Consider the following 56,245-nt stretch of genomic DNA (forward strand, 5'->3'; position numbering starts at 1 on the left):
ACCGTCGCGCCACGGTCCTGTGGTCACGTCGACCTGGTGGGACATAGCCCGCGCGTAGCCGGGGAGACGGTCGCGGTGGAAGGCGGGCTGCACCAGCCGCCGCTGCCTGCGGTGGAACCGGTGCGCGCACGTCACCAGGCCGTTGCCGCCCACCTGCCGCAGCTTGTCGTACGTCGGACCGCCCTTGTCGTACACCCGGTCGTTGACCAGGACCTCGTGCGTCAAGAGGGGATCGCACACCACGTAGGCCGGCCACGGCCCCAGGCGGATGCGCACCAGATCACCGTGGACGGGCAGGGCGGCCATGAATTCCAGCGGCGACCTGCCGATCGCGGCGACGTGGCCGAGCAGGGGCAGCGCTCCGGGGACGGTGCCGACAGTGAACGTGGCTGCCATGGGCCCGCAGATCCTTTCCACGCGGCGACTGCCCGCCGCGGGGGACAGTGCGGAGATCGCCTCGTATGGTCACCGATAAACGGCTCTCAAGATTGCCTTTACCGTCGCATTCACACAACGTGCGTATCGAGCCGAAATCATCCACCCGCCCCGCTCGCCCACCTACCCACCTTCCCGTCCTGCCTACCCACCGGCCTTTCTGGATCATTGCCGAGATCTTTGTTGAGAATTTCATTAAGATCTCTGTTGAGATCGTTCCGCGGCGGTCCCGTTTCGGCCAACACGGCCCGGGCCAGCCGCTTCCGGCGACATGGCTTGATGAATTCTTGTCGCCGCATCGACGATCCGCGTACTTTTTCGGGGCGACAACGAGATCCATCTCGTGCCGTGTTCCACATTCGATCGTGGGGTTCACCCATTCACGTGGAGGCGGAAATGGCGACAAGCGACAAGGGACAGGTCTTCGAGTACCGCTTCGAATTCTTCGACGCGAACAAGGACGGCCGCATCGACCGCTCGGACTTCGAGCAGGAGGCGAACAGGCTCATTCGCGCGTTCGGCGCCGACGCTGATTCACCTCGCGCGCGTGCCGTCATGGACGGCTCCATGGCGGTCTACGACTACATCATGCGCAAGGCGGGCTCGAAGTCCGGGTCGCTGAGCCGCGAGGAGTTCGTCTCCGTGTCCACGGCGACGATCACCGACCGGGGCCCCACCGGTTTCGCCGAGGTCCTGGCCCCGTACGCCTACGCCTGCGCGAACCTGTGCGACGTGGACGGCAACGGTGAGATCAGCCAGGAGGAGTACGCGCGGTGGCTCACGGTCATCGGCGCTCCGGCGGACAACATCACCGAGTCCTTCCGGGCGATGGACACGGACAAGGACGGAAGGGTCACCATCGACGAGTTCGTGGCGGCGATGAAGAGTTACGTGCTCGGCGAATCGGCCGTGGGGATGCTCGGCTAGGGCGTCCGTCGGGAGCGTCCGTCGGCAGGGCAGGCACCTCGGCCGGAAACGTGGGCCGGGCCCGTCGACGGGCGTTTCCGATCTCCGCCGCGCCACAGGCCTCGATCCCATCATCGCCGGAGGAGCACGCCATCATGCCCGTGACCACTGTCGACGACCTGGTGAGCCGAATTCGCGACCATCGATGCTGTCACCACCCGATCTTCCAGCACTGGCGGGACGCCGAGCCCGAGAGCAGGGTATTGGCGACGCTTTTCCATCAGATCCGGAGTTTCTGTGACGCGACCCGTCCGGGCCGCAATTTCCCCATGGCTCTCGACAAGCATCAGCTGTCCGCCGAGAGTGCGCTGCTCCAAGAGATAGTGGAAAGCGAAGATAACCACGGCGCCGAACTCGCCGCGATGGCGGGGCACATCGTCAACCGCGCCGCCGGGCACGACGTCTTCACCGATGTCTACGACCAGGAAGCGGTCGAGAGCGGCCTGAAGGACTTCTCCGACCAGATCCTCATGCGCTTGCCGGGATACGACCCCGATTCCGGGCTGCTGGCGCAGACACGCCGGGCCCGGGCGGTGTTCGACCGCCGGGAGCGTACCGACCGGGATTCCACGCTCCGCAATCTCGGCACGGCGCTCGCGCTCGAAATGGTCTCCAACCGGCATCTGATTCCCGGTTGGAAGGCCGCGCTCGTCGACTCCGGCCGCTACGGCGTCGCGCTCGAAGACCCCGAGATGCACTACATGCTGGAGCACTGGGGTGAGATCGGCGCCGAGGAACAGCACGAGAGGAACGCCGTCGCAGCCGTCGGATCCGCTCTCGCCCCCACGACGGAGGCGCTGATCCTCGAAGGCGCCGACATGTTCCTGGACTCCCTGGTCGCGCTGTGGGACGTGCTCGACGCGGCCTTGCTCATGTCGGGCCGCCCGGCCGAGGACCTCGTACCGGCCTGAGCCGCCCGCCATCCCTGCGACCCCGCCGGTGATCGCGGTCCTGCCGCCGTCCCGCAAGCGAAAGGTGCGCCTTGAAAGGCCAGTTCGATGCGCTCGCGCGGGACTACGCGCGCATGGCGGAGGAGAACCCCGTGCGCGTACACAGCGAGCGATTCACGCTGCTCGACGTGCTCGGTGACGTACGCGGAAGGAAAGTCCTGGACATGGGGTGCGGTACGGGGCAGTACACGCGGCTCCTGCGCGACCTCGGCGCGGTGGACGTCACCGGGATCGACGCGTCCGAGGGGATGCTGGAACACGCCCGGTGGCTCGAACGGGACCGGCCGCGGGGGGTGCGGTATGTCCGGCGGGACGCGTGCCGGACGCCACGGGGTGCGGCACCCGCCGACTCGGGTGATCCGGAACTCGAAGGCATCTTCCACACCGTGGTGAGCGTGTACCTGCTGCCCTACGCGCGCACGGAACAGGAACTCACCAGCATGTGCAGGACGGCACGCGGCGCGCTGCGGCCGCAGGGCGGGCGCTACCTCACCGTCACGCTGAACCCCGATGTGTCCATGACGCCGCACTGGTACGAGCCCTACGGATATGAGGTCGTGGCTCCCCACCGCACGGACGAGGCCGCGGACGCCGCGGACAAGGACGCGGACAAGGACGACGAGGCCGAGGCGGCCGAGCCGGGTGCCGCGCGCACCGACGGGTTCCCGTACCGGGCGAGAGTCCACGTCGGCGCCCGTTCCGTCACGCTCGACGCCTACCGCTGGTCCAGGGCCGCACACGAAAGGGCCCTGCGCCGGGCCGGGTTCGAGCGGATCACCTGGATACGGCCGAGGATCTCCGCCGAAGGCCGCCGCCTGTACGCCGACGGCTTCTGGGACAACTACCTCCACTGTCCGCAGATCCTGCTCGCGGACTGTCTGGCGGGACCGGCCTCGCCCTCCTGAACCACCGGCGTCCCCGACCACCGCCCTCGATCTGCGGGAAGGCACCGTATGGCCTCCACAAGCGCGGCGTACGACCGGTCGTTGAGCATCTACGCGCTGTCGGCACGCAGCATGCGGCAGGACGCCCGGACCCTGTTCTCCCGCCTGAGCGCAGCGGCCCCCGTCCACTGGGACCCCTACGCGGGGACGTGGCTGGTGGCGGGCCGGGCCGAGGCCTTGAGGGCGTGCACGGGACCGGAGTTCAGCGCCTTACGGCTCTCGGGGACGGCCCGGCACACGGCACCGGGCGCTCCCGGGGACGCGCGCCGACGCGTCGCCGATGTGCTGGCCCGGCAGGCGCTCTTCCTCGACGGCCCCGCCCACGCCGCGTGGGCCCGGATCATCCGCCGCGCCCTCGCTCCCGGCAGGGTCGACGCACTGACGCCGTGGATCGTACGGAGGGTCGCGGACCTGGTGCGCAGCGGCGCGGCGGGCGGGGGCGCCACGACCGGCGCCACCACGGGCGGAGGCACCACGAGCGGAGGCACCCCGACCAGCGCCGCCCCGAGCGGAGGCGGAGACGCCCCAAGGGGAAGCGGTCGTCTGGACGTCGTCGCCGACCTCGCCGCGCCGCTTCCGCTCGACGTGATCGCCCGCCTGTTCGCCCTGCCCCCAGCCGACACGGGGGCGATCCGCACCTGGTCGGAGGCCTACACGCGCGTCGTCACGGGCGTCGCCCCCGAGGCCGACGCCGGCGTGTTCGCGCTCGTCGCGGAGTTCACCGACTACGCCCTGGATCTCGTACGGCACCGCCGGGCGTCGCCCGGACCGGACGCTCTCACCACGTTGATCGCCGGAGCCGACGCCACGGCCGAGCCCCGCACCGGCACCGGCACCGGCCCCGGCCCCGGCCCCGGCCCCGGCATGGGCATCGACTTCGACATCGCCGCCAACCTCCTCATGCTCATCGCCGCCGGACACCAGACGACCACCGGTTTCCTCTCCGGCGCGGTGCTGGAACGACTGCGCCCCACATGGGGCCCGCTCCCCCCGGGCACACCGGGCGACGCCGAGGTGGAGGAATTGCTCGCCCGGGTCTCGCCGTCGCGGTTCGTGGGACGCCTCGTCACCAGGGACACCGAACTCGGCGGCCACCGGCTGCGCGCGGGACAGTCCGTTCTGGTGCTGCTCGCCGCCGCCAACTGGCACGCGCTCGACCACCGTGCGAACGGCGGTGCGGCGCCTGCCGGGCACCTGGCGTTCGGCCACGGCAGGCACCGCTGCCCCGGTGCCCGGCTGGCTCGCCTCGAATCACGGCTCGTCCTAGAGCACCTCTTCGGGCCCGGACGCCGTCCAACGCTGACCGACGCGTCCGTGCCCTGGTCGGACAACGTCAACCTGCCGTGCCCGCTGCGCGTTCCGATCGCGCTGAGCGGCCACGCCGAGAAGGGAAGCCCCGTATGAGTCCGCCGATCGACACTCCGGCAGGACCCGCATCCGTCCTCGCCACGGACTCCGTGATCGACATGGTCGACGAACACGTGTGCCTGCGTCCTACGGCCGTCGCCGTCGACGCCGCCGACGGCCGTGTCGACTACGCGACGCTCTCCGCCCGTGCCGACGCGTGCGCGCGGGCCCTGCGGCAGCGGGGGATACGGCCCGCCGAACTGGTCGCGGTGCGGATCACGCCCTCGGCCGCGGGTGTCGGCGCCGTGCTCGGCGTGGCGCGGGCCGGGGGCGTTCTGGTGCCGCTCGACCCCTCGCAACCGCCGCTGCGGCAACGGGAGATCATCGACGTGGCGCGGATCCGGCTCGTGGTGTCGGCGGGCGAGGACACGGGGGCATGCCCCTCCGGGTCCGGGAGCCCGCACCCCTCTGGGCCCGGGAGCCCGCACCCCTCCGGGTCCGGGGAGACGTACCCCTCCGGGTCCGGGGGGCCGTACGCCTCTGCCTCCGGGGAGACGTACACGGTGACCGACACCGGCAAGGCCCCCCGCGCCCTCGGCCCGATGCCCGGCGCCGCGTACGTCATCCACACCTCCGGAAGGACGGGCGCGCCCAAAGGCGTGGTGTGCACCCACGCCGCGCTCGCCAACGTCGCCCGTGCGCAGCGCGCGGTCTTCGGGATCGTTCCCGGCACCCGGGTGGCGCAGGTGGCGCCCTGGTGTGTCGACGCCGCCCTCTTCGAGATGGTCCTGGCGTTGACCGCGGGCGCCTGCCTCTGCGTGGCCACGCCCGACGACCGGTACCCGGGTCCACCGCTGGAGCGGTTCCTCACCCGGGCGCGCGTCTCGGCCGCGGTGCTCACGCCCTCGTCCCTGCGCGCCCTGCGACCGGACCGGGTCCCGGACCTCCGCCTCGTCGTCAGCGCGGGTGAGGCCCTGCTGCCGGACCTGGCCCGGACCTGGGCGGCCCGGGGCCGACTCGTCAACGCCTACGGTCCGACCGAGGCCACCATCTGGTCCACGTACGCCGAACTGGACGAGCACACGATCGGGGCGGGCACCTCGGCGCCCCTGGGCCGACCCCTGCCCGGCTGCTCGCTCACCGTCCTGGACCGGGACTTGAGGCCGGTCCCGCCGGGCACGCCCGGCGAGGCCTGCGTCGGCGGCGCGGGCCTCGCCGCCGGGTACCTCGACCAGGACGAGCTCACCGCGGCGCGCTTTCCCACCGGCCCCTCCGGCCGTGTCTTCCGCACCGGCGACATCGTCGTCCAGGACGGCGGCCCGGACACGCTGCGGTTCGTCGGACGCGAGGACGAACAGGTCAAACTCGGCGGCCTGCGGGTCGAACTCGGCGAAGTCCGCCACACCCTGGTCCGGCACCCGGCCGTCCACGACTGCGCGGTGCGCAAGGACGGGGACCGCCTGGTCGCCTACGTCGTTCCCGCCCACGGAGCCGAAGTCGACCGGTACGCCCTCACGGAATGGGTCGAACAGCGGCTGCCCCTCCAGATGGTGCCCAGCCTGTACGTGCCCATGGCGGAGCTTCCGTCGACCGCGTGGGGAAAGCTGGACGTCGCCGCGCTGCCCGCTCCCGACGACGCGGTCGCCGCGCAGCGGGACAGGACCTCGGCACCGCGGTCCGCCACCGAGCGCTATCTCACCGCTCTCGCCGCCGAGTTGCTGGACGTCCCCGCGGTCTCCCCGCGCGACGACCTGTTCCTGATCGGCATGACGTCCCTGACCATGGCCCAGTTGCTGCGTCGTGTCCTCGATGAACTCGCCGTCGACATCGAGCCCGTCGACGTGTTCGAGAACCCGACCCCCGCGGAGCTGGCCACCGCCCTGGACAAGCGCGAGGGGGGAGCGGCATGAGCACTCACGCCCGCACGACGGGCCCGACCGACCCGACCGACCACGGCCCCTGGTTCCACTACGTCGCGCGCCGACCGGCCCCGCGCCGGCGTCTGCTGTGCCTGGCGGGCGCGGGCAGCGGCCCTTCGGAGTTCCTGACCTGGCCCGACGAGCTGCCCTCGGACACCGAGGTGTGGCCCGTCCAACTGCCCGGCCGCGAGCAGCGCCTGCGCGAGGAGCCCTGCACCGACCTGCCCGCGCTCATGCAGAACCTCACGAAAGCCCTCGACACCGCCGAAACGGCTGGCCCCCTCGGAACCACCGATGACACCACTCCCCTCCCCCCGACTCCCCTCCCCTTGATCCTGTTCGGCCACAGCTTCGGCGCGCTGGTCATGTACGACCTGGCTCGCCGGATCAGCGCCGAACGCCCCGGGCACGTGCGAGGGCTCATCGTCTCGGGCCTGGCCGCGCCCGCCGGGCCGACCGCACGATCGCGGATCAGCCACCTGGACGACGCCGAACTCCTCGCCTGGATCCGCGGACTCGGCGGCACCCCCACGGAACTCCTCGACGAACGCTGGTTCGCCGACTGGCTGGTGCGCGACGTCCGCACCTCGTACCGCATTCGCGAGAGCTACGAGGCCGTCTCCGCACCTCCTCTGACCTGCCCAGTCGTCGCCTTCGGCGGCCAGGACGACTTCGAGACGAGCGCCCCCGACCTGGACGCGTGGGCACGGGTCACCACCGGACCGTTCCGCAGCCACACGGTGCCCGGCGGCCACTTCTTCCTCCGGGAGCAACGCACTCAATTCCTCACACTCCTCGGCGAGGAGCTGCGCCGCATCCCCAGTACGGAACCGGAAACACGGTCATGAGCACACCGGACTCCCCCACCGCTCACACCGACCACGCCGACCACGCCGACGACCGATTCGAACGCTGGTTCCCCGGCGTCCCCCCGGATCCCCGACTGCCCTCGCTCCTCTGCCTGGCCGGGTCAGGAGCGGGCCCGGGCGAGTTCCGCCCGTGGAAGGCGGCCCTGTCGGGACGGATCGAGGTGGCGGCGGTGGCCCTGCCCGGCCGCGAACACCGCGCCCGCGAACCCAACATCGACTCCCTCCCCGAACTCGTCACACGCCTGAAGAGAGCGGCCGCACCCCTCCTCACGGCACCGTTCGCGCTCTTCGGTTACAGCACCGGCGCCCTCGTCATGTACGAACTGGCCCGCTCCTTCACCCCCGAACAGCGAGGCAATCTCCTCCACTTGTTCGTGGGCGGCCAGCCCGCACCGCGCTGGCCCCAGACGGACAGCGGCCACAGCGACCAGAGCGACGCCGAACTGATCGACTACCTGCGCCGGATGGGCGGCACCCCGGAAGAGGTCCTGAACAGCCCCCCGTTCATGCGCCTGTTCCTCCGCGCCCTCCGCGCCGACCTCCGATTCGCCGAACGGTACGACCACCCGGGCCCGGCACACCTGCCCTGCCCCCTCACCCTGTTCGCCGGCCAGCACGACGCCGTCGTCCCCCCACACACCCTCCCGGCCTGGGTAGAGGAAACAGCCCGGGCCTTCCGCTTCGTCCGCCTCCCGGGAGCCCACTTCACACTCCGCACGGACCGCGACCTGATCATCGCCGGGATCAGCGCCCTCTGCGGCTCCACGAGGTCCGCGCATGGCTCACTGCCGCATGCGCCGCCCGCCCACCCGCCGTCACGTCAGCCGCGGTGCTGGTCGAAGTGATCCATCCGGAGATCAATGACGCGGCACTGAGATGGACGTCGTCCCGGCTGCGCGTCGACTCGGATCCCCAGTCCGTCGCCCAATCCGCCGCCCCGCTGCGCACAGCCGGACCGCACGGTCTCAAGTACGCCATCGACGCCATGCTCTGGGCCATGACCGCGAGCAGATGTCTCCAGGGTCGACAGCACCCGTTGTCGACCGCGGCCCGTGCGATCAGTGGCGTTGGGCGGGGTCCGGGCCTTCGGGGTCGTTCTTCAGCGCGCGCTTCTCGCTCTTGAGGATGCGGGTCGCCTTGCCGGCTGAGCGTGTCAGCTCGGGCAGCTTCCTCACGGCGAGGACGACCACGACGACAAGGAGGATCAGGGCCAGCTCGCTCAAGCCGAACATCAGGTCCACTCACTCCCGGATACGTGTGGCGGCCGACGCCCGCTGCGCCGGTATCTACAATCCTGTAGAAGTGTCGCCCATGGGGAGACGTCTCAACAACCCCGCCCTTCCGTCCTGTTGGCCGTAGCGGGAGCGCGCCGTCGAGATGTGAGGAAGCAGAGTGCCAGACCCTACGGACAGGGCTCCGTCCGCCCGCGAGGTTCTCGCGGCGCGCTGCAGGGCCGTCACCGAGGCGCGCTGGTTCACGGTCACCGTCTTCGCGCTGATCCTCGCCAACGCGGCCCTGCTGGGCGTGGAGACGTACGCGGGTCTGGTGGCGGACTGGCACCGGTGGTTGAGCCTTGCCGAGCACGTCTGTGTGGCCGCCTTCACCATCGAGATACTCCTGCGCGTCTCCGCGCACGCCGACCGGCCCAGGGACTTCTTCCGCGACCCGTGGAACCTCTTCGACCTGGCCGTGCTCCTGTCCGCTTTCTTGCCGGTCATCCGTGAGAACGGCACCATCCTGCGGCTGCTGCGCCTGGCGCGCATCCTGCGGGCGGCCCGTTTCCTGCCGCAGCTGCGCGTGGTGATGGTCGCCGTGGGGCGCAGCCTGCCGGGTACGGTCAGCTTCCTGCTCGTCGGCGCGCTGCTGCTGTATCTGTACGCGATGGTGGGCTGGGTCTTCTTCGCCGACCACGACCCCGAGCACTTCGGCTCCATCGGCCGTGCCGTCCTCACCTTGTTCCTGTTGATGACCCTGGACGGCCTGGGGGACGCGGTCCGCGCGGGTCTGGAGATCTCCCGCTGGAGCTTCGTCTACTACGCCTCGTACGTCCTGCTGGCCTCCTTCGTCCTGGTCAACGTCCTCATCGGCGTGGTCATCACCTCGCTGGAGGAAGCACGCGACATGGAGAAGAAGCGCGATGCGGAAGGTGACGCCGTGGCCTCCTCCGGCACCGCGGCGCCCGTCGACCAGGACCTGCTGCGCGAACGCATCGCCACAGCGCGCCGCGCCCTCGACGATCTCGAACGGACCCTCACACCCCCGCAGCGGGAAGCGGAGCAAACCGTTTCGACGTCCAGTAGGCACCCATAGCGAAGCAGACCTCAACCGCCCCTGCTACAGCACCCGTCGGGCTCCGGGCAGTCGGCGCAGCCCCGCTGCGAGCAGGAAGGAAGCCGGGACGGCGAGACCCGACACGATCAGCCAGGCGGTCACGGGCGGCAGAGCCCGGTCGGCAAGGAAGTACTGCGCGGTCACCACCAGCGGCAGATGGATCACGTAGACGGCGTAGGCGCCGGCGGCCAGTTCCTTCTGAAGGCGTCCGCGGCGGGTGACGGCCTCACGAAAGAGCGCGAGGAAGCCGACGCACAGCGACACGCACAGCGCGCTGTCGTACGCCGCCCAGAGCGCCGATGGCGTGTCGAGTCCGCCGGGGCCGAAGCAGTCCGCGTCAGCGCCGACCGCGAACAGTGCAGCCGCTCCCGCCGCACCCCCGGCGAGCCACACCCAGCCGACGCGGGCGTCGAACCGCTCAAGCCAGTCGCGCCGCGAGGCCAGGACGCCGAGCGTGAAGAAGGCGGCGTACTGCGGGAACCGGGCGGGCTCGACCTGGAGGATGTCCAGGAACGGCACCCACTCGTCGAGCGGGTACGCCAGCCGGATCAGGAAGGACGCGACGGCGATCACGGTGGCGAGCAGCAGCAGGTGCCGGTGCCCGGGCGCCGCTTCCGCACGCGGGGAGCGGGCGCGCTCGCGGTCGCCGGCCAGGAGGCGGGCCAGCCACCGGCACAGGACGTACAGCAGGCTGTAGGCGAGCAGGTTCTGAATGAACCACAGGTGCCCGAACTGCAGGTCCGGCCAGGACGGTCCGCTCCAGTCGGCGGGCTCGTCCCCGAGCCCGAGGTACACGTCGGTGAAGTAGCGCGGGAACGCGATCGACGGCAGGCCGCGGTAGTGCACGTAGTACGCGTACATCAGCCCCGGCACGATCGTGAGCGCGCCCACGGTCAAGGGGATGCCGAGGCGCAGTAACCGCCCCTTCAGGAAGGCGCGTCCGCCCCGCCGCCGGCAGGAGACGGGCACGAAGACCGCGGAGGCGAAGAAGAACAGGCTCATGAAGAAGGAGCCGTCGAGGGCGGAGAGGGTGGCGAGCGGGCCGGTGCGGGGCTGGTCTTCGACGTACCACCAGTCGGCGGGCCCGTAGGGCTGGGCGGCGTGGTGGATCACGACCAGGACGGTCAGGGCGACGCGGAGGTTGTCGAGCCAGTCGAGGCGGGTGGGTGAGCGCGGTGTCGATTGCTGGGAAGGGGCGTCGGAGCCCGATGCGGTGTGCATGCGTACACCATGGTGTACGCATGCACACCCCGCACTGGTGCTAGCCCCCCTTTGCCTCTTCTGCGGAGCCGAAGAACCCCCGCATCAGGAGGATCTGGTTGGCCGCGCTGCGGCGCGCGAGCACCTCGGGGGCGAACATCGGCTCGTCGAGGTTGGGCTGCATGACGCGCTCCAGGAGCAGCGGGCCGAGGATCAGGCACAGCATCTGGAAGGGCGCCCACTCCCCGACGTCCGCCGCCATTGCGTCGCTTCCGTGGACGGCGGCCAGGCGCTCCACCTCCACCCGCGCCCCGCTCAGGAGCCGCTCGAAAAGGGCCGCGCTCGCCTCGCTGTCCTCGAGCAGCACCTGGCGCAGATAGCCGCGCAGCACCGGGTCCGCCCCGAACACACGCGCCGAGACGTCGCCGAGGGACGCCATCAGCTCCGCCCCGGGCTCCAGCTCACGCAGTTCGCGTCCGATGCGGTCGAGCACATGGGTGTCGACGGCCGCCCGCAGCCCTTCTTTCGAGCCGAAGTGCTTGGTCACGAGTGCCGGGGACAGTCCCGCGGCAGCCGCCACGGCCCGGGTCGACGTCGCCTCGAAGCCCCGCTCGGCGAACAGTTCAAGTGCCGCCTCGCGCAGTCGGGCCCGCCCGGTCAGGTCGTTCTTCGCCACCGCTCGCATGAGCAGAAGCGTAACGAGCGGTCCCTGTGAGGGTTCTGGCCTTGCGGCGCGTGAGTACGCCGTGGCTCACAGGTGGGCGGCGATGGCGGGCATGAGGTCCTGGAAGGTGCGACCCGCGGCCGGTTCTCCGATGGCCTTCATCTGCCAGCCGGGGCCGGTCCGCTGGACCTTGGCCATGATCTGGGCGGTGTGGTTGCCGCCGCCGGTGAGGGTGTAGCGGGCCAGCTCCTGTCCGCTCGTTTCGTCGATCAGGCGGCAGAAGGCGTTCTGGACCTCGGCGAAGGTCTGGCCGGTGAAGGAGTTGACGGTGAAGACGATCTGGTCGACCTCCGCGGGGACGCGGGCGAGGTCGACGAGGATGGCTTCGTCGTCGCCGCCCTGACCCGCGCCGCCGACCAGGTTGTCGCCGGTGTGACGCACGGACCCGTCCTTGCTGGTGAGGTGCTGGAAGAACACGAAGTCGACCGGCTGTCCGGCGGCGAACAGCACGGCGGAGGCATCCAGGTCGATCTCGCCGCCGCCGGTGAGCTTGGCGAGGAAGCCCTTGCGCGGGGCGGCCTGCCAGCCGAGCCCCATGCGTACGGAGCTCAGCGTGGTGCCATCGGTCTTGCTCAGGTTGATCTGCTGACCCTTGGTGAGGTTCACGGAGGACATGGAGGAGCTTCTTTCTGTACTGGGGCGAGTGGCCGGGGGGGGTGTGGGTTACTGCGGGTGGGGTGGGCTCGCGGAGAGCTGCTGGCGCAGGTACGGGAGCATGCCGCGCTCCAGCAGCGCCTGCTGCCAGGTGTTACGGGCCTGTTCGGCCGCCGGATTGTGGACGACAAGCGGCGGAGCCGGAGTGGTGCGTCGGCGAAGTGCTGTCGTGAGCAGGCCGCCGAGTCCCATAGCGGTGGTGACGACCGAGATCAGGGCGCTGATCCATCCGGAGGTGATGAGGGAGGGGGCCATCCGGCTCTCTGGCGTGACGAGTCGGATGCCGTACCCGAGGAAGAGGAAGGCCACGCCGGCGATCGCGGAGAGGAGCGGAGCCAGGACCGCGACGGCCGGAAGCAGCACCCCGGCTCCAGGACTGGTGGGAGGCCGTGACGGCTCGCCCGGGTCCTGGAGGACGTGGGTCACTGCGGCGCGGGCTCGCCGATAGGCCCGGTACTCATCGGCGGCCGTCCCGGCTATCTCCGTGGCGGAGGCCCAGGCCCGGGCGCGAAGTTGGTGCCTGTCGGGGGCGGTCGACCCCTGTTCCAGGGCGGAGCGGATGTCGGTGACGTCCAGGGCGAGGTTCAGGACCCACTCGAAGTCGGCCCGGTCCTCCGGGCGCAGGTGCGGCAGGTGTGTCACATCTCTTCCCGGCGATGCTGACGATGAGGTTGAGCACGCGCGTGCCGTGGTCTGCCAGCCTCCACGAGGTCCGCATCCCTGGCCCGCCGAGCTGGCGGAGGCTGGCGAACTGGTTCTCAGACGGTGACGCCGAAGTCGGCGGCGATACCGGCGAGGCCGCTGGCGTAGCCCTGGCCGACCGCGCGGAACTTCCACTCCTCGCCGTTGCGGTACAGCTCCCCGAAGACCATGGCCGTCTCGGTGGAGGCGTCCTCGGTGAGGTCGTAGCGGGCGATCTCCTGGCTGTCGGCCTGGTTCACGACACGGATGAAGGCGCCTCGGACCTGGCCGAAGGACTGCTGGCGGGCCTCGGCGTCATGGATGGACACCGGGAACGTGATCCTGGTGACGTCGGCGGGAACCGCGGCGAGATCGACCTTGATGACCTCGTCGTCGCCCTCGCCCTGGCCGGTGAGATTGTCACCGGTGTGCTCCACGGAGCCGTCGGGGCTCTTGAGGTTGTTGTAGAAGACGAAGTGCCCGTTGGAGGCGACCTTGCCGGAGTCCCCCACGAGCAGCGCGGACGCGTCCAGGTCGAAGTCCGTGCCGGTGGTGGTACGCACGTCCCAGCCGAGACCGACCAGGACGGCCGTCAGCCCGGGGGCCTCCTTGCCGAGCGACACGTTGCCACCCTTGGACAGCGAAACTCCCATGCTCTACTCCCGAGTTGAGTCAACCAAGGGCTCGGACGCGCAGCCCACGAAGCCTAGAATCTACAGCACTGTAGAGAACTCGGGTGGGACGTCCCGCGACCGCCTACGACTGAATTCGGCCTTGATGAGCCCCGGTTGCCCACCGGCGGGCCAGTACGATGTGGCGCGCTCCGGACACACGGGGGAGGTCCGGAGCAGAAGGGAGCCGGGCATGACGGACACAGGACGCGGCCGGGACGATTCACGCCACCGGCGGCGCGGACAGGGCGAGCTGGAAGCACTCGTCCTGTCCTCGTTGCGCGAGGCCGACGAGGCGGTGAGCGCGGCCTGGGTCCAGGAACGGCTCGGCGGCGACCTCGCCTACACCACCGTGATCACGATCCTCACCCGACTGCTCGCCAAGGGCGTGGTGACCAGGGAGCGCGTGGGCCGGTCGTTCGTATGGACCTCGGCCTCCGACGAGGCGGGACTCGCGGCGCACAAGATGCGCAAGGTCCTCGACGGCGAACGGGACCGCGAAGCGGTCCTCGCCAGCTTCATCACGGCCCTGTCCGCCGAGGACGAGCGGGTGTTGCGGGACCTGTTGCGCGACACCCCCGCGGGGCGGGAAGACTGACACCTCATGGGGGTCTTCATCTTCCTGCCGCTGGTGCTGCCGCTGACGGCCTGGCCGGTGGCACGCCTGGCCGAACAGCACCTGCACCCGCGCCTAGCCACCCGCCTCCTGACCGGGGTGGCCGTGGTGATGGCCACGTGCAGCACGGTCAGCCTGGGCCTGCTCATGGTCGTGGGCACCGCACAACTGCCCGGCAACCCGCTGCCGGACGGCTGGTCGGACCCGGAGGTACGCGAGGCCGTCCCGTACGAGGAGGTCGTCGGCAAGATCGCCATCCCCGTCCTCCTCGTCGTGGCCACCGGCTGCGGACGCACGATGCGCCGCCACCGGCTCGTACGCCGACGGGCCCGCCTGGCACTGCGCGGGGTGCGGGACACGACGGTGGTCGTGCTGGACGACGCCGAGCCCTACGCGTACGCGCTACCGGGCGGCAGGGCACCTGACCGGATCGTGGTGACGACAGGCCTGCTGTCCTGCCTCCAGGCACCCCAGCGCCGGGCCCTGTTCGCCCACGAGCGGGCCCACCTCGCCGCCGGGCATCACCGGCACCTGCTCGCGGTGCAGCTGGCAGCCCGCGCCAACCCCTTCCTGCGCCCACTGCGCACGGCCGTCGCGTACACCACCGAGCGCTGGGCCGACGAAGAAGCCGCCCAGACGGTCGGCGACCGCAGAACAGTCGCCATCGCGATCGGCAAGGCCGCCCTGGTCTCCAAGGGCGCCCCCGCGCCCACGCTCGCCGGCCTCACAGGGGCGGGGCCGGTCCCGCGCCGCGTCGCGGCCCTGCTGGGCCCGGCACCCCTCGCCCGCAGCTGGCCCTCGGTGTTCACCTCGGTGGGGCTCGCCGCATGGACGGCGGCCGTCGGGACGGTCGCCTCGGCCATGTCCTCGGCCAACTCGGCCGTGACGATGATCCTCATCCTGCACGCGGCCACACCCCTGTAGGTCGTGCCCCAGCTGTCGCGGGCACCTGCGCACAGCCCGAGGCCCATCCAGCAGGGGCAGCGCGGCGGCCGGTCAGGCGCGGTCCTTGAACCGCTGGAGCGCGGCCACACCCGCCGCGGCCAAGGCGACCTGGATCGCCCATTCGATCCAGTCGATGCCCCGGGTCTCCGACACACCGAGACCGGCGGCGATGCCGGTGCCGACCAGGGCCGCGGCGATGCCGACGGCGATCGTCCACAGCATGCCGATCCGCTGGCGCCCCGGCAGGACCAGGCGTCCCAGAGCTCCGATGATCAGGCCGATCAGTACCGCACTGATGACACCCGAGATACCCATCTCATTGCCCCTATGGAGGATTCGTCCCGCTCAGCGGGATACAGCCGACGAACACAGGGTTGGTTGCGGGCTTCTCCCCGCAGCACCTTGGGGCGGGCCGGCGCCCTCGCTCGTCGCGTGGTCCACCGGCCCGCAGATGGCGTGCTACTTCGTCGCGGCCTCCAGTGCCGCCAGCGCCTGCGCCCACCGCACGTACTTCAGATCCGCGAGATCGGCCACCGTCTTGACGCCGAACGCCTCCTTGAGCAGCTCACCGTCGCGGTCCGATACACCCTTCAACGCGGACACCGGCGCAGCGAGGACCTCCGCGATCTCCTTGTCCACCCACGCCTTATCCACCACTTTGCCCAGTTCGATCGTGGCCATGACAGTCCTCCCAGGAGACGGAAACGGCAAGGCAAGGGGCACCCCCCGCCTTCTACATTCATGTAGAAGGCTAGAGGACAGGAGCCGCCTGCGGAGCGGAGAGCCGTCAATTCGGCGCCAATACACCCGCCCCCGGACGGCCCACCCGGACGAGGGAGAGAGAACTCCGCCATCATCACCCGGACAGGTAGCGGCAGTCGGGCCCGAAGAGGTACTCCGAGTGACGCCCCACCGTGAGTCGAGGCATCGCGCACCCTCCATCGGGGCGGACGCGAGCGCTCGCACGTCGGCACGCCTCCCGACCCGCGTCCCGGCCCCCTCACGGCGCGAGCCCTACCCTAATTTCTACACGCATGTAGAGTTCAGCTCCTTGACGCCACACCCTTGTGACCCCGGAGCTGGACTGGAGATGGGATGGGACGCCATCGGTGCGATTCGCGCGCCCGCAACAGACCGTCGCAGAGGAAGCACCGTCCGCTGCGGTGGGTGCTCGGTTCGCTCACGGTGCTCGTGCTGACGGCCGCGGGGGTCGGGGTGTGGATCTATCAGGATCTGAACGGCAACATCCACGCCGCCGACATCGACGCCAAGCTGGGAAGTGACCGGCCCGCCAATCTGAGCCCTGGCTCGAAGAACATCCTGGTCGTGGGCTCGGACAGCCGAGACGGCGCCAACGCCAAGTACGGCAGGGGCCTTGAGACCATGCAGTCGGACACCCTGATGCTGGTGCACCTGCCGGCCGACCGGAAGTGGGCCACGGTCGTGTCCTTCCCGCGCGACTCCTGGGTCAGGATCCCCGCCTGCGACAAGGGCGACGGCAGACTGTCCGCCGTCCACCACTTCAAGATCAACGAAGCGTTCTCGATCGGCGGCAGCACCGGGGATGTGGCGAGCGCCGCGGCCTGCACCATAAAGACCGTGGAGGCGAACACCGGCCTGCGCGTGGATCACTTCGCCTCCCTGGACTTCCAGGGCTTCAAGGGCATGGTCAACGCCCTGGGCGGCATCGAGGTCTGCCCGAAGGAGGCGATCCACGACAAGAAGGCCCACCTGGACCTGGAAGCGGGCTGCCAGACCATAAGGGGCGAGGAGGCGCTGGGCTACGTCCGTACCCGCTACAGCGTCGGCGACGGCTCGGACATCGGGCGCATCGGCCGCCAGCAGGAGTTCATGGAAGCCCTCGCCGAAAAGGCGCAATCGAAGCTCACCAACCCCAAGGCGCTGTACGGCTTCTTGAAGTCCGCGACCACGTCACTGACCACGGACAGCTCGCTGGCCGGGATAAAGCCCCTGTACGGGCTGGCGTCCGAGCTGAAGGGCGTCCCGGGCGACCGGCTGACCTTCCTGACCGTCCCGAACTACCCGCGCCAGGCCGACGTCCCCACCGACCGGGCGAACGTGGTGTGGCAGTTCCCGCAGGCCGCCGACCTGTTCGCCGCCCTGGCCCAAGACAAGGAGGTCGGCAAGGCCGACAAGCGGAAGCTGAAGGCCGCGGCCAAGAATCCGGTGTACGCCTCGTCCGTCCGCGTGCGCGTCCTCAACGGGACGGACAGCCCCGGCCGCGCCGGGGCGGCCGCGGAGCAGCTGCGCGAGGCGGGCCTCGTCGTCACGGAAACCGGCAACGCGCCAGCGAGTGCCCACGCCACGCGGGTGAGCTACCCGGACGGAATGAAGGAGCGCGCCGAGCAGGTCGCCTCCCGGCTGCCCGGCACCCGCGCCGTGCGGGACGCGGAGGCGACACCCGGCGTGGTGACGGTGACCATAGGCGAGGACTTCAAGCGCGTGCGCTGATCGCACCACCCCGCCCTGGCGCGATTCCGCGACAAGGCGGGGATGACGTCGACGCCCCGGTCGCCGGCAGAAGGAGCCGGAGACCTAGAGGTCGAACTCGTGCGGCGGCAGGTCGAGCGTGTAGCACGCCTCCCGCACGACGGCCTGCTCGTCCTTGTCGAAGTCGCCGTCGGCACCACCGATGACGATGCCGATCTGGATGACCGCGCGGGCCTCGGCGGGCTTCTTCTTGGCCTTGGCGATCTCCTGGAGCACGCTGACCTTGCCGAGCTGGAAGTCGGCGGCCAGCTGGTCGAGGTTCGCCTCGAACCGTCGCTGGAGGTCCTCGGAGGGGAAGTTGCGCAGCACCTCGTTGGTGAGGATGAGTTCGGTGACGCGCTGGCGCTCGGAGGGGTCCACCGAGCCGTCGGCGGCCGCGACCAGGGCGCACATCGCCATACTGGCGTCCCGGAAGGCGCCGCTCTTCAGGTCGTTCTTCTTGGCCATGAGCTGCGTCTGCATCTGCGACGCGGATTCCTTCAAACGGTCCCACAGGGCCATGCCCGCTCAACTCCAGCCGATGTCGTGAGTGTTGTCCGGGCCGCAGGGAGCACAGCCCGGACAACACCTATCTTCTACAGAAATGTAGAAGCTAGCAGGAGTACGCCTGGTTTCCGCCTGGCATGCTCAGTGTTCACTCTTCTTCCGCGTCTTCGTCGCCTTCGAAGAAGTCCCCGACCTCGTCGACCACTTCGGCCGCGACCATGCCGCCGACGACACCGACCGCGAGCCCAGCGGCACCCGCCGCGACGGCGGTGCCCACGCCCGGCCCGGAGCGATGGTGCCCGCCGTGACCGTGGCCGTCGTGGCCGTGCGGGTGGAAGCCGTGACCGTGGCCGTGGCTGTCGTGACCGTGGCCGTAGGCGTCACTGTGTCCGTACGAGGACCGGTGCTCGACCATCTGCCGCACCCAGCCGTCGACCACGCTCTTCCAGTCCTGGTGCGTGATTCCCTCGTGGGAGACGGCGAAGCGGGTGACCGCGTCATGGCCGGAGGAGAAGAAGCCGCCGCGCTTGTCGGCCTCCAGCACCACCTCCATCTCGTCGCGGTGGGCCAGGAAGCTCACCTCGATCTCGTTGACCGTGTGCGCGTACTCCGGGGACGGGGCGAGCTCGATCTCCTGGTAGAAGGGCAGTTGCTGGCCGGTGCCGCCGATGCGGCCCAGCTCCAGGTCGGCGGACTTGAAGCCGAAGCCGAGCTGCCCGAAGGCTTCCAGGATCACCTCCTGGGCAGGCAGTGGGGCGACGGCCAGTGCGTCCAGGTCTCCCTTGTCCTTGGCGCCCGCCACCGCCAGTTCGGTGCGCACGCCGAGGACGATGCCCAGGCTCTGCCCGTACAACTCGGTGATCGGCGTCTCCCATGGCAGGGTGATCGCGAACGGCACGCTGTCCTGCTGGCCCTCGCCGAGCCGGAAGCCGCCGCCGACGATGAACCGGTCGAAGGCCACATACCCCTCGCGCTCACCGCCGTCGTGCTCGGCCTCCACACGCGCCACCAGCTCCAGGGTGATGTGCTCGACGTCGACGTCGGCGTTGCCGCCCTGGAGGTTCACCTGCCCGCGCAGTGTCCCGCCGGGCTGGATGGCGCCGGGCTTGAGGACCGTATCCACCGAGGGGCCGCCCACCCCGAGCGATCCGAGCAGTCGCTTGAACACCATCGCGGCGTTCACTCCTTACCGTTCTTCGACGTTCCGTCAGAATCCCTTGTCTACAGGGCTGTAGAAGGAGGATAGAGCGGACGCACCCGGTGGGGACAGCGCAGCGGGAATACGTACTCCTGATGACGTACGCAGGGCACTGATCGGCCCCTACCGTCCGGAACGTGCCCCCTCGCAGTCCTTCTCTCCCCCCCCGCCCGCGTCGCATCCGGTGGCCGGTGGCCGGTGGCCATCATGTTCGTCACCGGCGCGGCGTGCGCGGGCTGGGCGCTGTACGGGCACATCGGGGAACTGCTGAACCTGCCGGTGATGGTGGCCCTGTACACGCTCGCCGTGCGGGGCCACCGCCGGGCGGACCCTGCGCACCGCCGTGATCGCGCCCCTGGCCTCAGGGGTGGTGTCGGTGGTGGCGGGCATCGGCGTCGCGCAGCCGCAGGGCGCGCCACTGCTGGAGATGCTCTGGCCGCTCGTACCACTGCTGCTTGGGGAAGTGGTCCACGGACGGCAGGAGTTGATGCGGGAGTACGCCGACCCGGCGGTCCGCGCGCAGACCGAGCGGGAGCGGGCAACTCGAAGAAGCTCATTCATGGGCGCGGCCCGATAGCCCCGCTGTCCGAAGATCCTCACCGCCGAGTCCAGCATCCGCTGCTCGCGCACAGCCCGTGGCATCCTCGCCTGCCGGCGCGTCCCGCTTGCCCGGCCCCCGCGTTCCACGCTGTCCGTTCACCGGTCAGCGTACGGTCGACGGGGGCCAGGGAACGATTACCGGATGAGCCCGCTCACCGGCACGATCAGCGCATCGGCCCGGGCTCCCAGCTTCGCGGCGACTCCGTCGCGCAGCGGCCCGTACACCTCGTCGTTGAGATGAAGTATCTGCGATCCGCGGAAGACTTCGGCACCGGCTTGGAATTCCATACGCAGCAGCCGCCCGATCTCCGTGGCTTCATTCTCGATCCGGAGTCGGAATCTGCCGAGCCGCACGGTCGCAAGGCCATCCGTCTCGTCTACGGCGGCCACCTGGAAGTTTCCGGCGCGTTCGACATGGCTCTCCTTTTCGAAGAGTTTCGCTGCCGGGTCGTCATCGGGCAGGGTCGTGAGAACCTTCAGTGCCGCGGTCACCCGTTCCACGGACGGTGCGTCGGAAATGCGGGTGAGCACCTTCAGGATCACGGGACCTAGTCGGTAGGGAAACTTGCGGGGCTTGTGCCGGGTGAGCCCCTCATGTTCCTTGATGACCCAGCCGACACGTTCGAGGGTTTCCCCGTAAGAGCGGTACCAATTCTCCGCTTCCGTGTACCGGTCGTACTTCTTGTTGGCCACGAGTTGGGCCAGGAGAACGGAATGGAGCACATCTCTTCTGTGCCCCTCGGAAACCGCGGCCGAGAGGACGACCAGAGCGCCGCCGTCGACCGCGGCACCCGCACCGCCCCGCGGGACCGGGAGCAAGGGGCCCGGTGGTACGGGTTCAGGCCCCAGGTCCCAGTCCGTCATCGCGTCCAGCGCCGCCAGGCGCTCCCACTCGGACTTGTCCATCACGACGTCAGGTTCCGGATGTCCGTCCGGCGCCCTAGATCTCCAGCTCGTCGATGAACTTGTCGGCCTTGTCGCCGAGCTTCCTGATGATCGCCTCGCGGACCTGCTCGTACACGTCCTCGTTGAGCGTCATCGTCTGCCGGGCCTGGAACATCGTCGTGCTGGAGCGCGGGAAGCTGAAGAACAGCACGCGCGTGACGCGCTCGTTGGTCTTGAAGTGGAACGCACCGATCTTCATCACGACGGTGTCGCGCGCCGAGACGCCGCACGCCGAGATCTGGAAGTTGCCCAGATTCTCGCTGTGCGAGCTGCTCTCGAAGAGCACCACGCGACGGTCCCTGTCAGGCAGGGCCTTCAGCGCCGCGATGGTGGCCTTCGCCACCGCCAGTTCGCGGCCCGTGGCGATGGCCTGGAGCAGTGCGATGACGGCCCGGTCCACGGTGAACCGGGAGCCGGCCACCGAGAGCCTCGCGAACGAGAAGGACGGCACGACCCAGCCGACCTGCTCAAGCACGGACCGGTAGAAGCCGTACCACTTGTCGGTTTCCTTCTCCCGGTCGAACTTCTTGTTCGCCGCGAGCTGCGCGAGCAGCGTGGAGTTGAGGACGTCGGACTTCTGCTGACCGTTCAGGCCGTCAGTGAAAGCGACGACGGACCCCGCGACGACCGCGGCCGACTCTTCTTCCTCCTGCAGCGCCACGCCTGCGGGGAAGTAGCTCATTTCCGGAAGATCGAGCTCGAGGCCGTCGATGAACTGAAGTGAATCAGCGACCTTCTGTTTCTGTTCGACTTCAATGTCGGAAGACGTCACAACGCCCCCTCTGTCGAATGCCACTTGGCGCCTCAGATCGGCGCAATAATCTGCGGGGCAAACCCCGCTGGTGCTCCTTGAATGCAGGAGCAGTCCCCCATCGGCCAGTGAAATCGTCCAGCGAAATCCACTGGTGAGTGTCATAATATGCCCACCCATGGAGTCGTCAAGAGCATGGCAAGGCAATGACCAGGACTCGCCTCGAACACATTTTGTGGTGGGTCGGGTGTGAAAAGAAAGGCCCCCGGGAGCTGAGGTGGCCACCCGGACGTGTTCCGCGCGCCCGTGACGGCGGGACGTGAGGCCGTATCGGGCTGCTGCCGCTACGCGACCGCAGCGGGCCCAGTGGGGCGACCGAGGGCCTCACCCGACGTCGGCAGTACGGCGAAGAAGGAGGCCAGGCGTGTGATCCGCAGCAGCCACAGGACGCGGGGCGGGGGTGCGGCCAGTACGAGTGGCCCGGCGCGCTCGGTGACCCGCGCCGTGAACTGGGCGTTTCCCCGGTATGGCCGGGGTGTTGAGGGCTGAACGGGTGTGGGTGGAGACGTGTACCGGGCTGCGGGTGGCTCAGTTTGCGCGGCTGCTGAGGGTGGTGCGGGAGCGGGGCGGCAACGGCACGAGCTGGCCGCCCGTGGAGCCTGCCGCTGGCCGAGCGGGCGCTGGCGGTGGCGGTGGCGGTGGCGGTCCACTACCGCACGAACTTGACGATGTGACAGCTGGGACCGCTGTTCTGCGTCCCGTCGTCCACGGTGTGCCGGGTGCTCCAAAGCCTGGGCCACTGCTCGCGCTTGAGCCCGTCTCCCGCCCGGTGGATGTCCCCGAGCGACTGTGGATCGTGGACGGAACATCGCCCCCGGTCGCGGACCGGGACGTCGCCCCCGGTCCGCGACCGGGACGTCGGGGCGTCCAGCCGCACCTACCGGTTCTCGGCACATGTGCAGGTCATCGTCGCTGCGGACACCCGGATGGCGATCGCGGCGGCCTCTCCGGTGCCGGGCACCATCGCGGACGCACTCGCCTGGCGCGCATCCGGGCTGAGCCGGCACTGCGCGGATGCGACCGTGCTCGGCGACGGCGCCTACCTCAACTGCGGGAGCCACGTCTATGCAGCGTCCACCGCACAGCCTAGGTTCCCCGCCTGATCCCGGGCGTCGGCCATTGCTGTAGTCGCACGCGCCGCGCGAGGCGTCGAACCGGCCTCCCCTCTCGCGGCCTGCCACCGCCACCTCGCAGCAGGAGCCCGAGATATCCGCCACGGCCCATCACAGCGCCAGGCCGCCCTCCACACCGGACGCCCCGGAGCGGACACTGGCGCACCTGCCCCTTCCCCGCCGCCCTGGACCCGCTCCCGGCCAGAGCCGACGACGACCACGGCCCGGCAAAGCCGATTTTGAACCATTCCTGGGCAGCCGAAGCACCTACGAATGCCGCCCCCACTGAGCCCCGAATCCGGCCATAGCCGTCAGAGCTTCACCAAGGGAAAGCCAAGGAGGTGCTGCTGCGGACCACGCCTGGTGCACCGCGACCTGCGAAAACACGCCCCTGATGACCCATCAGGAAGTGCACCAAACGTGCGTCATACGTGCGTCACGCGCGTCGCTCGTGCGTCAAGATATCGCCCGCAACGCACACAACACCCATAATGCACACCAGCCGAAACCGCAGGTCAGCGCCCCTTCTCAGCAGGCTCAAGAATCGCACTCCACGTGATGCGTCAAAGGGAAGGTTTCGACCTGAGCGAGTCAGGGAAAAGACACAGGTCAGAGGCGCTTCCTCAGCCCATCGCGTGGGGTACGGACGCCCAGAGCGTCAAACGAGCGTCACGGCCGATTGCCCGTCCTGCCCACTCAGGCAGACCGACGCTGCTATAGGCGGCTCCCCAGTAGGCTCCGCCTCTCTCGCGTCAGACACCGGCTCGCCCATCATGACCCGCGGCACCCCTCAGGCCGCCATAATGGACTCATGCCCTCCAGCTCACAGCACGCCTCACCCGCGCCGAGGGCCCTCCCGGGCGCGGACGCCGAGGACCTCGCGCTCTATCGGGAGAAGTTCCGGCGGCGTCTGCCGGAGTCGCTGGACGAGTTGTACGGCCCTACCCAGGGGATCGTGGAGCTGCCACTGCACATGGCCTGGTCGGGGATGACCTCGTACGACCTGACCAAGCCTCGCCAGCGCATGGGCCTGTACCGCACCGTCCTGCACGAGGGCCTGCGTGATGATCTGCCCCGATACCTCAACCGGGACCTGCTCCTCCAGCTGTGGCCTGTGCTGCGGACCCTGGTCGGTCGCACCGTGCGCGCCGTATGGGAAGACGCCTTCCCCCAACTCGCCTCCCGCACCCGGGCAGCCGCGTGACGGACATGCCGGAGCTGCACACGCGGCTCCTGGCGGATGTGATCGCGCTTGGTTCCCCGTACCCCCTGGTCCTCACTGGCGGATACGCCGTGCGGGCGCACCGCCTCGTCAACCGCCCGAGTCAGGACCTCGATGTCGCCACCGAGAACCCGGCGCCCATGACCGACATCGCGGCCACGCTCCGCGTCGGCCTGGAAGCCCGCGGCTGGACGGTGCACGCGCTGGAGACCGCCCCGCTGTCCGCACGCTTCACGGTGACTGACCCGGTCACCGGGCAGGAGTGCGAGGTCGACATCCTCAAGGAAATCTTTTGGCGGCCGGTCGCCCAGAGCCCGTATGGGCCCGTCCTCGCAGAAGAAGACGTGATCGGGACCAAGGTCCGAGCCCTCGCCGACCGCGGAGCGCCCCGCGACCTGATCGACGTGTTCGCAGCCTCGCGGCGATGGACCAATACCGAGCTCGAAGAGTTCGGCCGCCGTCACGCCCGAGGCCGCTTCGAGCGAGAGGACCTCCAGGCGAACCTCACGGGCGCGGAGTGGACCGACGACGAAGCTTTCGCTGCGTATGGGCTCGACGAAGCCGCCATCACAGCCTTGCGCGCTTGGGCCGTGGAGTGGGCCGACGAGCTTGCGGCCCGCCTCCTCGGAGAGACCGATGATCCGGACATCGGCTGATGGCGGCTGGATGGCATCTAAAGGTGATCAGAGCCAGGGGCAAGAGATGTACACAAGGTGGTGTCAGGACAGTCTCACTCGCGGACGGCGTCCCCGGCGGCCTACCCGTGACGCCGAGTCAGGCGGCAGCCCTACGGATTTTGTCGCTTCCTGCGGGCTTCCTGCGTAGCGCTGGCTTCCCGGCGCCTCCGTGACCGCGCCATCGGAGCGGTGGAGGGAGAAGAGCCCCTCTCCGCGGTGAGTGGCCTTACAGCGTGCGGCTCGCGCGCGTCGATTCCCTCGGTCCCGGGGATGGGGTCGGTCTGTAGCGGTGCGGGAGCAGAACGACGCGCGGTGTCCGGAACGGGCAGGACGTTCCGACGCTGCAACTCAGCGACGCTGACCAGCGGTGCCATGAGAACACCATCGAGCAGCTCATTCTGAACCGACTGCAGCTCGACCAGGTGCCACAGGACGGCCAGCATGTACTGGAGTTCCTCACTCCAAGCAGGTAACCACCCCTCGGGCCGGATACGGTCCAGCTCGCTGACGGCTCTGCGAGACGGCGGTCCCGTCCTGCGTTTCAGCCAGCCGTCGAGAACGTTCTGCCCGCTGACGCGGTAATCCCTCATCTCCTTAGTTACCGGCCCGAAAACGCCTTGTCCGAAGTGGAGCTCGAGGTGGTCGGGATCGTGGATGAAGCTCTCTGGCAGTTCGTCCCTGCCAACCTGTCTCCGGTACGTGATCGCTGGCCGTGCAGTCGCCCACACTTCCTGGGGCCCACCGGGCCTCCCCGCCGCCGGGTCCACAAGCCTCTCTCCGAACGTGGACGCCCAGATCACCTTCCGCCCGATGTGCAGCGCCTCCGACCACAGCGCGGCATCACCTGTGAGGGGTACGCGGACGCCGTTGGTCGTGAGTTCGTCGTCGAAGCGGGACCGGAAACCGGGGTGAGCCGTGATCGCGGCGATGTACGCGAGCAAGTCCTCGGCAGCGACAGCCAGACCACCGAAGGAGTTACTAAGGTGCTGGAGAAGGCCGGGAGTCACATTGGGGGTGCCATCCTTCTGCAGGAAGGGGATCACCCTGCCACCGCCCCAGCCGGCGAAGTGATGCATGTCCGGCATCAGCGCAGTGAACAGAGCGGCGGGGCCGTCGCCAAACCGTTCGGAGTGCAGCTCCACCATGTGTATCTGGCCCTCGGCCCGGTTCTCCCACAGCTCCGGCGAGCATCTGTCGAGGACCCTATTGTCCGGGATAATCCACTGCCGATCGAATGGGCGGAAGGCCACAGGCACCGGTTCTGGACACTCGGGACCGGCCTCGAGCATCGACCGCCTTCGCTGCGCGGAGCCGGGGAGCGGCTTGACTGGCCGATCGACGGTACGGCCGCCCTTGGTCTCCCTGAACAAGGCACGCTTCTCGGCCAGGTCCGTCTCGGTGGCCAGCCTCCTCCACCGGGAGCGCAGCGTGTCGGGGTCCGAGGCGTAGACCCACGTCCGCTTGGGCAAGATGCCGGGCACTGTCCATGGCAGCAGATCATCCAAAGCGGGATACGTATCCCATGCTCCGAGGGCCGCGGGCGTGAACGGGGCGTGGGCGTCCTGGCGCACCGGGCGCCACTGGGCACTGTCCGGCCCGAGAACCTCGAGCTGTGCGTACTTCTCCTCACGAGATCTTCCGTCCAGGGCGACGTACCTGATACGGGCAGGTTCGGTGTCGGCTCTGCTGCGGACGAACACGGCGATCGTCAGTTGCTGCTGAACGCCTTCAAAGAGGCGTGTCCGCAACGGTGGCTGAATACCCTCCGGGCTGAGGTCGATGATCCAGCCCTCGGAACAAGTCTCACGCAGATACTTCCTCATCCCTCGGAAACCGGGCCCGCTGAGGAAGCCAGCGGTACTGATGAAGGCGACAATTCCGCGGTCTGACTCGGTACGGTGCTGTTCGAAGACCTTGAAGGTGGCCCAACGCCAGAAGTAGACGTACAGGTTCTTGAGTTTGTTCTCGTGCACTCCGTTTCTGCCGCCGAGGCGGAAGGCATCGAGTAGAGGCGCTTTGTCATCCCCCTCGCGGCCTTTCTCCACCCAGCCGCCCTCTCCCTCGGCTCTCTCCCGGTCCGGCGGGTTGCTGATCATGACGGTGACCTTCTGCTCGCGCTTGATCCAGTCCGCCTTGCGGGTGTTCTCGACCAGAGGATCGCCATCGGGCAGGAACGTGAAGAGCGTGGCCCTCTCGTAGGGATCTGCGAGGGTGTCGGCGAGATGGAGTCGCAGATCACCGAGTTGGGTGTCGGTGTCCTGCCTGCGGAGGGTCTGGGTGATCCTCATCTGCGCGACGGCGTAAGCGGCCATCTGACGCTCGAAGCCGATCAGCCGACCCGCCAGCTGTTCCACCGCTTCGCCGCGAAAGCCTTCCCCACGGCGGGAGCGTTCTTCGGCGACCCTGTCGATGATCTCGCTGAGGAATGTGCCCGTGCCCATGGCGGGGTCGACGATCGTCACCTGCCTGTCCGCGAAGCCCTCCATACAGCCGAGGCGGGTGCGCAGGACAGCGTCGGTGAAGCGGACCATCTCCTTCACGAGACGGGGTGGGGTGTAGTACGTGCCGGAGCGCCGACGCAGCTCGCGGTCGTACTCCTGCAGGAAGTCCTCGTAGAGATGAACGTGGGCGTCGGGCGTGCGGGCTTGGATCACCTCCCAATCGACAGCATCGATGACCTGCACGAGCGTGTCGATGCGGCGGGCGAACTCGGCGTCCACCGTTTCCGTCAGCAGCTGCAGGGCTCGGCCCATGACTGTGTTCTCAGCCTTCAACTCACGTGCGACGTCAGCGAAGTTACGGCCGGTGAGCGGTACGTTCTCGATCCGGGCCAGCAACATGGCAAAGGCGATCGTCTGGGTGTATCGGTCGGCGAAGAGATGGTTGGGGTCTTGTCCGTCGGTGGAGGGGAAGAGCACCTTGCTCCAGTGGTGCGCCAGCGCGGTGAACGGCTTGGGGGCACGCCGTCGACTGCGAGGACCGTCCGGCGTCCTGCGTTCCAGGGCGAGCTGCTCCAGCACCTCCTCTCGCAGGTACTGGCACAGCGGAGCAATTGACGACACCAACTGACCGACGGTGGTGATGCGTTGGGGCTGCCACCCGAGAAATTCCCGCAGCAGATCCCGAAACGCCGCTCCGTCCGCATCGCCGGTACGCAACCGACTGCCGGACCGGTACAGATCGCCTTCAAGCCGAACCGTGCGGTGAGGCCGCGAACCTCCTCGGTACAGGCACCAGGTGTGACCGTTGCTGTACAGCACGTTGGGCAGCCGACGCATCAGCTCCCACTGCTCCCGGTCCCGCTTGGTGAAGCCGTCGGGCGTGACGTCGTGCCCCGGGGCCTTCAGCTCCAGGAAGCCAGTGATGCGCCCCGAGGTCTCCACGGCGTAGTCAGGACGCACCCGAGCCTCAGGCAAGGGGTACTCGGGATGAAGGCGAGGGCTCAACTTCCGGCGTTGCCCGAAAGTCTCCACCAGCTTCGCCACCGGCAGGCTGATGGACGCCTCCGTGTCGCTGACCCGCAGCCGATCCCTGCACTCGGATCCAAAGTCCGCCACAAGAGCCCGTATCCACTCCTCCGGCATCTTGTCCCCCTTCAAGCCGTGGACGCGAGCGGTGGATCACCACAGACACAGCTTGTTGGAGGCGAAGGGGCCGACTCAGTGCGCACGGGGGGCGCGCGCGAGGCACGAACGGCGCGTTCGGTGACTGCTGGGAAAACAGATGCTGGTGTTGGTCAGGAAGAAATCGCAATAGCCGACTTAGCCGTGCGATGCGTAGTCGCAAAGTACTCTCGGGACACGAAGTCATTGCCATCGCAGACCGCCGGGTGGGCCTTCACGCACACGCTGATCCCTCAGGCGAGGGGCGCGCTCAGCGCGCCGTTTCCAGCTGCTGCGCATGCGCAAGACGACCAGTACGTCAGGCAGGCCGCGGGAAATCAGCACTGCTCACGGAAGCCATGACGAAGTTTCATCACGAGCGTCGTCTGAGCGTCAATCGTGCCAAGACAACGTCGGGAGCACGACACGGCCGGACACCTCCATGCCTCAGACTGCAGCTCAGAGACCCAAAGCGGATGGTTCCCTGCTCGATGGGTTGCGCAGAGGGAAACAGGTCGAGGGAAGCGCCCGGGAGACGAACCTGCAGGTCAGGCCCCCTTAGCCGCTGGCTCCAGAATCGCCACGCACTCCACATGATGAGTCATCGGAAAAAGATCGAACGCCCGCAGCATCCGCACCCTGTACCCGCCCTCCCGGAAATACCCCAAGTCCCGTGCCAGCGCAGCCGGATCGCAGGCCACGTAGGCGATCCGCCGCGCCCCCAGCCCCGCCAGGTGCCGGACCGTCGCCTTGCCCGCTCCCGCCCGGGGCGGGTCGAGGACGATGATGTCGACCTCGGTGATGCCGGTGCGCGGGAGGACCGATTCGACCTTGCCCTGTTCGATGCGGACGCGGTCGAAGGAGGCGAGGTTGTGGCGGGCGTCCTCGACGGCGCGTTTGCCGGACTCGATGCCGAGGACGGCGCCCTCGTCGCCCACCCGGTCGGCGATGGCGCCGGCGAACAGGCCCACGCCGCAGTAGAGGTCGAGCGCCGTCTCGCCCTTGCGCGGGAAGAGGCCCTGCATGACCGCGGTCACCAGCGTGTCCGCCGCCTTGGGGTGGACCTGCCAGAAGCCGCCGTTGCCCACGCGGTACGTACGGCCATCGGCGCGTTCGCGGACGAAGGGGCGGCCGTGGACGCGGTGCACGCCGCCGTCCTTCTCCTCGACGCGCAGGACCGAGACCGGCTTGTCGAGTTCGACCAGGGGCAGGCGGGCGCCGGGGCGCGGGGTCAGGATCACCTGGCGGTCCTGCGAACCCGTCGCCGCGATCGCCTCGACCGAGGCCATGCCGGGCCAGTCCCGCCGCTCGATGCCCAGTTCACTGACGCCCTCGGCCGCGATCATGCAATGGTCGACCGGCTCCACCTCGTGCGAGCGGTGGCGGCGCAGGCCGGCCCGGCCGGTGTCGGGGTCGACCGCGTACTGGACGCGGGTGCGCCACGCCGGGACCTCCCCGGCAGGGAGCTTGTCGCCGTCGGCCGGCATCACCGTGCCGTCCCAGCCCGCCTCCTCGGGCGTGAGCCCGGCCAGCCGCTTCAGCTGCTCGGCGATCACCTCGCCCTTGAGGCGGCGCTGCGCGCCCGGCTTCGCGTGCTGCCAGTCGCAGCCGCCGCAGGCGCCGGGGCCCGCGTAGGGGCAGGGGGCCTCGACCCGGTCCTTGGAGGCTTCCACCACGGTCACGGCGTCCGCGCGCAGGAAGCGCGCGCCCTCCTCGCCCTCGGTCACGCGCGCGACGACCTTCTCGCCGGGCAGCGCGTGCCGTACGAACAGCACCTGGCCCTCGGCCGTACGGGCGACGCAGTGCCCGCCGTGCGCGACCGGCCCGACCTCGACCTCGTACTCCTCGCCCACCAGTGAGTTCTTCGGTTCAGCCTGCATGGCGGGGTGACTCCACAACGTAAGAGGTAAGGAAGGACAGGGGTCGACGGCCTCGACGGCATCGAGACCATCAAGAAAGTCGAGACCGTCGAGGCCATCAAGAATATGGAGAACTTCGAGTGGTGCGGACGGCCGGACGACAGCCCACCAGTCTACGTGGATCTGTCCGGGCCGCTCACCAGCCGGGGAGGGCCGCACAGCCCTCGCCCGGCCTGCCCGGGAGGGCGGCCGGTCCGCCGGGCCGTGCCCGGCGGACCCTCACCCCTTCTTGCTCGTCTCCCTCGTCCGCTTCTCCACCGGCCCCCGCCGCACCGACCCCGGCGCGTTCCACTCCTGGCGCCTGCGCGCCCGCCGCTTCGCGGCCTCGGAGGACTCGAGCTGGTAGGGGACGGAGGTGACCATCACGCCGGGTGTGAAGAGCAGGCGGCCCTTGAGGCGAAGGGCGCTCTGGTTGTGGAGCAGGTGCTCGTACCAGTGGCCCACCACGTACTCGGGGATGATCACGCTGACCGCGTCGCGCGGGCTCTCCCGGCGCAGGGACTTCACGTACTCGATGACCGGGCGGGTGACCTCGCGGTAGGGCGAGTCGAGGACCTTCAGGGGCACGCTGATGCTGCGCCGCTCCCACTCCTCGCGCAGGGTCTTGGTCTCGGCCGGGTCGACGTTGACGCTCAGCGCCTCCAGGGTGTCCGTCCGCATCAGCTTGGCGAACGCGAGGGCCCGCAGCGTCGGCTTGTGGATCTTGGAGACGAGGACGATGGAGTGGACGCGGGAGGGGCGGACGCTGTCGTCGGAGGGGCCCTCGGCGGCCGCGATCTCGTGGGCGACGCGGTCGTAGTGGCGGCGGATCGCGGTCATCGTCGCGTAGAAGATGACCATGCCGAGCAGCGCCACCCACGCGCCGTGCGTGAACTTCGTGACGAGTACGACGATCAGGACCAGGCCGGTGAAGAAGGCGCCGAAGGTGTTGATCGCCCGGGAGCGGATCATGTGGCGGCGCTTGCCCGGGTCGCGCTCGGTGGCCAGGTGGCGGTTCCAGTGCCGGACCATGCCGATCTGGCTGAGCGTGAAGGAGACGAAGACGCCGACGATGTAGAGCTGGATCAGCCGGGTGGAGTCCGCGCCGTAGATCCAGACGAGCATGGCCGCGGCGCCCGCGAGCAGCACGATGCCGTTGGAGAAGGCGAGGCGGTCGCCGCGGGTGTGCAGCTGGCGCGGCAGGTAGCGGTCCTGCGCGAGGATCGAGCCGAGCAGCGGGAAACCGTTGTACGCGGTGTTCGCGGCGAGGAAGAGGACGAGGGCGGTAGCCGCGGCCAGGACGATGAAGAGGAAGCTGCCGTCGCCGAAGACCGCCTCGGCGACCTGGGAGATCACCGGGTTCTGGACGTAGTCGCCGCCGAGCGGGACGCCGTTCTCCAGGAGGTCCTTGGCGGGCTTCTCGGCCATCTTGACGTCGGTCGCCATGGCGAGGCCGATGATGCCGCAGAACATGGTGACGGCGAGGGCGCCCATGAGCGCGAGCGTCGTCGCGGCGTTCTTCGACTTCGGCTTGCGGAAGGCGGGCACGCCGTTGCTGATCGCCTCGACGCCGGTGAGCGCGGCACAGCCGGAGGAGAAGGCCCGCAGGAGCAGGAAGACCATGGCGAAGCCGGCGAGGCCCTCGTGCTCGGCCTTGATCTCGAAGTCGGCGGTCGGGGCCTTCATGGTGTCGTCGAGGACCAGGCCACGGTAGGCGCCCCACGCGATCATGATGAAGACGCCCGTCACGAAGACGTACGTCGGGATCGCGAAGAGCTTGCCCGACTCCTTCACGCCGCGCAGGTTCATGAGGGTCAGGAGCACGATGACGCCGACCGCGCAGAGCACCTTGTGCTCCACGACGAACGGGACCGCCGAGCCCAGGTTCTCGATGCCCGAGGAGATCGACACGGCCACGGTCAGGACGTAGTCGACGAGCAGCGCGCTCGCGACGGTCAGTCCGGCCTTGGGCCCGAGGTTGGTGGTGGCGACCTCGTAGTCACCGCCGCCGCTCGGGTACGCGTGCACGTTCTGGCGGTACGAGGCGACGACCGTGAACATCAGCACGACGACCGCGACGGCGATCCAGGGGCTGAAGTGGTAGGCCGACACGCCCGCGACGGACAGGACGAGCAGCACCTCGCCGGGCGCGTACGCGACGGAGGACAGCGGGTCGGACGCGAACACGGGGAGGGCGATGCGCTTCGGCAGGAGCGTTTCTCCGAGCCGGTCGCTGCGCAGTGCGCGCCCGATGAGGATCCGTTTGGGCACGTCGGTCAGTTTGGACACGCAGAGGATCGTAAGCGCTCCGTCAGCGTGCCGCCCACCCAGTACCCCGGACCTGTCAAGGGCTTCTGGCCGGAAGTTTAAAGAGATGTTCAAAAGGCGAGTGGGTGGGTCGGTCGGTGTGATCGCACCGACCGACCCACCCACTCAGCGGTCACGGCTGCGCGCCGCTCCTCCGCTCACCCCTCGCGGGCCGTCCCCGGCCCCGCCGGCGGCGGCTGCGCGCTCGCGTCGGCCGGGGCCGCGTACCCCCGGGTCAGTCGCTCCTCGGCCCGCCGCACCGCCTTCGATGGCCACCACGTCGCCCGGCCGAGCAGCAGCAGCGCCGCCGGCAGGATCATGACGCGGATCACGAACGCGTCGAGCAGGACGGCCACCGCGAGGACGAAGCCCATCTGCTTCATCTCCAGGATGTGCAGCATCACGAAGCTGGCGAAGACGGTGACCATGACGATGGCCGCGCTGGTGACGGCCTTGGCGGACGCCGCGATCCCGTCGATCACGGCCTGCCGGGTGGGCGCCCCGTTCAGGGCGGCCTCGCGGATCCGGCTGACCACGAACACCTGGTGGTCCATCGAGAGCCCGAAGAGGATCACGAAGAGGAACAGCGGCACGCGCGAGGAGATGCCGTGCAGGGAGACGAAGGACAGCAGGTCCTCGGCCCACTCCCCCTGGAGGACGAGCACCAGGAGCCCGACCGCGGACGCGGCGGACAGCGGGTTCAGGCCGAAGCCGAACAGTCCGAGGACGACGGACCGGAAGGCGTGCACCGTCATCGCGAACGTCACCAGGAGCCGCAGTCCGAGGACCAGGGGCAGCTTCTCGTTCTGGTGGCCGACGTAGTCCACGCCGCGGGGCACGTCGCCGCTGACGGCGGCCTCGACGCCGTCGAGCTCGCCGACGGTCGCGGGCAGGTAGTCGTCGCGGATGCGGTCGAGGGCCCGCACGGTGACCACGGCCTGGTAGCGGATGCGCAGGTCGGGGAAGTCGGGGAAGGGGAAGGCGGCGAGCATCCGGTCGTGGCCCCGCAGGGCGGGGATCTCGCGGGAGAAGCTGTCCCGGGCCGGGTCCTTGAGCTTCATGGTCACGGCGGGGGCGGCGAGGCCGAGCAGCACGAGGACGGACAGGCACAGGGTGAGGACGGGGCGCTTGCGGGCGGGGGCGAGGGCCCCGTGTACGTGAGCGAACTCGCCCGGCGCCTCGGTGTGCCCCGGCCCCTGCCGTCCATGCATCCGGAACGTCTGGGGAAGGCCGGTCTCGTGATCGGCAGGCTGGAGCTCTCGGACGACGGCAGGGCCCTCAAGCGCTTCGAACTCGCGACCTTTGACGTGCAGTTGAACGTCGATACGACTCTCGCGGCCGCCCGCCTCGACGGGGCGGACGCTCCACCGGACGGGACGGGTGAAGCCGGAAAGCACTCACCAAAGAGGACTCCCAGATGAGCGACGCGATCGTCCCGATCGCTCTCTTCCTGGTCCTTGCCGGCGCAATCATGGCGGTGGCCGAGTTCCGGACGCGGCGCAGCCGCGAGCGCGACATCGAGTACGCGCAGGAGACGGAGGACTACCGCAAGGCGCGGGACTCGGTGGCGGCCCAGCAGGAAGCCATACGGACCCGACTCACCGAGCTGAACGTCCGGGTCCAGTCCATGGAGAGCATGCTGCGCGCCGTCGAGTGAGCCCCCTGCCGGCCCTTGACCGTCCCGCGGGATCCGACCCGGGTGAGGAAGCCGTTACCGTGGACTCGAGCATTCCCGGGGAACATTCGAGGGCGAGAGTCATGAGTAGGGCATTTACGCAGGTCACGAGGGCCATGAGGAGCGCGGGGTAACGACGTGCACATCGTCATCATGGGCTGCGGGAGAGTCGGTTCCGCTCTCGCGCAGACCCTGGAACAGCAGGGGCACACGGTCGCCGTCGTCGACCAGGACCCCACCGCATTCCGCCGTCTGGGTTCCGGCTTCGGCGGTCGCCGTGTGACCGGCGTCGGCTTCGACCAGGACACCCTGCGCGAGGCCGGCATCGAGGACGCCGGTGCCTTCGCCGCCGTCTCCAGCGGCGACAACTCCAACATCATCGCCGCCCGCGTGGCACGCGAGATGTTCGGCATCGAGAACGTCGCGGCCCGCATCTACGACCCGCGTCGCGCCGAGGTCTACCAGCGCCTGGGCATCCCCACGGTCGCCACGGTCCGCTGGACCGCCGACCAGATGCTGCGCCGGCTCCTGCCGTCCGGCGCGGAGCCGCTGTGGCGCGATCCCACCGGCGGCGTGCAGCTCGCCGAGGTGCACGCGTCGGCCGCCTGGATCGGGCACAAGATCAGCCAGCTGCAGGAGGAGACCGGCGTGCGCGTGGCCTTCCTCACCCGGCTCGGCGAGGCGGTCCTGCCGACGTCGCAGACGGTGCTGCAAGAAGGTGATCTGGTGCACGTGATGATGCGCACCGACGAGGTGGAGAAGGTCGAGGCGGCGTTCGCCGAAGGCCCCGAGGAAGGCGGTCACTGATGAGGGTCGCCATTGCCGGAGCGGGTGCGGTGGGCCGTTCCATCGCCGGTGAGCTCCTGGAGAACGGGCACGAGGTCCTGCTCGTCGACAAGGCGCCGACGGCCATCTCCGTCGAGCGCGTCCCGCAGGCCGAGTGGCTGCTCGCCGACGCCTGCGAGATCACCTCCCTGGACGAGGCGGCGCTGCAGCGCTGCAACGTCGTCATCGCCGCGACCGGCGACGACAAGGTCAACCTCGTCGTCTCGCTGCTCGCCAAGACCGAGTACGGCGTCCCGCGGGTCGTCGCGCGCGTCAACAACCCCAAGAACGAGTGGCTCTTCAACGAGTCCTGGGGCGTCGACGTCGCCGTGTCCACGCCGCGGCTGATGTCCGCGCTCGTCGAGGAGGCGGTGAGCGTCGGCGATCTCGTCCGGCTGCTGCGCTTCAGCCACGGCGACGCGAACCTCGTCGAGCTGACGCTGCCGCCGGAGTCCGCCCTCGCGGGCACCCGCGTCGGCGACGTCCAGTGGCCCGAGGACACCTCGCTGGTCACCATCATCCGCGGTACGCGCGTGCTCGCGCCGACACCGGACGACTCGCTCGAAGCGGGGGACGAGCTGCTCTTTGTCGCCGCGCAGGCGCGGGAGGAGCAGTTGGAGGACCTGCTGTCGGTCCGCCGCGACGTCTAGCCCCTGGGCTCTACGCAGGTGGGGGGCGCCCGGAACTTTCCGGGCGCCCCCACTTGCGTGACCGCCGATCGGCGCTTCGCGCCTCGTCCTCAAACGCCGGACGGGCTGGATAGTGCCGGGGCAGGTGGGTGGGAAAGAGCCTGTCCGGCGATTGAGGACAGGGCGCGAAGCGCCGATCGGCGGGAGCCGTCTCACCGGAAGGGGACAACCACCCCCTGGGGTCCAGGGGCGAAGCCCCGGGATCGGAGAAGGGGCGGGACTGGGGCGCCCCGCGAAGGCCCTAGGCCTGCCGCTGCCGCTCCGCGGCCTTCCGCTCCGCCTCGGCCTTCTCCTCCGCCTCCATCTCCGCGAAGACATCGATCGGCGGCGGCGCCTTGGCCAGGAACACCCAGGTGAAGTAGACGGCGAGGACCATCGGCGGCAGCTTGAGGGCGATCAGGACCCAGCCGAGCTGCTCGGTGTCCGCCCACCAGTACAGCGGGAAGAGGATGGCGTACTTGGCGAGGAAGATCAGGCCCCAGGCCAGCGACGCCTTCGTGTACGCCTTCTTGCGGCCCGGGTTGCGGGTGCGCCAGGACAGGTTCTCGCGGAAGACAGGGCCGAGCAGCAGCCCGAGCAGCGGGTAGCCGACGAGCGCGGAGAGGAAGAAGGCCGCACCGAGCCCGGTGCCGTAGATCATGCCGGGCAGGTAGAAGTCCTTGGCGTTGCCCGTGAACATGGCGAAGGCCACGCCGAACGCGACGCCGAAGACACCGCTGAAGGCGTGCTTGACGGTGTCCCGGCGGACCAGGCGGACCACGACCAGGACCAGCGCCACGGCGAGGGCCGCGATGGCGGACAGGTGCAGGTCCTTGTTGATCGTGTAGATGAGCACGAACAGCAGGCCCGGCACCATCGTCTCGACCGTGCCGCGGATGCCGCCGAAGGCGTCGAACAGCGCGGCCTGCGTGAGCGCCCTGGTCTCGGCGTCCTGGACCGCGCGCGCGGCCTCCGCGTCCTGCGGGCGGTCGCCCACGGCCTGGTCGGTCGGCTTGTCGACTGACGTCACCGGTTACTCCCGTCCGAGCGGTCTGAGTTCGTACTTGGGGTTGAAGAGCACTCTGCGGCCGCGGTCTATGGAGATCCGCCCCGACGCGATCAGGCGCCGCCCCGGCTCGATCCCCACGATGGAGCGCCGGCCGAGCCACACCACGTCGAGCGCGGCGGAGCCGTCGAACAGCTCCGCCTCCAGGGCGGGGACGCCGGCGCGGGGCCGCAGGGTGACCGTGCGCAACGTACCAGTAACGGTGACTATCTGGCGGTCGTGGCAGTCACCGATGCGCGTACAGCCGGCCGTCTCGGTGTCCTCGCGCAGCTCCTGCGACTCCAGGTCCTCCTGGGAGGACGACAGCCGGTCGAGCATGCGCCGGAAGCGGCCTGCCGGCTTGCCGGATCCAGGGGCAGAACCAGGAACAGCACTCATACCCGAAGCGTACCGGTGGTCACCAGCGCCCCCGCAATGGGTGCGCTCACCTGTGCTGATGCCCGCTCGGGACGGGTGCCAAGCCTCCGGACGGCGAAACCCGGCCACCCCTCCCCCGCCGCGTCCCGGCGTCCCCCGGTCTCGCTACCGCTCGAACCGGTATCCCATCCCGGGCTCCGTGATGAAGTGCCGCGGGTGCGCCGGGTCCGCCTCCAGCTTGCGGCGCAGCTGGGCCATGTAGACGCGGAGGTAGTTCGTCTCCGTGCCGTACGAGGGGCCCCACACCTCCTGCAGGAGCTGCTTCTGGCTGACGAGACGGCCCGCGTTGCGCACCAGGACCTCCAGGAGGTGCCACTCCGTGGGGGTCAGGCGTACGTCGCGGCCGTCGCGGTTGACCTTCTTCGCGGCCAGGTCGACGGTGAAGTCCTCGGTGTCGACCATCACGTCGTCCTCACCGGCACCGGTGGGCTCCGCGCGGCGGACGGCGGCGCGCAGCCGGGCCAGGAGCTCGTCCATGCCGAAGGGCTTGGTCACGTAGTCGTCGGCGCCGGCGTCCAGGGCCTCGACCTTCTCGTCCGAGCTGTGCCGGGCCGAGAGGACCAGGATGGGCACGCGCGTCCAGCCGCGCAGCCCCTTGATGACCTCCACGCCGTCCATGTCGGGCAGACCGAGGTCGAGCACGATCACATCGGGGTGGCGGGCGGCGGCGAGCTGGAGGGCGGTGGCGCCGTCCGGTGCCGCGTCCACCTCGTACTTGCGTGCCTTCAGATTGATCACGAGGGCGCGTACGATCTGCGGCTCGTCGTCGACCACGAGCACCCGGGTCATTCCTACCTGCCTTTCGGGCTTGTCAGCGCCGCTGACGCGGCTTTCGGTGCCACGTACGGGGCGTTCGGTGGCGGTCACGAGGTCATCTGGGCGGAGAGGTCCGGTACGACGGGCGGTCGTCCGGCCGCCGCCTTCAGCGTGAGCACCATCGTGAGGCCGCCGCCAGGAGTGTCCTCCGCGTTGAGGGTTCCCCCCATGGATTCCACGAAGCCGCGGGCGACCGCGAGGCCGAGGCCGACGCCGCTTCCTCGTGGAGCGTCACCGTAGCGCTGGAACGGCTCGAAGATGCGGTCCTTGGCGTCATCGGGGACGCCGGGCCCCCGGTCGACGACCCGCAGTTCGACGCGGTCGCCGAGGGCGCTCGCCGAGACGAACACGGGTTCCTCCTCGGGCGCGTACTTGACGGCGTTCTCCACGATGTTGGCGACCGCGCGCTCCAGGAGGCCCTTGTCGACGGCGACCATCGGCAGGTCCTCGGGGATGTCCAGGACGACGCTGCCGTCGGGGACGCCGCCGAGGGCCATCGGGACCACCTCGTCGAGGTCGATCTCGCGGATCAGCGGGGCGACCGTGCCGGTCTGCAGGCGGGACATGTCCAGGAGGTTCCCGACGAGGTGGTCGAGGCGGTCGGCGCCCGCCTCGATGCCCGCGAGCAGCTCGGCCTGGTCCTCCTCGGACCACTCCACGTCCTCCGAGCGCAGCGAGGTCACGGCGGCCTTGATGCCGGCGAGGGGGGTGCGCAGGTCGTGGCTGACGGCGGCGAGCAGGGCGGTGCGGATGCGGTTGCCCTCGGCGAGCGTGCGGGCCTGGTCGGCCTCGGACTGCAGGCGCTGGCGGTCCAGGACCACGGCGGCCTGCGCGGCGAACGCGGCGAGGACGCGGCGGTCCTCGGCGGGCAGGACACGGCCGCTCAGGGCGAGCGCCATGTGGTCACCGACGGGCACGTCCACCTCGGCGTCCTCGGGGCGGCCGACGTGGGCGCGGGCGCCGACGCTGCCCGCGCAGGTCCACGGCGTCACGTCGCTCTCGCGCTCCAGGAGCGCCACGGACTCCATGGCGAAGGTCTCGCGCACCGTCTCCAGTAGCGATTCGAGGCTGTTCTCGCCGCGCAGCACGCTGCCCGCGAGGTGGGAGAGGATCTCCGACTCGGCGCGCAGCCGGGCCGCCTGGTGGGTGCGGCGGGCCGCCAGGTCCACGACCGACGCCACGGACACCGCCACCGCCACGAAGACCGCGATCGCCACGATGTTCTTGTTGTCGGAGATCGTCCACAGGTGCAGCGGAGGTGTGAAGTAGTAGTTGAGCAGCAGCGATCCGACCGCCGCGGACGCGAGCGCCGGGAGCATGCCGCCGAGCAGGGCCGCCGCCACCGTGAGCGTCAGGAACAGCAGCATGTCGTTGGCGAGACCGAGGTCCGCGTCGATGTTGGTGAGCAGCAGCGTCAGGAGCACGGGGCCGACGATGCCGACGAGCCAGCCCCAGATGATCCGGGAGCGGCCGAGCCGGGCGCCGCGCGCCACGGGCAGCCCGCGCCCCTTGGCCACCTCACCGTGCGTGACGATGTGGACGTCGAGGTCGGGCCCGGACTCGCGGGCGACGGTGGCGCCGACGCCGGGCCCGAAGACGTACTGCCAGGCCTTGCGGCGCGAGGAGCCGAGGACGATCTGGGTGGCGTTGACGCCGCGCGCGAACTCGAGGAGCGCCGCCGGGATGTCGTCGCCGATGACGTGATGGAAGGTTCCGCCGAGGTCCTCCACGAGGGTGCGCTGGACGGCGAGTTCCTTGGGCGATGCGGCGGTGAGGCCGTCGCTGCGGGCGATGTAGACGGCGAGGATCTCGCTGCCGGAGCCCTTGGCGGCCATGCGGGCGGCGCGGCGGATGAGGGTGCGGCCCTCGGGTCCGCCGGTGAGGCCGACGACGATGCGTTCCCGGGCCTGCCAGGTGGAGCGGATGTTGTGCTCGCCCCGGTACTGCTGGAGGTACTCGTCGACCCGGTCGGCCACCCACAGCAGCGCCAGCTCGCGCAGGGCGGTGAGGTTCCCGGGGCGGAAGTAGTTGGACAGGGCCGCGTCGACCTTGTCGGCCTTGTAGATGTTGCCGTGCGCCATCCGGCGGCGCAGCGCCTGGGGCGACATGTCGACCAGCTCGATCTGGTCCGCCCGGCGCACCACCTCGTCCGGCACCGTCTCGCGCTGGCGGACACCGGTGATCGACTCGACCACGTCGCCCAGCGACTCCAGGTGCTGGATGTTCACGGTGGATATGACGTCGATGCCCGCTTCGAGCAGTTCCTCGACGTCCTGCCAGCGCTTGGCGTTGCGCGAGCCCGGCACGTTGGTGTGCGGCAGCTCGTCGACGAGCGCGACGGCGGGCGCGCGCCGCAGCACGGCGTCGACGTCCATCTCGGTGAACCGCGAGCCGCGGTACTCCAGGTCCTTGCGGGCGACCTGTTCCAGGCCGTGCAGCATCACTTCCGTGCGGGGACGGTTGTGGTGCTCCACGAAGGCCACGACGCAGTCGGTGCCGCGCTCGATGCGACGGTGCGCCTCGGACAGCATGGCGTACGTCTTGCCGACACCCGGTGCCGCACCGAGGTATATCCGTAGCTTGCCGCGTGCCATGGCCCCATTGTCTTCCTGAAACTGCTGTGTACGCAGCGTCGACCTTACGGCCAACAATTACGGCAAAGGGGATGAGGCCGACCTTCCTGGGGCTCCTTGACGCAACCCTGATGCCGTCTCTTGCGTCCTATTGCGTCCCCTGTGGGACAGGACACACGGTTTTCGGCCTTGGCGGACGGAGGGGCCGCTCCGCCACGGCGGAGCGGCCCCGGTGCGGTCCGAGAGCCGGGTCAGCGCGGGTTGTCCCCGTGCGTCAGGGTCTCCCAGGCGACGAAGAGGTTGTTGGATCCCGCCGGGCGCTTCTGCTCGGTGAGCCGCCGAGTGTTGTCCATCGGCACGCCGAGGCGGTTGTGCAGGGCGTTGTAGCCGACCTCCGTGACCGGCCCGAGGCCGCGCTCGACGGAGCCCTTGCACAGCCAGCTCGGCGGCGCCTCACCGAGCTCGTACTTGGCCTGGAAGCCGAGCGCGTGCCGCAGCCGCTCGCCGACGTCCGTGCCGTACAGGTCCTGGCCCTGGATGCGGCTGGTCTCGGCGATGTGCGAGATCGCGGAGATGCCGTACCCCGTGTGCGTGAAGTCGCGGCAGGTCTCCTGGGTGAGCCCGTTCACGAAGGTGCCCTGGCCCTGCCAGTACTTGACGATCTTGTCGCGGGTGTCGAGGTTCTGGCTCGGCACGGTCTTGGGCAGCGCGCCGTCCGAGGTCAGATAGACGTACGCGGCGGTGCGCGTGCGGAACTTCGCCATGGCCTTGTCGTACGACGCCTTGTCCTCCAGGAAGACGGAGATGCCGACGGCGGCCTCCATCATCGACAGCTCCCAGTTGCCGTTGGAGTTCGAGCCGTTGATGACCTTCGGGAGGTAGACGGTGCGCAGCATGGTCGCGAAGCGCCCGGAGTTCGCCCAGGTGCCCGGGTAGGTGTGCTTGATGAGCTCCGCGGCCTTGGGCCAGGAGGATCCCGCCCAGCCGGTCTGGAGCGGGGCGTTGCTGTTGGTGTGGTCCTTGATGGTGCCGGACCAGGCGTCCATCAGCTGGATCGACTTCTTCGCGTACCGCTCGTCGCGGGCGAGGTACCAGGCGAGCGCGGTGGTGTACGCGGCTATCGCGTCCTCGCGCTCGTCGGTGCAGCCGTGGTTGGGGTTGGAGTACGAGCCGCACTCGACGATCGCACGGGGCTTGGGGGTGCGCGAGAGGGAGGCGTACTTGCTCCCCATCATCTGGTCGTAGGCGCCCTTCCAGGGCTGGGCGCCCGCGTTCACCTTCTCGCGGGCGAAGTCCAACTGGCTCTTGGAGACGGTCACTCCGGGGTGCGCGAAGGTGGCGGGGGCCGCGTCCGCGCGGTCGGTGCCGGGCCAGGCGAGGAGGGTGGCGGCGAGGGCGGCCGCAGCGGTGGCGGCGGTCGCGAGGAGGGCGGGGCGTGGTCTGCGGCGGTGGCGTACGGGTGTGGGGGTGGGCGCCATGAAGAGGCCATCCGTTCGTGTATGTGAACCTCAAGTGCCTTTCTGAACACGCGTGTTGAACGGTGACCATAGGTACGGACCTGACTTCCGTCAAGGCGTGAAGAAGGCGGGAATCAGGCGGGAAAGCGGGCGCGCAGAGGGCGTGAAGAAGGCCCCCCGCGGGCCGGCGAACCGGACCACGGAGGGCCTGAAGGCGCTCGGGGAGGTCAGCCCTTCTCCGCCACCAGGTGCTTCAACGCGATGTTGAGCTTGAGGACGTTGACGCGCGGCTCGCCCATGAAGCCGAGGATCCGCCCGTCGGTGTGGTCGTCGACCAGCTTCTCCACCCGCTTGACGTCCAGACCGTTCTTCTCCGCGACGCGGTGGGCCTGGAGGTCGGCGTACTCCGGGGAGATGTGCGGGTCCAGGCCCGAGCCCGAGGACGTCACGGCCTCCGCCGGGATGTCCGAGGGCCTGACCTTGAAGTCGGCCGTCTCGTTGTCCTTGATGACGGCGTCCCTGGCGGCGCGGACCTGGGCGCAAAGGCCCTCCTCGGCCTTGGGGTCGCAGACCTCCTTGCCGTCCTTCTTGCCGCCCTCCTTCAGGGACCCGGAGTCGCCGGAGAGGTTGGTGGCGCCGGAGAGGATCAGCTTGTACCGCGTGTTCACGCTGTTCTCGCCGAGCCCGTTGGACGGCCGGGGCTGGAACCACTTCAGGTCCGGCTCCGGGGTCTCCTGCCCCTTCTTCAGGGGCAGGTCGTAGCGCTGCCCGATCAGCTCGGAGCCGACGACCTTGCCGCCGTCCTCGATCTCGGAGCCGTTGGCCTTGCCGGGGAACAGGGCCTGGGCGACGCCGGTCACGGCGAGCGGGTAGATCACGCCGCAGATGACGGTCAGGACGAGCAGGGCGCGCAGTCCGGCGCCGAGCAACCGGGCGGTGTTTCCTACGGAGTTGTTCATTTCAGGTCACCCAATGCCCGGGATGAGGGAGATGAGCACGTCGATGATCTTGATGCCGATGAACGGGGCGACGAGCCCGCCCAGGCCGTAGATCCCCAGGTTGCGCCGCAGCATCCGGTCCGCGCTCATCGGCCGGTACCGCACGCCCTTCAGGGCCAGCGGTACGAGGGCCACGATGATCAGCGCGTTGAAGATGACGGCCGACAGGATCGCGGACTTGGGGCTGGACAGGTCCATGACGTTGAGCTTGTCCAGGCCCGGGTAGACCACCGCGAACATCGCCGGGATGATCGCGAAGTACTTCGCGACGTCGTTGGCGATCGAGAAGGTCGTCAGGGCGCCCCGGGTGATCAGCAACTGCTTGCCGATCTCCACGATCTCGATGAGCTTGGTCGGGTTGGAGTCCAGGTCCACCATGTTCCCGGCCTCCTTGGCGGCCGAGGTACCGGTGTTCATGGCCACGCCGACATCGGCCTGCGCGAGCGCGGGGGCGTCGTTGGTGCCGTCACCCGTCATCGCGACCAGCTTGCCGCCGGCCTGCTCGCGCTTGATGAGCGCCATCTTGTCCTCGGGCGTGGCCTCCGCGAGGAAGTCGTCCACGCCCGCCTCGTCGGCGATCGCCTTGGCCGTCAGCGGGTTGTCACCCGTGATCATGACGGTCTTGATGCCCATGCGGCGCAGCTCGTCGAACCGCTCCCGCATGCCCTCCTTGACGACGTCCTTGAGGTGGATGACGCCGAGGACGCGAGCGCCGTCGGTGTCCTCCAGGGCGACGAGCAGCGGCGTGCCGCCCGCCTGCGAGATCGTGTCGGTGAGCTCCTGGGCCTCGGGCGTGACGGTGCCGCCACGCTCCTCGACCCAGGCGACGACCGAGCCGGTCGCGCCCTTGCGGACCTTGCGGCCGTCCACATCCACACCCGACATCCGGGTCTGGGCGGTGAAGGCGATCCACTCGGCGTCCACCAGCTCGCCCTGGTGGCGCTCGCGCAGGCCGTACTTCTCCTTGGCGAGCACGACGATGGAGCGGCCCTCGGGCGTCTCGTCGGCCAGCGAGGAGAGCTGGGCGGCGTCCGCCACCTCGGCCTCGGTGGTGCCCCGCACCGGCACGAACTCGGCGGCCTGGCGGTTGCCGAGGGTGATGGTGCCGGTCTTGTCGAGCAGCAGCGTGGAGACGTCACCGGCGGCTTCCACCGCGCGGCCGGACATCGCGAGGACGTTGCGCTGCACCAGGCGGTCCATGCCCGCGATGCCGATGGCGGAGAGCAGCGCGCCGATGGTCGTCGGGATCAGGCAGACCAGGAGCGCGGCGAGCACGATCATGGACTGCTCGGCGCCCGCGTACACCGCGAACGGCTGCAGCGTGACGACCGCGAGCAGGAAGACGATGGTCAGCGAGGCGAGCAGGATGTTCAGCGCGATCTCGTTGGGCGTCTTCTGCCGGGCGGCGCCCTCGACCAGGTTGATCATCCGGTCGATGAAGGTCTCGCCGGGCTTCGTCGTGATCTTGATGACCACGCGGTCGGAGAGGACCTTCGTACCGCCGGTGACGGCCGAGCGGTCGCCGCCGGACTCACGGATGACCGGAGCCGACTCACCGGTGATCGCCGACTCGTCGACGCTGGCCACGCCCTCGACGACGTCGCCGTCGCCGGGGATGACGTCGCCGGCCTCGCAGACGACCAGGTCACCGATCTTGAGCTCGGTGCCGGGCACCTGCTCTTCCTTCTTGCCGGACCCGCCGTCCGCCGAGAGGCGACGCGCGACGGTGTCCGTCTTGGCCTTGCGCAGGGTGTCGGCCTGGGCCTTGCCGCGGCCCTCGGCCACGGCCTCCGCGAGGTTCGCGAAGATCGTGGTCAGCCACAGCCACGCGGCGATCGCCCAGCCGAACCAGTCGCCCGGGTCCTTGGCCGCGAGCACGGTGGTCAGCACCGAGCCGATGAGCACCACGAACATCACGGGGGACTTGACCATCACCCGCGGGTCGAGCTTGCGGATGGCGTCCGGGAAGGACTTGAGCAGCTGAGCCGGGTCGAAGAGCCCGCTGCCGACCTTGCCGCCGTCCGGCTTGTGGCCGGTCGGCACGTCCTGGTGCGGCGCACGCGTGGGTGTGGCTGTCGTCATGGAGCCGGGCTCCTCTTGCTTGATGTCGGTGGTCATGACGCGAGACCCTCAGCGAGCGGCCCGAGCGCGAGCGCCGGGAAGTACGTCAGACCGGTAATGATCATGATGGTGCCGACCAGAAGGCCCGTGAACAGCGGCTTCTCGGTGCGCAGAGTCCCGGCCGTCTTCGGGATCGGCTTCTGCTCGGCCAGCGAACCGGCCAGTGCCAGGACGAAGACCATCGGCAGGAAGCGGCCGAGGAGCATCGCGAGACCGATCGTGGTGTTGAACCACTGCGTGTCCGCGTTCAGGCCCGCGAAGGCCGAGCCGTTGTTGTTGGCGCCGGAGGTGAAGGCGTACAGGATCTCGGAGAATCCGTGGGCACCGCTGTTGGTCATCGAGTTCTTCGGCGTGTCCATCGCCATCGAGGCGCCGGTGAAGCCGAGGACGAGCGCGGGCGTGATGAGGATGTAGCAGGCCGCGAGCTTGATCTCACGGGTGCCGATCTTCTTGCCCAGGTACTCGGGCGTACGGCCGACCATGAGGCCCGCGATGAAGACCGCGATGATCGCCATGATGAGCATGCCGTAGAGGCCGGAGCCGACACCACCGGGCGCGATCTCGCCGAGCTGCATGCCCAGGAGGTTGATGCCGCCGCCGAAGCCGGTGTTGGAGGAGTGGAAGGAGTTCACCGCGCCGGTCGAGGTGAGCGTCGTGGAGACCGAGAAGATCGCCGAACCGCCGATGCCGAAGCGGGTCTCCTTGCCCTCCATGGCGCCGCCCGCGAGGTCGAAGGCCGGGCCGCCGTGGTGGAACTCGGTCCACATCATCAGGGCGATGAACCCGAGCCAGATCGTCGCCATCGTGGCGAGGATCGCGTAGCCCTGCTTGACCGAGCCGACCATCTTGCCGAAGGTCCGGGTCAGGGCGAACGGGATGACCAGGATCAGGAAGATCTCGAAGAGGTTCGAGATCGGGTTCGGGTTCTCGAAGGGGTGGGCGGAGTTGGCGTTGAAGTAACCGCCACCGTTGGTGCCCAGCTCCTTGATGGCCTCCTGCGAGGCGACCGCGCCGCCGTTCCACTGCTGCTCGCCGCCCATGAACTGGCCGACGCCGTGGATCCCGGAGAAGTTCTGGATCGCGCCGCAGGCGACCAGGACGAGCGCGCCGATGACGGAGATCGGGATGAGGACGCGGACGACGCCCCGGACCAGGTCGGCCCAGAAGTTGCCCAGCTCGCCGGTACGCGAGCGCGCGAAGCCGCGCACCAGCGCCACGGCCACGGCGATGCCGACGGCGGCCGAGACGAAGTTCTGCACCGCGAGGCCGCCGGTCTGCACGACGTGGCCCATGGCCTGCTCGCCGGAGTACGACTGCCAGTTGGTGTTCGCCACGAACGAGGCCGCCGTGTTGAACGCCTGGTCCGGGTCGATGGCCTGGAAACCGAGCGAACCCGGCAGCGAGCCCTGGAGCCGCTGCAGCAGATACAGGAACAGCACGCTGATCGCGGAGAAGGCCAGAACGCCGCGCAGATAGGCGGGCCAGCGCATTTCGGTGTTCGGGTTGGCACCGATGCCCTTGTAGATCCACTTCTCGACGCGCAGGTGCTTGTCGGAGGAGTAGACGCCGGCCATGTAGTCGCCGAGGGGACGGTATGCGAGGGCCAGTGCGGCGACGAGCGCGAGCAGCTGGAGCACACCAGCGAGGACGGGACTCATTTCTTGACTCAGAACCTCTCCGGGAACACAAGGGCGAGGACGAGATAGCCCAGCAGGGCGACGGCCACGACGAGGCCGACGATGTTTTCGGCGGTCACAGCTTCGCCACCCCCTTGGCGACGAGTGCCACCAGCGCAAAGACCGCGATCGTGGTGACGACGAAGGCCACGTCGGCCATCGTGTGCTCCTAGATGAGATTCGGAATTACTGACGTGTTGAGGAAACCGCCTCGCTGGCGGGTTTCGATCGCCGTTGACACCTCCCTTACGGGCAGGGGCGCCGCATTGACGACTCTCTTACGCGTTCCGTTCTCACCTGGGAAAACACCGATGGGCCGCACTCCCCCGTGAGGGAGTGCGGCCCATCGGCTCGCACCTTTTCCGATCAGAGACGACCGCCGTTCCCGCGCCTCGGGGTCACCCGTCCGGACGCGTCGGCGGCTGGGGTGTCAGCGTACTTCGGTGATTTCCGGGCCCCGCGCGAGCTGGCCCATGCCACCGGAGAACCGGGAGGTCTCCTGGTCCTCCTGCTGGACGCCCTCGGGCACCATCTGCGCGTCGTCCGGCAGCTTGAGGACGATCGGGTCGCGCGGGGCCATCGGACCATCGCCGCGGACCACGACGGTGTCCCGGAAGATCTGCTCGAGCAGACCCGCGGCCTGCGGCTGCACGGCCCCCTGCCCGGAGATCACACCCCGCAGGAACCAGCGCGGCCCGTCCACACCGACGAACCTGACCACCTGGAAGCCGCCTGTGCCGTCCGGCAGCTGCACCGGCACCTGCGCCCGCAGCTCCCAGCCGAGCGGACCCTCGACCTCGTCGATGACACCGCCCTGCTGGGTGATGCCGGAGGCGATCTCCTCGCGGACCTCGCCCCAGATGCCCTCGCGCTTGGGGGCGGCGAAGCCCTGCAGCTGCACGGCACTGTCCTGGAGCACGACGGTGGCCGCGACGATCGCGTCACCGGCGACCTCCACGCGCAGCTCCATGCCCTCGACCCCCGGCACGAAAAGGCCGCCCAGGTCGACCCGGCCCTCGCCGGGCTCACGGACCTCGGAGATGTCCCAGGGACCGTCGGGGCGCGGCTCCGGCTCCAGCCTCACGCGCTGCGGCTCAGCACCCTCGGCATCCTCGCTGTCGATGCCGTCGACGACCTGCTCGGCCTCGCTCGCCGCGTCCTCGGCGGCACCGCTCTTCTTGCGACGTCCGAACACGTCACTGTCCTTCCCGGTCGGATACGACCGACGCGTATCGATTCCCACCCGTTTGTTCATCCGCGCTGACGCCCACGGCGGCATGGCCCCCGGTGGACCCGAATCCCCCTTCGGCCCGCACCGAGCCGGGAAGCTCCGCCACCTCTTGGAAGCGCACCTTCTCGACCTGTTGGACGACCAGTTGGGCAATCCGGTCGAAGCGCTCGAACCGCACGCTCTCGCGCGGGTCGAGATTCACCACGATCACCTTGATCTCCCCACGGTACCCGGCATCAATCGTCCCCGGGGCATTCACCATGGCGACACCGCAGCGTGCGGCGAGGCCCGACCGGGGGTGCACGAAGGCCGCGTACCCCTCGGGCAGCGCGATGGAAACCCCGGTCGGCAGCACCGCCCGTTCACCGGGCGCGAGTTCGCACGCCTCGGTCGTCCGCACGTCGGCGCCGGCATCGCCGGGCTGCGCGTACGCCGGCAGCGGTACGTCGGGGTCGACGCGCCGGATCAGCACGTCCAAAGGGGCAGGGTGGGTCACGGGTTCACCTCGAAGGCGCGGGCGCGCCGGATCTGGTCCGGGTCGTTCATGGCCGCGCGGATCTCCTCCGGGCGGCCGTTCTCGATGAAGTGGTCCACCTTCACCTCGATGAAGAGGGCGTCGGCGCGTACGGCGACGGGACCTTCGGGCCCGCCGATCCGGCCGGTGGCGGTCGAGTAGATCTTCCGTCCCGCGACGGCCGTCACCTCGGCCTCGAGGAACAGCACGGTGCCGACCGGAACCGGCCGCCGGAAGTCCGTCTCGAGCCGCCCGGTCACGGCGATCACCCGCAGCAGCCAGTTCAGGGAGCCGAGCGTCTCGTCGAGCGCGGCGGCGAGCACGCCGCCGTGCGCGAGCCCCGGCGCCCCCTGATGCGCCTCGCGCACCGTGAACTCGGCGGTGATGGCGAGGCCTTCACCGGCCCGCGCCTCCAGGTGCAGCCCGTGGGCCTGCCCTCCCCCGCACCCGAAACAGTGCTCGTAGTGCGCGCCGATGAGTTCGCCGGGCGCGGGCGCGTCCGGGTGGCGGGCGGGACGTACGGCGTCCGCCGGGGGTGTCAGAGCTGCTGATGTACCACTCACAGGCGCAGACCTTACCTCCGCGTCAGCGGCCGTCGCGCACCGTGCCAAGCTTGGCTTCATGCAGCCTTACGAAGAACGCCTGACCGCGCCCCGTTCGTGGTGGCTCGTCTCGGTCCTCGCCGGTGTGGGAGCGGGCCTGACGATGCTCCCCTTCGGGACGGTGCCCGTCCTCGGCGGTCTGGTCGGCGTGACGGCCCTCATGGCGGTCCTCACCAGCGCCTACGGCTCGGTGCGGATCCGTGTGGTGGCGGGCTCCCTGGTCGCCGGGGACGCGAAGATCCCGGTGACGGCGCTGGGGGCGGCGGAGCCCCTGGACGAGGCGGAGGCCCGTGCCTGGCGGACGTACAAGGCGGATCCGCGCGCGTTCATGGTGCTGCGCAGCTACATCCCCACGGCACTGCGGGTAGAGGTGACGGACCCCGAGGACCCCACTCCGTACGTGTACCTGTCGACGCGGAACCCCGAGGGTCTGGCGGCTGCCCTGAACGCCGTACGCGCGGCGTAGTGCCGGTCCGGCCCCGAGCGGCCCTCCCGACCCGGCCCCGAGCGGCATTCCGGAGCCCCGAGCGGACTTGCCGGAACTCTGCGCGGACCTTCCCGGAGCCCTGCGCGGGCCTTCCCGGAGCGCCGCGCGAGCCGGGGCTTCAGGCTCCGAGCTCCTTGGGCTTGTGCCCGAACCGCAGCGGGTCGGCGGGGGCATCGAGGGGCGGCAGGCCCTCCAGCGCGTCCCAGGGGACCTGGCTGCGGCGCAGGTCGGCGCGCACACGCTCGGCGAGCTTCTTGGTGTCCCTGCGGTTCATCACGGCGCCGACCGCCGCTCCCACCATGAACGGCAGCAGGTTCGGCAGGTTGCGCACCATCCGCTTCATGATCTGCTGGCGCAGTTCCCGCTTCATGTGGCTGCCGAGGGCCGCGTTGATCGACGCGGGCTTGACCACGTCGATGCCGCGCTCCTCGGTCCAGGCGCTCAGATAGGCGGCGCTGCGCTCCTTGAGGTTGCCCTCGGGACGGCGGCCGTAGACCTCGTGCAGCTCCGCGATCAGCTTCAGCTCTATGGCCGCGACGCCGGTGATCTCGGCGGCCAGCTCGGCGGGCATCGCGGGCGGCACGGGCAGCATCGCCGCCGCGCCGACTCCGGCGCCCACCGTGGAGGTCGCGTTCGCCGCCCCGGCGATGAGCTTGTCCGCGAGCTGCTCGGGGCCGAGGCCCGGGAACTGCTTGCGGAGCGTCGCCAGGTCGCGGACCGGGACCCGCGGGGCGTTCTCGATGATCCGGTCGGCGAGATAGCCGATGCCGGCCTTGGCGCTGCGTCCGCCGCGGCGCACGCCGTTCTTCAGTCCGTTCGTGACGGCGGTGATGCGGCGGCCCTTGCCTCGGATCCCCTGCTCGTCCGTCTCCGTGCCTTCCCCGTCGAACTCCCTGTCCGCCGCTTCGAGAGCGGCCGTCTCCGGCACTGCCAGGGCGGAACCGCGCACCAGCGCGGGAACCGCCTCGTACGCCCCCTCAGCGGCGTTCTGCGCCCCTGTGGCGCCGTCGCCGTGCGACGGGGTACCGGCAGGGTCGAGCGAGGCCTCAGGGCCCCGCTCGGCCTCCGACGCGCGCTCGGACGCGTCCGCGTCCGCTCCCTGGTCCTGGAAGCGGTGCTTCCTGGGCGGGGTCGAGCCAGTCACGGCCGACCCCGCTTCAGTCGCAGTCGCGGCAGATCGGCTGGCCGTTCTTCTCCCGGGCCAGCTGACTGCGGTGGTGCACCAGGAAGCAGCTCATGCACGTGAACTCGTCCTGCTGCTTGGGGAGCACGCGCACGGCGAGCTCCTCGTTGGACAGGTCCGCGCCGGGCAGCTCCAGGCCCTCGGCGGCCTCGAACTCGTCGACGTCGACCGACGAGGTCGACTTGTCGTTCCGCCGGGCCTTCAGCTCCTCGATGCTGTCCTCGTTGACGTCATCGTCGGTCTTGCGTGGGGTGTCGTAGTCCGTTGCCATGTCGCTCTCCCCCTCTGGGTGTCTGCGGTGTCTCAGCGCACGTAACGCGTGAGAGGCCGGACTTGTGCCCGACCTGAGGCGGAGATTTTGCCTCACATCAAGGTCTGTTACTCAATCGACACCCAACCGCACCCCTGAAGAGGTGATCGGTTTGGATGGCGATCGGGACCGTACACGGTCCGAATGTCGCACTTCACGGGCGCCACCCCGAGTACTTCCCGTGATCAAGACCCCTGAAAACCCGGATTTTCCCGGCTTTCCGGCGACTTCGACGGTCACGGAGAGTAGATGGCCGAAAAATCGCTCCTGTGATCGATCACACAGGAATCCTCGGAGAACAGGTCCCGAAAATTCCGCGTAAAGCGAACATCCTGGCGCTTGTGCGGCAGCATCTCAGATCGGCAGGGTGACTCGCATCACGAGCCCACCCCCCTCGCGCGGCTCCGCGATGATACGGCCCCCGTGGGCCCGCGCCACCGACCGGGCGATGGACAGGCCGAGACCGACCCCCTTGTCGCTGCCGGTGCGCTCGGTGCGCAGGCGGCGGAAGGGCTCGAAGAGGCTGTCGATCTCGTACGCGGGCACCACCGGACCGGTGTTGGTCACCACGAGGACGGCCTGCCCGTGCTGGGTCTCGGTGGTCACCTCCACCCAGCCCTCCTCTTTCACGTTGTAGCGCACGGCGTTCTGTACGAGGTTCAGTGCGATGCGCTCCAGGAGCACGCCGTTGCCCTGCACGACCGCCGGGCCCCGCTCGCCGCGGATCTGCACGCCCTTGGCCTCGGCCTCGGACAGCGCCTGGTCGACTGCGCGGTCGGCGACTTCGGCGAGGTCCACGGGCTTGCGTTCCACGATCTGGTTGTCGCTGCGGGCGAGCAGCAGCAGGCCCTCCACGAGCTGCTCGCTGCGCTCGTTGGTGGCGAGCAGCGTCTTGCCGAGCTGCTGCAGTTCCACGGGCGCACCGGGATCGGACAAGTGCACTTCGAGGAGCGTGCGGTTGATCGCCAGGGGGGTGCGCAGTTCGTGCGAGGCGTTGCCCACGAAGCGCTGCTGGGCGGTGAAGGCCCGCTGCAGTCGCTCCAGCATCTCGTCGAAGGTGTCCGAAAGCTCCTTCAGCTCGTCGTCCGGGCCGTCCAGCTCGATCCGGCGGGACAGGTCCGAGCCCGCCACCGCGCGCGCGGTGCGGGTGATCCGGCCGAGCGGGGAGAGCACGCGGCCCGCCATCGCGTAGCCGAAGGCGAAGGCGATGACCGCGAGGCCGAGCAGGGCGAGCAGCGAGCGGCTGAGGAGGTTGTCCAGGGCGACCTGGCGCTGGTGGTCGGTGCAGGCGCTGATCGCCGCGTTGAACTCGGGGATCAGCAAGTTGCCCGAGGAGGCCTGCGGGCAGTTGTCGCTGGTCACCCGGATCTCCTGGCCGCCCACGATCTTGAAGAGGGGTTCGTTGCCGGTGTTCAGGGCCTGCGCGGCGAGGAGGTAGATGATCGAGAGCAGCAGGATGCCCGCGATCAGGAACATCCCGCCGTACAGCAGCGTGAGCCTTATCCGGATGGTCGGGCGCAGCCACGGGAACGGCGGGTCGATCTTCCTCGGGTCCCAGGTGGGCTTCGGGGGCGCCCCTGGGGGCGCGGGAGTCGCGGCCACCGGGTCAGATCCGGTAGCCGGAGCCCGGGACCGTCACGATGACGGCGGGCTCGCCGAGCTTGCGGCGCAGGGTCATGACGGTGACCCGGACGACGTTCGTGAACGGGTCCGTGTTCTCGTCCCAGGCCTTCTCCAGGAGCTGCTCCGCGGAGACGACCGCGCCCTCGCTGCGCAGCAGCACCTCAAGGACGGCGAACTCCTTGGGCGCCAGCTGGATCTCCTTGCCGTCGCGGAACACCTCGCGGCGGTTCGGGTCGAGCTTGATGCCGGCGCGCTCCAGGACGGGCGGCAGCGGCACGCTGGTGCGCCGCCCGAGGGCGCGCACCCGGGCGGTCAGCTCACTGAACGCGAAGGGCTTGGGGAGGTAGTCGTCCGCGCCGATCTCCAGGCCCTCGACGCGGTCGCTGACGTCGCCGGACGCGGTGAGCATCAGGACGCGCGTCGGCATGCCGAGCTCGACGATCTTGCGGCAGACGTCGTCACCGTGGACGACGGGCAGGTCGCGGTCCAGGACGACCACGTCGTAGTCGTTCACGCCGATGCGTTCCAGGGCGGCCGCGCCGTCGTACACGACGTCGACTGCCATGGCCTCCCGGCGCAGTCCGGTGGCCACCGCATCGGCGAGCAGCTGCTCGTCCTCGACGACGAGTACGCGCACGTCGCTTGTCCTTCCTCTGTGCCCGGCGCGCGGACGCGCCAGGGCAGGCCTGTACGTGGAGTGAGACCTCCATCCTGCCCCTTTCGGCCATAAACCGGCTGTAAGGCGGCCTCGGGCCCCGGGAATGCGGGATTTTCTGCTCCGGTTGAGGTTTCCGTCGAAGAGGGCGGGGGGAGGACGGCCTTACACCCGCGATCACGCTTCGTATGTGGCATGCCACGACCTGCTTCACGCAGCGGGCGCCGGACGTGATCGCCCCTTCTCCACGGCACACCCCCGTGCCACCGACCCACGACCCAGCCGAGGGGGCGCAACCATGGACGCATTCACCGCAGGTCTTCTGCAGCGCATAAAGACCACGGAGTCCGACCTCACGCGGGCCCGCGAGACAGGCGACGACTTCCTGGCCGAGGTCGAACTGGCCGAGCTGGAGGATCTGCACCGCCTGGCAGCCGAGCACGGCGTGGAGGTCGCCGCCCCGACCCACTGACCGGCCCGCGGACCGGGATGTCTCCAGCCGTCCGGTCCGGGCCGCGCGCGACGAAGCCCCGACACCTTCCAGGAGGTGTCGGGGCTTCGTCGTGCGCGTGCCGGGTCGCGGAGCTCCGGGCCCGGCTGCCTCCGGCGTCCGGTCCGGGTCAGTCGTGCCAGGCACCGAGGTCGTCGAGGAGGGCCTGAAGGGGCTCGAAGAGGCCGGGCGGGCCCGCCACGGTCAGCTCGCCCGAGAGGGGCTCTCCGGGGCGGCCGCCGGTCAGGGCGCCCGCCTCCCGGGCGATGAGGTCGCCGGCCGCGAAGTCCCAGGGATTCAGGCCCCGTTCGTAGTACGCGTCCAGGCGTCCCGCCGCCACGTCGCACAGGTCGATGGCCGCCGAACCGGCCCGCCGGATGTCCCGCACGCGCGGCAGCAGGTGCCGGACGACCTCGGCCTGCCGGGCGCGCCGCTCGGCGACGTACCCGAATCCCGTGCCGATGAGGGCCTGCTCGAACGGCGGCGCCGGGCGGACCCGCACGGGCCGGTCGTCGACGTACGCGCCCTGTCCGAGCACCGCGCGGAACGTCTCGCCGCGTACGGGCGCGTGGACGACGCCGACCAGGGTCTCGCCGTCCTTGCGGGCGGCGATCGACACCGCCCAGTCCGGGCGGCCGTACAGGTAGTTCACGGTGCCGTCGACGGGGTCGACGACCCACTGGACGCCGCTGGTGCCCGCGGAGCTCGCGCCCTCCTCGCCGAGCACGCCGTCGCCGGGTCTGCGGTCGGCGAGGAAGTCCGTGATCAGCTTCTCGGACGCGATGTCCATCTCGGTGACGACGTCGACGGCGCTGCTCTTGGTCGCGGCGACGCCGAGGTCGTCCGGGCGGCCGTCGCGCAGCAGCTCACCGGCGCGGCTCGCGGCTTCCAGGGCGACGGCGAGCAGTTCGGCCCTGAGGGGGTCCTGCGGGGCGTGGTCGGTCACGGTGCTCCTCGGTGCGGCGGGCACGGCCTAGGCGAACGGGCTGTCGGCGCCCGCGGCGGCGGGCTTGGGGGTGCGGGCGGGGCAGCAGCCCACGGGGCACAGGTCGTGGCTCGGGCCGAGGGCGCCCAGGGCGCAGGGGGCCGAGGGGCGCCCGCTCTCGGTGGCGGCGCGCTCCAGGACCAGCTCGCGGACGGCGGCGGTGAACCTCGGGTCGGCGCCGACGGTGGCCGAGCGGCGCACCGGCAGGCCGAGCTCAGCGGCCTTCGCCGTGGCCTCGGTGTCGAGGTCGTACAGGACCTCCATGTGGTCCGAGACGAAGCCGATCGGGACCATGACCACGGCCGGGGCACCCGCCTCGTGCCGCTCCTGGAGGTGGTCGCAGATGTCGGGCTCGAGCCAGGGGATGTGCGGGGCACCGCTGCGGGACTGGTAGACGAGCTGCCAGGGGCGGTCGACGCCGGTCTCCGCGCGGACCGCGTCGGCGACGAGGGCCGCCACGTCCAGGTGCTGGCGTACGTACGCACCGCCGTCGCCGTGGGTGTCGGCGGGGCCGGAGGTGTCGGCCGCGGCGGTGGGGATGGAGTGCGTCGTGAAGGCCAGGTGCGCGCCGTCCCGGACGTCCTCGGGGAGGTCGGCCAGGGACTTCAGGACTCCGTCGACCATGGGGCGCACGAAACCGGGGTGGTTGAAGTAGTGCCGCAGCTTGTCCACGCGGGGCACGTCGAGGCCCTCGTCCTTGAGGGTGGCCAGGGCGGCCGCGAGATCCTCGCGGTACTGCCTGCAGCCCGAGTACGACGCGTACGCGCTGGTGGCGAGGACCAGGACGCGGCGGCGGCCGTCCTGGACCAACTCGCGCAGGGTGTCCGTCAGATACGGCGCCCAGTTGCGGTTGCCCCAGTAGACCGGCAGGTCGAGGCCGTGCTCCGCGAAGTCCTTGCGCAGGGCCTCCAGGAGGGTGCGGTTCTGATCGTTGATGGGGCTCACGCCGCCGAACAGGAAGTAGTGCTGCCCCACCTCCTTCAGGCGCTCCTTGGGGATGCCGCGGCCTCGCGTCACGTTCTCCAGGAACGGGACGACGTCGTCCGGCCCTTCGGGGCCGCCGAACGAGAGCAGCAGCAAGGCGTCGTAGGGAGTGGGATCCAGCGCTTCGGACATGTATTTGATCCTGCCACCCGCCACTGACAGCGGTGAAACCGCCACCCGGCGGCGCGGAAAACACGGTGCGCCCGCGCCCCGGGAGCCGTAAGCTGTATCGGCCATCTTCACGCCTTACCGGAGCCCGCTGTCCGAG

54 protein-coding genes and 3 pseudogenes (1 of these 57 cut by a window edge) are annotated in these 56,245 nt (G+C 69.7%); 21 read left to right on the forward strand and 36 right to left on the reverse strand.

Translation table 11 applies throughout. The features are described 5' to 3' along the window. A protein-coding gene (locus QUY26_RS08865; RefSeq protein ID WP_289944789.1) for a cytochrome P450 crosses the window boundary here: on the reverse strand, positions 1–396 show its 5' portion. It extends 939 nt beyond the left edge of the window; 396 of the gene's 1,335 nt are visible here — the first part of the coding sequence; the start codon lies at positions 394–396; the stop codon falls past the left edge of the window. Positions 397–831: 435 nt separating this feature from the next. Between QUY26_RS08865 and QUY26_RS08870 the strand changes: the two genes are divergently transcribed. The 7 genes from QUY26_RS08870 to QUY26_RS08900 all read left to right on the forward strand — a co-directional run bounded on the left by QUY26_RS08870 (position 832) and on the right by QUY26_RS08900 (position 8,275). Then, positions 832–1,362 carry an EF-hand domain-containing protein gene (locus tag QUY26_RS08870; protein ID WP_289944791.1) on the forward strand — a complete coding sequence of 177 codons (531 nt, stop codon included), beginning with the start codon at positions 832–834 and terminating at the stop codon, positions 1,360–1,362. Positions 1,363–1,496: 134 nt separating this feature from the next. Next, a complete protein-coding gene (locus QUY26_RS08875) occupies positions 1,497–2,312 on the forward strand; it encodes a hypothetical protein (protein ID WP_289944793.1) in 816 nt (271 codons plus the stop codon). 71 nt (positions 2,313–2,383) lie between these two features. Next, positions 2,384–3,256, forward strand: coding sequence for a class I SAM-dependent methyltransferase (locus QUY26_RS08880; protein ID WP_289944795.1), 873 nt, complete (start codon positions 2,384–2,386; stop codon positions 3,254–3,256). Positions 3,257–3,304: 48 nt separating this feature from the next. After that, positions 3,305–4,699 carry a cytochrome P450 gene (locus QUY26_RS08885; RefSeq protein ID WP_289944796.1) on the forward strand — a complete coding sequence of 465 codons (1,395 nt, stop codon included), beginning with the start codon at positions 3,305–3,307 and terminating at the stop codon, positions 4,697–4,699. Next, positions 4,696–6,552, forward strand: a complete 1,857-nt coding sequence (locus QUY26_RS08890; RefSeq protein ID WP_289944798.1) for a non-ribosomal peptide synthetase — start codon at positions 4,696–4,698, stop codon at positions 6,550–6,552. The genes QUY26_RS08885 and QUY26_RS08890 overlap by 4 nt, the downstream gene beginning before the upstream one ends. Next, complete coding sequence (locus QUY26_RS08895; protein ID WP_289944800.1) at positions 6,549–7,409, forward strand: thioesterase II family protein; 861 nt, start codon at positions 6,549–6,551, stop codon at positions 7,407–7,409. Before QUY26_RS08890 ends, QUY26_RS08895 begins: the two co-directional genes overlap by 4 nt. Further along, entirely contained in the window at positions 7,406–8,275 is an 870-nt protein-coding gene (locus QUY26_RS08900) for a thioesterase II family protein (protein ID WP_289944801.1), read from the forward strand. The genes QUY26_RS08895 and QUY26_RS08900 overlap by 4 nt, the downstream gene beginning before the upstream one ends. A gap of 213 nt (positions 8,276–8,488) precedes the next feature. Here the strand turns inward: QUY26_RS08900 and QUY26_RS08910 are convergent, their stop codons facing one another. Next, entirely contained in the window at positions 8,489–8,662 is a 174-nt protein-coding gene (locus tag QUY26_RS08910; protein WP_289944803.1) for a twin-arginine translocase TatA/TatE family subunit, read from the reverse strand. Between the two features lie 160 nt (positions 8,663–8,822). On the opposite strand from QUY26_RS08910, the gene QUY26_RS08915 reads away from it, so the two are divergent. After that, positions 8,823–9,740, forward strand: a complete 918-nt coding sequence (locus QUY26_RS08915; RefSeq protein WP_289944804.1) for an ion transporter — start codon at positions 8,823–8,825, stop codon at positions 9,738–9,740. A 24-nt stretch (positions 9,741–9,764) separates the two neighbouring features. On the opposite strand, the gene QUY26_RS08920 is transcribed toward QUY26_RS08915, so the two are convergent. The 5 genes from QUY26_RS08920 to QUY26_RS08940 form a co-directional block, all read right to left on the reverse strand. Continuing rightward, positions 9,765–10,982, reverse strand: a complete 1,218-nt coding sequence (locus QUY26_RS08920) for an acyltransferase family protein (RefSeq protein ID WP_289944806.1) — start codon at positions 10,980–10,982, stop codon at positions 9,765–9,767. Positions 10,983–11,022: 40 nt separating this feature from the next. Next, complete coding sequence (locus tag QUY26_RS08925) at positions 11,023–11,646, reverse strand: TetR/AcrR family transcriptional regulator (protein WP_289944807.1); 624 nt, start codon at positions 11,644–11,646, stop codon at positions 11,023–11,025. Positions 11,647–11,712: 66 nt separating this feature from the next. Next, positions 11,713–12,300, reverse strand: a complete 588-nt coding sequence (locus QUY26_RS08930) for a TerD family protein (RefSeq protein ID WP_289944809.1) — start codon at positions 12,298–12,300, stop codon at positions 11,713–11,715. Between the two features lie 48 nt (positions 12,301–12,348). Next, on the reverse strand, positions 12,349–12,981 hold the full coding sequence (locus tag QUY26_RS08935; protein WP_289944810.1) for a hypothetical protein: 633 nt from the start codon (positions 12,979–12,981) through the stop codon (positions 12,349–12,351). Between the two features lie 116 nt (positions 12,982–13,097). Then, positions 13,098–13,673, reverse strand: coding sequence for a TerD family protein (locus QUY26_RS08940; RefSeq protein WP_289944811.1), 576 nt, complete (start codon positions 13,671–13,673; stop codon positions 13,098–13,100). 211 nt (positions 13,674–13,884) lie between these two features. On the opposite strand from QUY26_RS08940, the gene QUY26_RS08945 reads away from it, so the two are divergent. Both QUY26_RS08945 and QUY26_RS08950 read left to right on the forward strand, forming a co-directional pair. After that, positions 13,885–14,289 (forward strand): BlaI/MecI/CopY family transcriptional regulator, encoded by a 405-nt coding sequence (locus tag QUY26_RS08945; protein ID WP_289944812.1) that lies wholly within the window; start codon positions 13,885–13,887, stop codon positions 14,287–14,289. Between the two features lie 6 nt (positions 14,290–14,295). After that, entirely contained in the window at positions 14,296–15,231 is a 936-nt protein-coding gene (locus QUY26_RS08950) for a M56 family metallopeptidase (protein WP_289944814.1), read from the forward strand. Between the two features lie 72 nt (positions 15,232–15,303). Here the strand turns inward: QUY26_RS08950 and QUY26_RS08955 are convergent, their stop codons facing one another. After that, a complete protein-coding gene (locus QUY26_RS08955) occupies positions 15,304–15,567 on the reverse strand; it encodes a GlsB/YeaQ/YmgE family stress response membrane protein (RefSeq protein ID WP_289944816.1) in 264 nt (87 codons plus the stop codon). A gap of 144 nt (positions 15,568–15,711) precedes the next feature. After that, on the reverse strand, positions 15,712–15,933 hold the full coding sequence (locus tag QUY26_RS08960; protein ID WP_289944818.1) for a hypothetical protein: 222 nt from the start codon (positions 15,931–15,933) through the stop codon (positions 15,712–15,714). A gap of 414 nt (positions 15,934–16,347) precedes the next feature. Between QUY26_RS08960 and QUY26_RS08965 the strand changes: the two genes are divergently transcribed. Then, a complete protein-coding gene (locus tag QUY26_RS08965) occupies positions 16,348–17,724 on the forward strand; it encodes an LCP family protein (protein ID WP_289944820.1) in 1,377 nt (458 codons plus the stop codon). A gap of 84 nt (positions 17,725–17,808) precedes the next feature. On the opposite strand, the gene QUY26_RS08970 is transcribed toward QUY26_RS08965, so the two are convergent. After that, positions 17,809–18,264, reverse strand: coding sequence for a tellurite resistance TerB family protein (locus QUY26_RS08970; RefSeq protein ID WP_289944824.1), 456 nt, complete (start codon positions 18,262–18,264; stop codon positions 17,809–17,811). Positions 18,265–18,397: 133 nt separating this feature from the next. Further along, entirely contained in the window at positions 18,398–19,420 is a 1,023-nt protein-coding gene (locus QUY26_RS08975) for a sporulation protein (protein ID WP_289944825.1), read from the reverse strand. A gap of 370 nt (positions 19,421–19,790) precedes the next feature. On the opposite strand from QUY26_RS08975, the gene QUY26_RS40915 reads away from it, so the two are divergent. After that, entirely contained in the window at positions 19,791–20,024 is a 234-nt protein-coding gene (locus QUY26_RS40915; RefSeq protein WP_354670774.1) for a hypothetical protein, read from the forward strand. On the opposite strand, the pseudogene QUY26_RS08985 reads toward QUY26_RS40915, so the two are convergent. From QUY26_RS08985 to QUY26_RS08995, 3 genes and pseudogenes are all read right to left on the reverse strand, one after another. Beyond that, positions 19,985–20,089: pseudogene (locus QUY26_RS08985) on the reverse strand (TetR family transcriptional regulator); the annotation flags it as partial. The gene QUY26_RS40915 and the pseudogene QUY26_RS08985 overlap by 40 nt on opposite strands. 93 nt (positions 20,090–20,182) lie before the next feature. Next, entirely contained in the window at positions 20,183–20,956 is a 774-nt protein-coding gene (locus QUY26_RS08990) for a hypothetical protein (RefSeq protein WP_289944826.1), read from the reverse strand. A 31-nt stretch (positions 20,957–20,987) separates the two neighbouring features. Next, entirely contained in the window at positions 20,988–21,674 is a 687-nt protein-coding gene (locus QUY26_RS08995; RefSeq protein ID WP_289944827.1) for a hypothetical protein, read from the reverse strand. A 595-nt stretch (positions 21,675–22,269) separates the two neighbouring features. Between QUY26_RS08995 and QUY26_RS09000 the strand changes: the two are divergent. From QUY26_RS09000 to QUY26_RS09010, 3 genes and pseudogenes are all read left to right on the forward strand, one after another. Further along, a pseudogene (locus QUY26_RS09000) lies at positions 22,270–22,858 on the forward strand (transposase family protein); the annotation flags it as partial. Positions 22,859–23,726: 868 nt separating this feature from the next. Then, positions 23,727–24,119, forward strand: a complete 393-nt coding sequence (locus QUY26_RS09005) for a hypothetical protein (protein WP_289944828.1) — start codon at positions 23,727–23,729, stop codon at positions 24,117–24,119. A gap of 5 nt (positions 24,120–24,124) precedes the next feature. Then, positions 24,125–24,793: a nucleotidyl transferase AbiEii/AbiGii toxin family protein gene (locus QUY26_RS09010; RefSeq protein WP_289944829.1), complete on the forward strand. Its 669-nt coding sequence runs from the start codon at positions 24,125–24,127 to the stop codon at positions 24,791–24,793. A 131-nt stretch (positions 24,794–24,924) separates the two neighbouring features. Here QUY26_RS09010 and QUY26_RS09015 read toward each other — a convergent pair whose 3' ends face one another. The 4 genes and pseudogenes from QUY26_RS09015 to QUY26_RS09030 all read right to left on the reverse strand — a co-directional run. Then, entirely contained in the window at positions 24,925–28,398 is a 3,474-nt protein-coding gene (locus QUY26_RS09015; protein WP_289944830.1) for a type ISP restriction/modification enzyme, read from the reverse strand. A gap of 566 nt (positions 28,399–28,964) precedes the next feature. Further along, on the reverse strand, positions 28,965–30,296 hold the full coding sequence (locus QUY26_RS09020; RefSeq protein WP_289944831.1) for a class I SAM-dependent RNA methyltransferase: 1,332 nt from the start codon (positions 30,294–30,296) through the stop codon (positions 28,965–28,967). Positions 30,297–30,554: 258 nt separating this feature from the next. After that, positions 30,555–32,603 (reverse strand): APC family permease, encoded by a 2,049-nt coding sequence (locus tag QUY26_RS09025; RefSeq protein WP_289944832.1) that lies wholly within the window; start codon positions 32,601–32,603, stop codon positions 30,555–30,557. A 176-nt stretch (positions 32,604–32,779) separates the two neighbouring features. Next, positions 32,780–33,766: pseudogene (locus tag QUY26_RS09030) on the reverse strand (MMPL family transporter); the annotation flags it as partial. Positions 33,767–33,859: 93 nt separating this feature from the next. On the opposite strand from QUY26_RS09030, the gene QUY26_RS09035 reads away from it, so the two are divergent. The 4 genes from QUY26_RS09035 (at position 33,860) to QUY26_RS09050 (ending at position 35,771) form a co-directional block, all read left to right on the forward strand. Further along, complete coding sequence (locus tag QUY26_RS09035) at positions 33,860–34,042, forward strand: hypothetical protein (protein WP_289944833.1); 183 nt, start codon at positions 33,860–33,862, stop codon at positions 34,040–34,042. After that, positions 34,039–34,278, forward strand: coding sequence for a hypothetical protein (locus QUY26_RS09040; protein WP_289944835.1), 240 nt, complete (start codon positions 34,039–34,041; stop codon positions 34,276–34,278). The genes QUY26_RS09035 and QUY26_RS09040 overlap by 4 nt, the downstream gene beginning before the upstream one ends. 156 nt (positions 34,279–34,434) lie before the next feature. Continuing rightward, positions 34,435–35,103, forward strand: coding sequence for a potassium channel family protein (locus QUY26_RS09045; protein WP_030357311.1), 669 nt, complete (start codon positions 34,435–34,437; stop codon positions 35,101–35,103). Further along, positions 35,103–35,771 (forward strand): potassium channel family protein, encoded by a 669-nt coding sequence (locus QUY26_RS09050; RefSeq protein ID WP_030357312.1) that lies wholly within the window; start codon positions 35,103–35,105, stop codon positions 35,769–35,771. The genes QUY26_RS09045 and QUY26_RS09050 overlap by 1 nt, the downstream gene beginning before the upstream one ends. A gap of 280 nt (positions 35,772–36,051) precedes the next feature. On the opposite strand, the gene QUY26_RS09055 is transcribed toward QUY26_RS09050, so the two are convergent. The 12 genes from QUY26_RS09055 to QUY26_RS09110 form a co-directional block, all read right to left on the reverse strand. Then, the gene (locus QUY26_RS09055) at positions 36,052–36,819 is read right to left on the reverse strand and encodes a DUF3159 domain-containing protein (protein ID WP_289944841.1); all 768 of its coding nucleotides are present in this window, start codon (positions 36,817–36,819) and stop codon (positions 36,052–36,054) included. 3 nt (positions 36,820–36,822) lie between these two features. Beyond that, entirely contained in the window at positions 36,823–37,233 is a 411-nt protein-coding gene (locus tag QUY26_RS09060; protein WP_289944842.1) for an OB-fold nucleic acid binding domain-containing protein, read from the reverse strand. Positions 37,234–37,377: 144 nt separating this feature from the next. Beyond that, complete coding sequence (locus tag QUY26_RS09065) at positions 37,378–38,061, reverse strand: response regulator (RefSeq protein WP_030357315.1); 684 nt, start codon at positions 38,059–38,061, stop codon at positions 37,378–37,380. A 74-nt stretch (positions 38,062–38,135) separates the two neighbouring features. Next, entirely contained in the window at positions 38,136–40,682 is a 2,547-nt protein-coding gene (locus tag QUY26_RS09070; protein WP_289944845.1) for a sensor histidine kinase, read from the reverse strand. A gap of 230 nt (positions 40,683–40,912) precedes the next feature. After that, positions 40,913–42,139, reverse strand: coding sequence for an alginate lyase family protein (locus tag QUY26_RS09075; RefSeq protein WP_289944847.1), 1,227 nt, complete (start codon positions 42,137–42,139; stop codon positions 40,913–40,915). Positions 42,140–42,345: 206 nt separating this feature from the next. Further along, on the reverse strand, positions 42,346–43,077 hold the full coding sequence (locus QUY26_RS09080) for a potassium-transporting ATPase subunit C (RefSeq protein ID WP_289944849.1): 732 nt from the start codon (positions 43,075–43,077) through the stop codon (positions 42,346–42,348). A 6-nt stretch (positions 43,078–43,083) separates the two neighbouring features. After that, a complete protein-coding gene (kdpB, locus tag QUY26_RS09085; RefSeq protein ID WP_289944851.1) occupies positions 43,084–45,234 on the reverse strand; it encodes a potassium-transporting ATPase subunit KdpB in 2,151 nt (716 codons plus the stop codon). Continuing rightward, positions 45,231–46,895: a potassium-transporting ATPase subunit KdpA gene (gene kdpA, locus QUY26_RS09090; protein WP_289944853.1), complete on the reverse strand. Its 1,665-nt coding sequence runs from the start codon at positions 46,893–46,895 to the stop codon at positions 45,231–45,233. The genes kdpB and kdpA overlap by 4 nt, the downstream gene beginning before the upstream one ends. Before the next feature lie 8 nt (positions 46,896–46,903). Beyond that, complete coding sequence (gene kdpF / locus QUY26_RS09095; protein ID WP_033264828.1) at positions 46,904–46,993, reverse strand: K(+)-transporting ATPase subunit F; 90 nt, start codon at positions 46,991–46,993, stop codon at positions 46,904–46,906. A 350-nt stretch (positions 46,994–47,343) separates the two neighbouring features. Next, the gene (locus QUY26_RS09100) at positions 47,344–48,108 is read right to left on the reverse strand and encodes a DUF3710 domain-containing protein (RefSeq protein WP_289944867.1); all 765 of its coding nucleotides are present in this window, start codon (positions 48,106–48,108) and stop codon (positions 47,344–47,346) included. 1 nt (position 48,109) lies between these two features. After that, entirely contained in the window at positions 48,110–48,616 is a 507-nt protein-coding gene (gene dut, locus QUY26_RS09105; protein WP_289955610.1) for a dUTP diphosphatase, read from the reverse strand. A gap of 20 nt (positions 48,617–48,636) precedes the next feature. Then, positions 48,637–49,221, reverse strand: coding sequence for a PaaI family thioesterase (locus QUY26_RS09110; protein WP_289944870.1), 585 nt, complete (start codon positions 49,219–49,221; stop codon positions 48,637–48,639). Between the two features lie 58 nt (positions 49,222–49,279). Between QUY26_RS09110 and QUY26_RS09115 the strand changes: the two genes are divergently transcribed. Further along, positions 49,280–49,726, forward strand: coding sequence for a DUF3093 domain-containing protein (locus QUY26_RS09115; RefSeq protein WP_289944873.1), 447 nt, complete (start codon positions 49,280–49,282; stop codon positions 49,724–49,726). A 139-nt stretch (positions 49,727–49,865) separates the two neighbouring features. Here the strand turns inward: QUY26_RS09115 and QUY26_RS09120 are convergent, their stop codons facing one another. From QUY26_RS09120 to QUY26_RS09135, 4 genes are all read right to left on the reverse strand, one after another. Next, positions 49,866–50,891, reverse strand: coding sequence for a hypothetical protein (locus tag QUY26_RS09120; protein WP_289944875.1), 1,026 nt, complete (start codon positions 50,889–50,891; stop codon positions 49,866–49,868). A gap of 13 nt (positions 50,892–50,904) precedes the next feature. Further along, positions 50,905–51,201, reverse strand: a complete 297-nt coding sequence (locus QUY26_RS09125; RefSeq protein WP_030357326.1) for a DUF4193 domain-containing protein — start codon at positions 51,199–51,201, stop codon at positions 50,905–50,907. A gap of 393 nt (positions 51,202–51,594) precedes the next feature. After that, on the reverse strand, positions 51,595–52,842 hold the full coding sequence (locus tag QUY26_RS09130) for a sensor histidine kinase (protein WP_289944880.1): 1,248 nt from the start codon (positions 52,840–52,842) through the stop codon (positions 51,595–51,597). A 4-nt stretch (positions 52,843–52,846) separates the two neighbouring features. After that, a complete protein-coding gene (locus QUY26_RS09135) occupies positions 52,847–53,500 on the reverse strand; it encodes a response regulator transcription factor (RefSeq protein WP_016639100.1) in 654 nt (217 codons plus the stop codon). Between the two features lie 316 nt (positions 53,501–53,816). Between QUY26_RS09135 and QUY26_RS09140 the strand changes: the two genes are divergently transcribed. Next, a complete protein-coding gene (locus QUY26_RS09140) occupies positions 53,817–53,990 on the forward strand; it encodes a hypothetical protein (RefSeq protein ID WP_169786659.1) in 174 nt (57 codons plus the stop codon). Between the two features lie 148 nt (positions 53,991–54,138). On the opposite strand, the gene QUY26_RS09145 is transcribed toward QUY26_RS09140, so the two are convergent. Together QUY26_RS09145 and QUY26_RS09150 are read right to left on the reverse strand one after the other, a co-directional pair. Next, on the reverse strand, positions 54,139–54,954 hold the full coding sequence (locus tag QUY26_RS09145; protein ID WP_289944887.1) for an inositol monophosphatase family protein: 816 nt from the start codon (positions 54,952–54,954) through the stop codon (positions 54,139–54,141). Positions 54,955–54,981: 27 nt separating this feature from the next. Then, on the reverse strand, positions 54,982–56,109 hold the full coding sequence (locus QUY26_RS09150) for a ferrochelatase (RefSeq protein ID WP_289944889.1): 1,128 nt from the start codon (positions 56,107–56,109) through the stop codon (positions 54,982–54,984). Positions 56,110–56,245: the final 136 nt, after the last annotated feature.

It is taken from the genome of Streptomyces flavofungini (assembly GCF_030388665.1).
GTDB lineage: Bacteria > Actinomycetota > Actinomycetes > Streptomycetales > Streptomycetaceae > Streptomyces > Streptomyces flavofungini_A.

Excerpts from the sequence above, each read along its gene's own strand:
- QUY26_RS09060 (WP_289944842.1), bottom strand. The coding sequence starts at position 37,233 with ATGAGTGCTGTTCCTGGTTCTGCCCCTGGATCCGGCAAGCCGGCAGGC.
- QUY26_RS08960 (WP_289944818.1), bottom strand. The coding sequence starts at position 15,933 with ATGGCCACGATCGAACTGGGCAAAGTGGTGGATAAGGCGTGGGTGGAC.
- kdpA (WP_289944853.1), bottom strand. The coding sequence starts at position 46,895 with ATGAGTCCCGTCCTCGCTGGTGTGCTCCAGCTGCTCGCGCTCGTCGCC.
- QUY26_RS09065 (WP_030357315.1), bottom strand. The coding sequence starts at position 38,061 with ATGACCCGGGTGCTCGTGGTCGACGACGAGCCGCAGATCGTACGCGCC.
- QUY26_RS08940 (WP_289944811.1), bottom strand. The coding sequence starts at position 13,673 with ATGGGAGTTTCGCTGTCCAAGGGTGGCAACGTGTCGCTCGGCAAGGAG.
- QUY26_RS09115 (WP_289944873.1), top strand. The coding sequence starts at position 49,280 with ATGCAGCCTTACGAAGAACGCCTGACCGCGCCCCGTTCGTGGTGGCTC.
- QUY26_RS08885 (WP_289944796.1), top strand. The coding sequence starts at position 3,305 with ATGGCCTCCACAAGCGCGGCGTACGACCGGTCGTTGAGCATCTACGCG.
- QUY26_RS08890 (WP_289944798.1), top strand. The coding sequence starts at position 4,696 with ATGAGTCCGCCGATCGACACTCCGGCAGGACCCGCATCCGTCCTCGCC.
- QUY26_RS08945 (WP_289944812.1), top strand. The coding sequence starts at position 13,885 with ATGACGGACACAGGACGCGGCCGGGACGATTCACGCCACCGGCGGCGC.
- QUY26_RS09015 (WP_289944830.1), bottom strand. The coding sequence starts at position 28,398 with ATGCCGGAGGAGTGGATACGGGCTCTTGTGGCGGACTTTGGATCCGAG.
- QUY26_RS09050 (WP_030357312.1), top strand. The coding sequence starts at position 35,103 with ATGAGGGTCGCCATTGCCGGAGCGGGTGCGGTGGGCCGTTCCATCGCC.
- QUY26_RS08910 (WP_289944803.1), bottom strand. The coding sequence starts at position 8,662 with ATGTTCGGCTTGAGCGAGCTGGCCCTGATCCTCCTTGTCGTCGTGGTC.
- QUY26_RS08950 (WP_289944814.1), top strand. The coding sequence starts at position 14,296 with ATGGGGGTCTTCATCTTCCTGCCGCTGGTGCTGCCGCTGACGGCCTGG.
- QUY26_RS08930 (WP_289944809.1), bottom strand. The coding sequence starts at position 12,300 with ATGTCCTCCGTGAACCTCACCAAGGGTCAGCAGATCAACCTGAGCAAG.
- QUY26_RS09010 (WP_289944829.1), top strand. The coding sequence starts at position 24,125 with ATGCCGGAGCTGCACACGCGGCTCCTGGCGGATGTGATCGCGCTTGGT.
- kdpB (WP_289944851.1), bottom strand. The coding sequence starts at position 45,234 with ATGACCACCGACATCAAGCAAGAGGAGCCCGGCTCCATGACGACAGCC.
- QUY26_RS08920 (WP_289944806.1), bottom strand. The coding sequence starts at position 10,982 with ATGCACACCGCATCGGGCTCCGACGCCCCTTCCCAGCAATCGACACCG.
- QUY26_RS09070 (WP_289944845.1), bottom strand. The coding sequence starts at position 40,682 with ATGGCACGCGGCAAGCTACGGATATACCTCGGTGCGGCACCGGGTGTC.
- QUY26_RS08895 (WP_289944800.1), top strand. The coding sequence starts at position 6,549 with ATGAGCACTCACGCCCGCACGACGGGCCCGACCGACCCGACCGACCAC.
- QUY26_RS09140 (WP_169786659.1), top strand. The coding sequence starts at position 53,817 with ATGGACGCATTCACCGCAGGTCTTCTGCAGCGCATAAAGACCACGGAG.
- QUY26_RS09005 (WP_289944828.1), top strand. The coding sequence starts at position 23,727 with ATGCCCTCCAGCTCACAGCACGCCTCACCCGCGCCGAGGGCCCTCCCG.
- QUY26_RS09150 (WP_289944889.1), bottom strand. The coding sequence starts at position 56,109 with ATGTCCGAAGCGCTGGATCCCACTCCCTACGACGCCTTGCTGCTGCTC.
- QUY26_RS08965 (WP_289944820.1), top strand. The coding sequence starts at position 16,348 with ATGGGACGCCATCGGTGCGATTCGCGCGCCCGCAACAGACCGTCGCAG.
- QUY26_RS08900 (WP_289944801.1), top strand. The coding sequence starts at position 7,406 with ATGAGCACACCGGACTCCCCCACCGCTCACACCGACCACGCCGACCAC.
- QUY26_RS08925 (WP_289944807.1), bottom strand. The coding sequence starts at position 11,646 with ATGCGAGCGGTGGCGAAGAACGACCTGACCGGGCGGGCCCGACTGCGC.
- QUY26_RS09020 (WP_289944831.1), bottom strand. The coding sequence starts at position 30,296 with ATGCAGGCTGAACCGAAGAACTCACTGGTGGGCGAGGAGTACGAGGTC.
- QUY26_RS08975 (WP_289944825.1), bottom strand. The coding sequence starts at position 19,420 with ATGGTGTTCAAGCGACTGCTCGGATCGCTCGGGGTGGGCGGCCCCTCG.
- QUY26_RS08875 (WP_289944793.1), top strand. The coding sequence starts at position 1,497 with ATGCCCGTGACCACTGTCGACGACCTGGTGAGCCGAATTCGCGACCAT.
- QUY26_RS08870 (WP_289944791.1), top strand. The coding sequence starts at position 832 with ATGGCGACAAGCGACAAGGGACAGGTCTTCGAGTACCGCTTCGAATTC.
- QUY26_RS09125 (WP_030357326.1), bottom strand. The coding sequence starts at position 51,201 with ATGGCAACGGACTACGACACCCCACGCAAGACCGACGATGACGTCAAC.
- QUY26_RS09040 (WP_289944835.1), top strand. The coding sequence starts at position 34,039 with ATGAGCGACGCGATCGTCCCGATCGCTCTCTTCCTGGTCCTTGCCGGC.
- QUY26_RS09075 (WP_289944847.1), bottom strand. The coding sequence starts at position 42,139 with ATGGCGCCCACCCCCACACCCGTACGCCACCGCCGCAGACCACGCCCC.
- QUY26_RS08970 (WP_289944824.1), bottom strand. The coding sequence starts at position 18,264 with ATGGCCCTGTGGGACCGTTTGAAGGAATCCGCGTCGCAGATGCAGACG.
- QUY26_RS08995 (WP_289944827.1), bottom strand. The coding sequence starts at position 21,674 with ATGAGCTACTTCCCCGCAGGCGTGGCGCTGCAGGAGGAAGAAGAGTCG.
- QUY26_RS09080 (WP_289944849.1), bottom strand. The coding sequence starts at position 43,077 with ATGAACAACTCCGTAGGAAACACCGCCCGGTTGCTCGGCGCCGGACTG.
- QUY26_RS08955 (WP_289944816.1), bottom strand. The coding sequence starts at position 15,567 with ATGGGTATCTCGGGTGTCATCAGTGCGGTACTGATCGGCCTGATCATC.